This is a genomic window from Psychrobacter sp. AOP22-C1-C5 (genome assembly GCF_052378885.1).
In the GTDB taxonomy this organism is placed as follows: domain Bacteria; phylum Pseudomonadota; class Gammaproteobacteria; order Pseudomonadales; family Moraxellaceae; genus Psychrobacter.
This window is the reverse complement of record NZ_JBQSYC010000001.1, coordinates 519043-576713: the sequence shown is the minus strand read 5'-3', so window position 1 is coordinate 576713 and position 57671 is coordinate 519043. Positions and strand designations below refer to the sequence as shown.

Annotated in this window: 50 protein-coding genes (2 of these 50 only partly in view); 38 read left to right on the top strand and 12 right to left on the bottom strand. The window is 43.7% G+C overall.

Going from position 1 to position 57671, the window contains the following annotated elements:
• The 12 genes from nuoC to ACT3TH_RS02215 all read left to right on the top strand — a co-directional run.
• On the top strand, positions 1 to 1487 hold the 3' portion of the coding sequence (gene nuoC, locus ACT3TH_RS02270) for an NADH-quinone oxidoreductase subunit C/D (RefSeq protein WP_444754225.1). Its footprint begins 289 nt before the window's first position; 1487 of the gene's 1776 nt are visible here — the last part of the coding sequence; the start codon falls outside the window, past its left edge; its stop codon occupies positions 1485 to 1487.
• A 145-nt stretch (positions 1488 to 1632) separates the two neighbouring features.
• A complete protein-coding gene (nuoE, locus tag ACT3TH_RS02265; protein WP_444754224.1) occupies positions 1633 to 2142 on the top strand; it encodes an NADH-quinone oxidoreductase subunit NuoE in 510 nt (169 codons plus the stop codon).
• Positions 2139 to 3563 (top strand): NADH-quinone oxidoreductase subunit NuoF, encoded by a 1425-nt coding sequence (nuoF, locus tag ACT3TH_RS02260; protein WP_444754223.1) that lies wholly within the window; start codon positions 2139 to 2141, stop codon positions 3561 to 3563. The genes nuoE and nuoF overlap by 4 nt, the downstream gene beginning before the upstream one ends.
• A gap of 10 nt (positions 3564 to 3573) precedes the next feature.
• Positions 3574 to 6687: an NADH-quinone oxidoreductase subunit NuoG gene (gene nuoG, locus ACT3TH_RS02255; RefSeq protein ID WP_444754222.1), complete on the top strand. Its 3114-nt coding sequence runs from the start codon at positions 3574 to 3576 to the stop codon at positions 6685 to 6687.
• Between the two features lies 1 nt (position 6688).
• Positions 6689 to 7732: an NADH-quinone oxidoreductase subunit NuoH gene (nuoH, locus tag ACT3TH_RS02250; RefSeq protein ID WP_444754221.1), complete on the top strand. Its 1044-nt coding sequence runs from the start codon at positions 6689 to 6691 to the stop codon at positions 7730 to 7732.
• Positions 7733 to 7787: 55 nt separating this feature from the next.
• Positions 7788 to 8336 (top strand): NADH-quinone oxidoreductase subunit NuoI, encoded by a 549-nt coding sequence (gene nuoI / locus ACT3TH_RS02245; protein ID WP_444754220.1) that lies wholly within the window; start codon positions 7788 to 7790, stop codon positions 8334 to 8336.
• The gene (gene nuoJ, locus ACT3TH_RS02240) at positions 8333 to 9064 is read left to right on the top strand and encodes an NADH-quinone oxidoreductase subunit J (protein WP_444754219.1); all 732 of its coding nucleotides are present in this window, start codon (positions 8333 to 8335) and stop codon (positions 9062 to 9064) included. Before nuoI ends, nuoJ begins: the two co-directional genes overlap by 4 nt.
• Before the next feature lie 98 nt (positions 9065 to 9162).
• Positions 9163 to 9471 (top strand): NADH-quinone oxidoreductase subunit NuoK, encoded by a 309-nt coding sequence (nuoK, locus tag ACT3TH_RS02235; RefSeq protein WP_444754271.1) that lies wholly within the window; start codon positions 9163 to 9165, stop codon positions 9469 to 9471.
• 4 nt (positions 9472 to 9475) lie between these two features.
• On the top strand, positions 9476 to 11350 hold the full coding sequence (nuoL, locus tag ACT3TH_RS02230) for an NADH-quinone oxidoreductase subunit L (protein ID WP_444754218.1): 1875 nt from the start codon (positions 9476 to 9478) through the stop codon (positions 11348 to 11350).
• Between the two features lies 1 nt (position 11351).
• The gene (gene nuoM / locus ACT3TH_RS02225; protein ID WP_444754217.1) at positions 11352 to 12977 is read left to right on the top strand and encodes an NADH-quinone oxidoreductase subunit M; all 1626 of its coding nucleotides are present in this window, start codon (positions 11352 to 11354) and stop codon (positions 12975 to 12977) included.
• A 3-nt stretch (positions 12978 to 12980) separates the two neighbouring features.
• Complete coding sequence (locus tag ACT3TH_RS02220; RefSeq protein WP_444754216.1) at positions 12981 to 14459, top strand: NADH-quinone oxidoreductase subunit N; 1479 nt, start codon at positions 12981 to 12983, stop codon at positions 14457 to 14459.
• A gap of 171 nt (positions 14460 to 14630) precedes the next feature.
• A complete protein-coding gene (locus ACT3TH_RS02215) occupies positions 14631 to 15473 on the top strand; it encodes a ferredoxin--NADP reductase (protein WP_444754215.1) in 843 nt (280 codons plus the stop codon).
• Between the two features lie 213 nt (positions 15474 to 15686).
• On the opposite strand, the gene ACT3TH_RS02210 is transcribed toward ACT3TH_RS02215, so the two are convergent.
• Complete coding sequence (locus ACT3TH_RS02210) at positions 15687 to 16448, bottom strand: hypothetical protein (protein ID WP_444754214.1); 762 nt, start codon at positions 16446 to 16448, stop codon at positions 15687 to 15689.
• Between the two features lie 563 nt (positions 16449 to 17011).
• On the opposite strand from ACT3TH_RS02210, the gene ACT3TH_RS02205 reads away from it, so the two are divergent.
• Both ACT3TH_RS02205 and ACT3TH_RS02200 read left to right on the top strand, forming a co-directional pair.
• The gene (locus ACT3TH_RS02205; RefSeq protein WP_444754213.1) at positions 17012 to 17899 is read left to right on the top strand and encodes an energy transducer TonB; all 888 of its coding nucleotides are present in this window, start codon (positions 17012 to 17014) and stop codon (positions 17897 to 17899) included.
• Positions 17900 to 17976: 77 nt separating this feature from the next.
• The gene (locus tag ACT3TH_RS02200) at positions 17977 to 18852 is read left to right on the top strand and encodes a mechanosensitive ion channel family protein (RefSeq protein ID WP_444754212.1); all 876 of its coding nucleotides are present in this window, start codon (positions 17977 to 17979) and stop codon (positions 18850 to 18852) included.
• A gap of 48 nt (positions 18853 to 18900) precedes the next feature.
• Here the strand turns inward: ACT3TH_RS02200 and ybeY are convergent, their stop codons facing one another.
• Positions 18901 to 19506, bottom strand: coding sequence for an rRNA maturation RNase YbeY (gene ybeY / locus ACT3TH_RS02195; protein ID WP_444754211.1), 606 nt, complete (start codon positions 19504 to 19506; stop codon positions 18901 to 18903).
• Between the two features lie 260 nt (positions 19507 to 19766).
• Entirely contained in the window at positions 19767 to 20855 is a 1089-nt protein-coding gene (locus tag ACT3TH_RS02190) for a PhoH family protein (protein WP_444754270.1), read from the bottom strand.
• A 556-nt stretch (positions 20856 to 21411) separates the two neighbouring features.
• Here ACT3TH_RS02190 and ACT3TH_RS02185 point away from each other — a divergent pair.
• The 7 genes from ACT3TH_RS02185 (at position 21412) to ACT3TH_RS02155 (ending at position 28162) form a co-directional block, all read left to right on the top strand.
• Complete coding sequence (locus ACT3TH_RS02185; RefSeq protein ID WP_444754210.1) at positions 21412 to 22707, top strand: FAD-dependent monooxygenase; 1296 nt, start codon at positions 21412 to 21414, stop codon at positions 22705 to 22707.
• Between the two features lie 80 nt (positions 22708 to 22787).
• Positions 22788 to 24047 (top strand): FAD-dependent monooxygenase, encoded by a 1260-nt coding sequence (locus ACT3TH_RS02180; protein WP_444754209.1) that lies wholly within the window; start codon positions 22788 to 22790, stop codon positions 24045 to 24047.
• 27 nt (positions 24048 to 24074) lie between these two features.
• Positions 24075 to 24800 (top strand): OmpA family protein, encoded by a 726-nt coding sequence (locus ACT3TH_RS02175; RefSeq protein ID WP_444754208.1) that lies wholly within the window; start codon positions 24075 to 24077, stop codon positions 24798 to 24800.
• Positions 24801 to 24811: 11 nt separating this feature from the next.
• Positions 24812 to 25423 carry an OmpA family protein gene (locus tag ACT3TH_RS02170; RefSeq protein WP_444754207.1) on the top strand — a complete coding sequence of 204 codons (612 nt, stop codon included), beginning with the start codon at positions 24812 to 24814 and terminating at the stop codon, positions 25421 to 25423.
• 58 nt (positions 25424 to 25481) lie between these two features.
• On the top strand, positions 25482 to 26708 hold the full coding sequence (locus ACT3TH_RS02165) for a hypothetical protein (protein WP_444754206.1): 1227 nt from the start codon (positions 25482 to 25484) through the stop codon (positions 26706 to 26708).
• Positions 26709 to 26766: 58 nt separating this feature from the next.
• Positions 26767 to 27144: a hypothetical protein gene (locus tag ACT3TH_RS02160; RefSeq protein ID WP_444754205.1), complete on the top strand. Its 378-nt coding sequence runs from the start codon at positions 26767 to 26769 to the stop codon at positions 27142 to 27144.
• A 334-nt stretch (positions 27145 to 27478) separates the two neighbouring features.
• The gene (locus ACT3TH_RS02155) at positions 27479 to 28162 is read left to right on the top strand and encodes an OmpA family protein (protein ID WP_444754204.1); all 684 of its coding nucleotides are present in this window, start codon (positions 27479 to 27481) and stop codon (positions 28160 to 28162) included.
• A 38-nt stretch (positions 28163 to 28200) separates the two neighbouring features.
• On the opposite strand, the gene ACT3TH_RS02150 is transcribed toward ACT3TH_RS02155, so the two are convergent.
• The 3 genes from ACT3TH_RS02150 to nadA all read right to left on the bottom strand — a co-directional run bounded on the left by ACT3TH_RS02150 (position 28201) and on the right by nadA (position 32324).
• Positions 28201 to 29112: a lysine exporter LysO family protein gene (locus ACT3TH_RS02150; RefSeq protein ID WP_444754203.1), complete on the bottom strand. Its 912-nt coding sequence runs from the start codon at positions 29110 to 29112 to the stop codon at positions 28201 to 28203.
• Between the two features lie 124 nt (positions 29113 to 29236).
• A complete protein-coding gene (gene nadB / locus ACT3TH_RS02145) occupies positions 29237 to 31183 on the bottom strand; it encodes an L-aspartate oxidase (RefSeq protein ID WP_444754202.1) in 1947 nt (648 codons plus the stop codon).
• A gap of 1 nt (position 31184) precedes the next feature.
• Entirely contained in the window at positions 31185 to 32324 is a 1140-nt protein-coding gene (nadA, locus tag ACT3TH_RS02140) for a quinolinate synthase NadA (RefSeq protein WP_444754201.1), read from the bottom strand.
• Positions 32325 to 32766: 442 nt separating this feature from the next.
• Here nadA and ACT3TH_RS02135 point away from each other — a divergent pair, with 442 nt between their 5' ends.
• From ACT3TH_RS02135 to ACT3TH_RS02125, 3 genes are all read left to right on the top strand, one after another.
• Positions 32767 to 33831 (top strand): NUDIX hydrolase, encoded by a 1065-nt coding sequence (locus ACT3TH_RS02135; RefSeq protein WP_444754200.1) that lies wholly within the window; start codon positions 32767 to 32769, stop codon positions 33829 to 33831.
• A 160-nt stretch (positions 33832 to 33991) separates the two neighbouring features.
• Positions 33992 to 34852 (top strand): carboxylating nicotinate-nucleotide diphosphorylase, encoded by an 861-nt coding sequence (nadC, locus tag ACT3TH_RS02130; protein WP_444754199.1) that lies wholly within the window; start codon positions 33992 to 33994, stop codon positions 34850 to 34852.
• Between the two features lie 263 nt (positions 34853 to 35115).
• Positions 35116 to 35757: a MarC family protein gene (locus ACT3TH_RS02125; protein ID WP_444754198.1), complete on the top strand. Its 642-nt coding sequence runs from the start codon at positions 35116 to 35118 to the stop codon at positions 35755 to 35757.
• 317 nt (positions 35758 to 36074) lie between these two features.
• Here the strand turns inward: ACT3TH_RS02125 and ACT3TH_RS02120 are convergent, their stop codons facing one another.
• The gene (locus ACT3TH_RS02120; protein WP_444754197.1) at positions 36075 to 36677 is read right to left on the bottom strand and encodes a LysE/ArgO family amino acid transporter; all 603 of its coding nucleotides are present in this window, start codon (positions 36675 to 36677) and stop codon (positions 36075 to 36077) included.
• A 135-nt stretch (positions 36678 to 36812) separates the two neighbouring features.
• Here ACT3TH_RS02120 and ACT3TH_RS02115 point away from each other — a divergent pair, with 135 nt between their 5' ends.
• The 3 genes from ACT3TH_RS02115 to ACT3TH_RS02105 all read left to right on the top strand — a co-directional run bounded on the left by ACT3TH_RS02115 (position 36813) and on the right by ACT3TH_RS02105 (position 38930).
• Positions 36813 to 37547 (top strand): hypothetical protein, encoded by a 735-nt coding sequence (locus tag ACT3TH_RS02115; RefSeq protein WP_444754196.1) that lies wholly within the window; start codon positions 36813 to 36815, stop codon positions 37545 to 37547.
• Positions 37548 to 37666: 119 nt separating this feature from the next.
• Positions 37667 to 38311, top strand: a complete 645-nt coding sequence (locus ACT3TH_RS02110) for a hypothetical protein (RefSeq protein WP_444754195.1) — start codon at positions 37667 to 37669, stop codon at positions 38309 to 38311.
• 61 nt (positions 38312 to 38372) lie between these two features.
• Entirely contained in the window at positions 38373 to 38930 is a 558-nt protein-coding gene (locus ACT3TH_RS02105; protein WP_444754194.1) for a hypothetical protein, read from the top strand.
• 229 nt (positions 38931 to 39159) lie between these two features.
• Here ACT3TH_RS02105 and rluB read toward each other — a convergent pair whose 3' ends face one another.
• Positions 39160 to 40086: a 23S rRNA pseudouridine(2605) synthase RluB gene (rluB, locus tag ACT3TH_RS02100; RefSeq protein WP_444754193.1), complete on the bottom strand. Its 927-nt coding sequence runs from the start codon at positions 40084 to 40086 to the stop codon at positions 39160 to 39162.
• Positions 40087 to 40980: 894 nt separating this feature from the next.
• On the opposite strand from rluB, the gene tviB reads away from it, so the two are divergent.
• The 3 genes from tviB to folD all read left to right on the top strand — a co-directional run bounded on the left by tviB (position 40981) and on the right by folD (position 44772).
• The gene (gene tviB / locus ACT3TH_RS02095; RefSeq protein WP_444754192.1) at positions 40981 to 42255 is read left to right on the top strand and encodes a Vi polysaccharide biosynthesis UDP-N-acetylglucosamine C-6 dehydrogenase TviB; all 1275 of its coding nucleotides are present in this window, start codon (positions 40981 to 40983) and stop codon (positions 42253 to 42255) included.
• A 27-nt stretch (positions 42256 to 42282) separates the two neighbouring features.
• Positions 42283 to 43311: an NAD-dependent epimerase/dehydratase family protein gene (locus ACT3TH_RS02090; protein ID WP_444754191.1), complete on the top strand. Its 1029-nt coding sequence runs from the start codon at positions 42283 to 42285 to the stop codon at positions 43309 to 43311.
• A 573-nt stretch (positions 43312 to 43884) separates the two neighbouring features.
• On the top strand, positions 43885 to 44772 hold the full coding sequence (gene folD / locus ACT3TH_RS02085; protein ID WP_444754190.1) for a bifunctional methylenetetrahydrofolate dehydrogenase/methenyltetrahydrofolate cyclohydrolase FolD: 888 nt from the start codon (positions 43885 to 43887) through the stop codon (positions 44770 to 44772).
• A 116-nt stretch (positions 44773 to 44888) separates the two neighbouring features.
• Here folD and ACT3TH_RS02080 read toward each other — a convergent pair whose 3' ends face one another.
• The 4 genes from ACT3TH_RS02080 to ACT3TH_RS02065 all read right to left on the bottom strand — a co-directional run bounded on the left by ACT3TH_RS02080 (position 44889) and on the right by ACT3TH_RS02065 (position 48545).
• Positions 44889 to 45857, bottom strand: a complete 969-nt coding sequence (locus ACT3TH_RS02080) for an RCC1 domain-containing protein (protein ID WP_444754189.1) — start codon at positions 45855 to 45857, stop codon at positions 44889 to 44891.
• Between the two features lie 58 nt (positions 45858 to 45915).
• Positions 45916 to 46590 carry a hypothetical protein gene (locus ACT3TH_RS02075; protein WP_444754188.1) on the bottom strand — a complete coding sequence of 225 codons (675 nt, stop codon included), beginning with the start codon at positions 46588 to 46590 and terminating at the stop codon, positions 45916 to 45918.
• A gap of 292 nt (positions 46591 to 46882) precedes the next feature.
• Positions 46883 to 48097, bottom strand: a complete 1215-nt coding sequence (gene corA, locus ACT3TH_RS02070) for a magnesium/cobalt transporter CorA (RefSeq protein ID WP_444754187.1) — start codon at positions 48095 to 48097, stop codon at positions 46883 to 46885.
• A gap of 58 nt (positions 48098 to 48155) precedes the next feature.
• Complete coding sequence (locus tag ACT3TH_RS02065; protein WP_444754186.1) at positions 48156 to 48545, bottom strand: DUF2237 family protein; 390 nt, start codon at positions 48543 to 48545, stop codon at positions 48156 to 48158.
• A gap of 481 nt (positions 48546 to 49026) precedes the next feature.
• Between ACT3TH_RS02065 and ACT3TH_RS02060 the strand changes: the two genes are divergently transcribed.
• From ACT3TH_RS02060 to hisS, 8 genes are all read left to right on the top strand, one after another.
• Positions 49027 to 50322 carry an ATP phosphoribosyltransferase regulatory subunit gene (locus ACT3TH_RS02060; RefSeq protein WP_444754185.1) on the top strand — a complete coding sequence of 432 codons (1296 nt, stop codon included), beginning with the start codon at positions 49027 to 49029 and terminating at the stop codon, positions 50320 to 50322.
• Positions 50323 to 50487: 165 nt separating this feature from the next.
• Complete coding sequence (locus ACT3TH_RS02055) at positions 50488 to 51777, top strand: adenylosuccinate synthase (RefSeq protein WP_444754184.1); 1290 nt, start codon at positions 50488 to 50490, stop codon at positions 51775 to 51777.
• Positions 51778 to 52153: 376 nt separating this feature from the next.
• On the top strand, positions 52154 to 52585 hold the full coding sequence (gene ndk / locus ACT3TH_RS02050; RefSeq protein ID WP_346717933.1) for a nucleoside-diphosphate kinase: 432 nt from the start codon (positions 52154 to 52156) through the stop codon (positions 52583 to 52585).
• 331 nt (positions 52586 to 52916) lie between these two features.
• Positions 52917 to 54146 (top strand): 23S rRNA (adenine(2503)-C(2))-methyltransferase RlmN, encoded by a 1230-nt coding sequence (gene rlmN, locus ACT3TH_RS02045; RefSeq protein WP_444754183.1) that lies wholly within the window; start codon positions 52917 to 52919, stop codon positions 54144 to 54146.
• A 211-nt stretch (positions 54147 to 54357) separates the two neighbouring features.
• Complete coding sequence (pilW, locus tag ACT3TH_RS02040) at positions 54358 to 55293, top strand: type IV pilus biogenesis/stability protein PilW (RefSeq protein ID WP_444754182.1); 936 nt, start codon at positions 54358 to 54360, stop codon at positions 55291 to 55293.
• Positions 55290 to 56102, top strand: coding sequence for a helix-turn-helix domain-containing protein (locus ACT3TH_RS02035; protein ID WP_444754181.1), 813 nt, complete (start codon positions 55290 to 55292; stop codon positions 56100 to 56102). Before pilW ends, ACT3TH_RS02035 begins: the two co-directional genes overlap by 4 nt.
• Positions 56103 to 56188: 86 nt before the next feature.
• Entirely contained in the window at positions 56189 to 57304 is a 1116-nt protein-coding gene (gene ispG, locus ACT3TH_RS02030; RefSeq protein ID WP_444754180.1) for a flavodoxin-dependent (E)-4-hydroxy-3-methylbut-2-enyl-diphosphate synthase, read from the top strand.
• Positions 57305 to 57429: 125 nt separating this feature from the next.
• A protein-coding gene (gene hisS, locus ACT3TH_RS02025; protein ID WP_444754179.1) for a histidine--tRNA ligase crosses the window boundary here: on the top strand, positions 57430 to 57671 show its 5' end (the start). Its footprint extends 1060 nt past the window's final position; 242 of the gene's 1302 nt are visible here — the first part of the coding sequence; it begins with the start codon at positions 57430 to 57432; its stop codon lies beyond the right edge, outside the window.

The window sequence follows — 57671 nt, the reverse complement described above, 5'->3', positions numbered from 1 at the left end:
TTGAGCGCAACAGTGACGTACGTATCAAAGTGGCATTGAGTGAAGACGATCTTAATGTGCCAAGTGCGACGCAGATCTGGCCAAATGCCAACTGGTATGAGCGTGAAGTGTGGGACATGTTCGGTATCGTCTTTAGTGGTCATCCGCATTTGACCCGTATTTTATTGCCAAAATACTGGGAAGGTCATCCGCTACGTAAAGAGTACCACGCACGTGCCACTGAATTTACGCCGTACTTTTTGAATACCGCTAAACAGCAATATGAGCAAGAAAACTTGCGTTTCGTGCCTGAAGAGTGGGGCATGAAACGCTCAGGTCGTGATGAAGACTTTATGTTCTTGAACATCGGTCCTAACCATCCCTCGGCGCATGGTGCATTTCGTTTGGTGCTACAGCTCGATGGCGAAGAGGTCGTCGACTGTATTCCTGATATCGGTTATCACCACCGCGGTGCCGAAAAAATGGCGGAGCGTCAAACGTGGCACTCATACATTCCTTACACCGATCGTATCGACTATCTTGGCGGTGTGATGAATGAGCTGCCATATATTATGTCGGTCGAAAAACTGGCGGGCATTACCATTCCGCCTCGTGCTGAGACAATTCGTGTGATGATGAGCGAGTTTTTCCGCATTACTAACAACTTGCTATTCGTCGGTACTTTCATTCAGGATGCGGGTGGTATGACGCCTGTGTTCTATATGTTTACCGATCGTCAAAAAGCGTATGACGTCATTGAAGCAGTGACTGGCTATCGTATGCATCCAGCATGGTTCCGTATTGGCGGTACGGCTGCTGATTTGCCACGTGGTTGGCAGCGTCTGGTGCGTGAGTTCTTAGACTGGATGCCGAAACGCTTGGATGAGTATGTCAAAGCGGCATTACAAAACAGCGTGCTAAAAGGTCGTACCCAAGGCGTGGCGCAGTACAATGCCAAGCAAGCATTGGCATGGGGCGTGACAGGTGCTGGTTTGCGTGCCACAGGTTTGGACTTCGATCTACGTAAAGCACGTCCGTATATGGGTTATGAAAATTACGATTTTGAAGTACCAGTAGGTTATAACGGCGATGCTTATGATCGCTGTATGGTAAAAGTCGAAGAGATGCGCCAGTCTTTACGCATCATTCGCCAATGTATGGATAACATGCCACAAGGCCCTTATAAGGCGGATCATCCATTGGCTGTGCCACCACCAAAAGACCGTACCTTGAATGATATTGAAACGCTGATTAACCACTTTATCTCTGTATCGTGGGGTCCTGTGATGCCAGCGGGCGAATGCGCCACGATTGTAGAAGCAACAAAAGGTTTGAACAGCTATTACATCACATCAGACAAAGCCACGATGAGCTATCGCACACGTATTCGCACGCCAACATTTGCACATTTGCAGCAGATGCCGTCAGTGATTAATGGATCGCTGGTATCCGACGCCATTATGTATCTGGCATCGATTGATATTGTGATGGCAGACTGTGATCGTTAGAGTTTTTGACAAAAAGAGACGTTAATCAATATATTATTGCCAAATGGCACACCAAAATGCTGTCATCTCTTATAACAACGACAATTGTAATGAGACTGTCGTTGTCATGAGATAGAGCGTGATGAGTGAGGAAAGATAGAAGATTATGAAAATTGTTTCCGACAAAATGCCGAAAGTAGATGTCGCCAGTATCCTCACCACTGAGGAAATTGCCGCTATCCATGAATTTATGCATCATTATCCGCAAGCACGTGCGGCCTCACTGGATGCGCTGAAAATTGTCCAAAAGCGCAACGGCTGGGTTGATGATGCACAAGTGAATGCCATTGCCAATCTCCTAGATATCCCGATGTCAGATATGGATGGGGTTGCAACGTTTTTTAACCGTATTTATCGTCAGCCTGTCGGTCGCCATGTGATTCTTATTTGTGATTCAGTGGCTTGTTATCTGACTGGCTATGAGGCGCTATCAGCTGAAATCAGAGCACAGTTGGGTATCGAGTATGGGCAGACGACTGCTGATGGTCGCTTTACGTTACTGCCGATTTGCTGTTTGGGTAACTGCGATAAAGGTCCTGCCGTGCTGATTGACGAAGACACTTACGGTCCCGTCCAGCCCACTGAGGTCGCGCAATTATTGGAGCTATACGCATGAGTTTAACGATTTCAGAACAGATTGCTCGTCGTGGTCAAGGTAAAGCACCAAGTCAGCTCAATGAACAGCGCGTTCCGATTTATGGCGATAAAGCAACGGCTACTAGCGAAACCAGACCATTAACGTGGCGTTTGGCACATCATGATGCTGTACTTGATCTGGCGACTTATGAGTCTTTAAAAGGTTTTACAGGCTTGCGACAGGCATTGGATAAATCGCCTAAAGAAGTCGGTGACATGATTAAAGCCGCCAACGTCCGAGGTCGTGGCGGTGCAGGTTTTAATGCAGGTTTAAAGTGGACATTTATGTCACCGCCAGACGGTTTACCGCGTTATCTTATTTGCAATGCTGATGAGATGGAGCCGGGCACGTTTAAAGATCGTTTGCTCATGGAGCGCTTACCGTTTCAATTAATTGAAGGCATGCTGATTACGGCGCATGCTATTGGCGCGACCGACGGGTACATCTTTATCCGTGGTGAATATATTGTGGCCGCTGAGCGCTTGGTGACTGCGATTAATGAATGCTTAGCCAATAATTTGATGGGCGACAACATTTTAGGGTCTGATTTTAGCTTTAATTTGCATGTGCATACAGGTGCGGGGCGTTATATCTGCGGTGAAGAAACGGCATTGATTAATTGCCTAGAAGGTCGCCGCGCCAATCCACGTACCAAGCCGCCGTTTCCACAGATTTCTGGTGCATGGGGCAGACCAACGGTTATTAATAACGTTGAAACTTTATGCAATATGCCAGCGATCTTAAACCATGGTGTGGAGTGGTATCAGTCATTGTCTGATATCAAGGGCAAAAGTAAAACGCCTGGCACCAAGCTATTTGGTTGCTCAGGTTTGGTCAACGATCCTGGTCTATGGGAATTACCATTTGGCTATACAGCGCGCGAAATCATTGAAGATTTGGCGGGCGGTATGAAAGAGGGTAAGAAGCTCAAAGCATGGCTACCGGGCGGCGCATCAACCGACTTTTTGACCGCCGACCATCTAGACGTAGTCGTAGATTTTGATACCATCCAAGAGGCGGGTAGCCGTATGGGTACTGGCCTAATCATGGTCGTCGATGAGGCACAAGATATGGTGCCATTGTTACGCAATCTTGAGATTTTCTTCCAGCGCGAATCCTGTGGTTGGTGTACGCCGTGCCGTGATGGTCTGCCGTGGGGTGTTAAATTGCTTACCGCCATCAATGATGGTGAAGGGCAAATCGGCGACGTAGAAAAACTAGAGGGGCTCACGCGTGATTTATGGATTGGTAAAACCTTCTGTGCGCACGCGCCGGGTGCGATGGAACCACTAATGAGTGCGATTAAATATTTCCGTCCTGAGTTTGATCAAAAAATCGCGCAGGCGGTTGGTGTAGACGTCATTGACGCTGCAGCCAATCAACAGCCAGTAGTGAAATAAGGAGAGCGGCATGGCAGTCATACATATTGATGGAACCACTGTCGAAGTAGATAGCACAGATAACTTGTTACAAGCATGCTTGTCACTTGGCATTGATGTGCCCTATTTTTGCTATCATCCAGCCCTCGGCTCAGTCGGTTCATGCCGCCAGTGCGCGGTTAAGCAATACCAAAATGCCGATGACATGAAAGCGGGTCGCGGTCGCCTTGTGATGTCCTGTATGGTCGCACCCGGCGACGACATGTATATCTCGGTCACCGATGAGGAAGCCAAAGCATTTCGTAAGTCGATGGTTGAGCTACTGATGACCAACCATCCGCATGACTGTCCAACTTGTGAAGAAGGTGGACATTGTCATTTGCAAGACATGACTTATATGTCAGGTCATAGCCGTCGTCGTTATCGCTTTACCAAACGCACGCATCACAATCAAGAGCTTGGTCCATTCATCGCGCATGAGATGAATCGTTGTATCGCTTGCTATCGTTGTGTTCGTTTTTATAAAGACTATGCAGGTGGTGAAGATTTGGGCGTGTATGGCTCAAACAACCGTGTCTATTTCGGCCGTGATAAAGATGGCCAGTTTGAAAGTGAGTTTTCAGGCAACTTAACCGAAGTTTGTCCAACGGGTGTTTTCACAGATAAGACGCATTCTGAGCGCTACAACCGTAAATGGGATATGCAGTATGCACCCAGCATCTGTCATGGCTGCTCAGCGGGTTGTAACATCTCACCGGGTGAGCGTTATGGTGAATTGCGCCGTATCGAAAACCGTTATAACGGTGAAGTCAACCGCTACTTCTTATGTGACCGCGGTCGCTTTGGCTATGGCTATGTCAACCGTGACGACCGCCCAACCCAAGCACTTGAACGTATCAATGACAAGCATGTGAAAATAAATATTGATTACGCACTAGATGAAACCATCAAGCGTATCAAAGATAAAAAAGTCATCGGTATTGGCTCACCTCGTGCAAGCCTTGAGACCAACTTTGCGCTAAAAAATCTGGTCGGCTACGATAAATTTTCAACGGGTCTGAATCATCAGCAGCAAACACTGGTCAATAAATGTATCGAAGTGCTCAGCACTGAGGGCATTTATAACCCTAGCATGACTGATATCGAAAGTTATGATGCTGTGCTGGTTCTGGGTGAAGACATTACTCAAACCTCATCGCGCGTTGCGTTGTCTGTACGTCAGGCAGCAAAAAACGAAGGCTTGAAAATGGCGGCAGCGTTACAGACGCAACCTTGGCTTGCTGAGCCAGTCAAACGTATTGCTCAAGATGCGCTCAGTCCTGTCTATGTCATCGATGTGACCCAAACGAAGCTAGAAGACATCAGTAAGGTCAGCGTAGTCGCGACGCCTGAAGATATTACCAAACTTGGTTTTAAAGTGGCGGCTGAGATTGCTAATTTCTCTGATGACTTATCAGAAGTAACAGATACACAAGCCACTGAGCAAAAAGATAACGATGTCAATGTTGATACTGATGGTATGCAAGCGCTTGCTCAGCAAATTGCCTATGACTTGCTGCAAGCGGATAAGCCGTTAGTTATCTCAGGCACCAGCTTATCGTCTACCGCCTTGATAGAAGCAGCGGCTCAGATTACGCAAGCACTGACGCAAAAACGGGCAGCCATTAAGGCCACAGAGCAGCACCAAATTGACATTCATAATGAAAAGGTTCGTGCGGCAGAACAACAAGCACAAACCGATCAGCCTGATGAAGATCAAGAACTGTCGGCCAAGCCAGAGAAATCAGACACAGGTACGGATAAAGACGCGCAAGACGATGTTGAGCGCGAGCCTGCTGATAAGCTTGAGTTAAAAGAAGTAAACGACAGCTATCATTCACAAGCTGGTATTTATCTAACCGTTCCTGATGCCAATAGCATTGGGGTTTGCATGCTTGGTGGTCAATCCGTTGAAGAGCTGCTGGCTACGGACTTTGATATCGTCATTGTCGCTGAAAATCAGCTAACTGATGCGATTGATGCCGCTAAATTAACGCAGTTATTGACGGACAAAACGGTCATTGCCCTAGACCATCAGTTGCTTGACTGGCACAAAGATGTTGATATCGTATTGCCAGCAGCAAGTTTTGCGGAAGCGGATGGCACACTGATATCTGCGGAAGGCCGTGCTCAGCGTTTCTTCCAAGTTTATGACAATAATTACTATCATCCGATGAGCAGTATTAAAGAAGGCTGGCGCTGGCTGCATGCCGTTCATAGCAGCTTAGAAGGCAAAGAGGTCGATTGGACTCAACTGGATGATGTGATTAATGCATTAATAGCGACTCATCCTAAGCTTGCTGACATCAAAGGCGCTGCTCCAGATGCGGACTACCGTATTACAGGTCTAAAAATTGCCCGTCAGCCGCGCCGTTACTCTGGTCGTACCGCCATGCGTGCGCCAATTTCAGTTCATGAGCCAATGCAGCCGAAAGATTTAGACACAGGCCTGACATTCTCAATGGAAGGTTATACAGGTAAGCAAACGCCAAGCTCTATGATTCCTTTTGCCAATGCGGCAGGTTGGAACTCACCGCAGGCGTGGAATAAGTATCAAGACAAAGTCGGTGGTCATCTCAAAAACGGCGATCCAGGTGTGCGCTTGTTTGATCAATTGGAGCGTTTGGCCACTCGTCAATATGTAGCGCCAGAAGCCACCTTTTCGACCACGACAGATATACAGCAGGGACATGCCAAATTGGTGCCTATCTATAATATCTATGCCAGCTCAATGATGGCCTCACGTAGTCCAATCGTCGCTGAGCAGTTACCTGTTGCAGCATGGCGTATTGGTATAGATGATGCTAAAGACTGGAATGTCGTTGCGGGTGATTACCTAGCGATTGAAATTGACAAACAACAAATCATCTTGCCAGTACAGCTCGTTGGCTACTTAGCAGAAGGTTGTATCGGTTATCCAGTTGGACAGGTAAGCATTATCCATCCATCAATGCCAGCTTCGGTACGTAAAGTCGATGCACCCGTGACAATGATGGGCGGTATGGCTGCTGATCGTTTTTTAGCACATAAAGACGCTGGTGACAGCATTCATGATAACCGCGCAACGCAAGTAACGACAGCGCCGACCACCACTCAGGAGGTGTAATATGCCCGTCACCCGTATTATTCCTGATGTGCCAAATTTTTTGGCTGGTAGTCTAAGCTTTGATGCTTGGTCTATTTTGTTTATGGTTGGACAATCGTTGGTTATTTTCTTAGTTGTGGTACTGGTTGCCGCCATGATGATTGTCTATGAGCGCCGTATGCTCGCTTTGTGGCAAGATCGTTATGGTCCAAACCGTGTTGGGCCTTTTGGTTCATTGCAACTGATTGCGGATATGTTAAAAATCTTCTTTAAAGAAGATTGGACGCCAAAATTTACCGATAAGTTTATGTTCACTTTGGCACCTGCGGTCGCCATGTTTACCGCATTGGCCTCATTTGCCATCATTCCTATCTCGCCAACGCTTGGCGTGGCTGATTGGGATATCGGTATTCTGTTCTTCTTTGCAATGGCAGGTATCGCTGTCTACGCTGTGATGTTTGGTGGCTGGGCATCTGCCAATAAGTTCTCATTACTTGGTGGCTTGCGTTCAGCCGCCCAAACGATCAGTTATGAAGTGTTCTTAGGCTTGTCATTGATGGGTGTGGTCGCATTGACAGGCTCATTTAACTTGCGCGAGATTGTTGAGTCACAAATTGACGGCTGGTATATCATTCCGCAGTTTTTTGGGTTCTTAACCTTTGTGGTAGCTGGTGTAGCAGTGACGCACAGACATCCGTTTGACCAACCAGAAGCAGAGCAAGAGCTGGCTGAAGGGTATCATGTCGAATATTCAGGTATGAAATTCGGGATGTTCTTCATTGGTGAATACGTCAACGTCGTACTGATTTCTGCGCTCATGACGTGCTTGTTCTTCGGTGGCTGGCTTGCGCCTTTTAATTTAGATATCCCATTTATTCCACCAGCTTTTTGGTTCATGATTAAGACGTTGTTCTTTATGACCATGTTTGTATTGGCTCGAGGCTCACTCATGCGTCCGCGCTATGATCAAGTGATGAACTTTGGCTGGAAAGTTTGCTTGCCCGTCACTTTGATTAATCTGTTGATTACCGCTGCGGTCATTTTGATCTTTTCTCCAACGTTGTAGTCATTACTAGTCATTATTGATGAACTAGGGTAAAGCTGATAAGGATAATAATCCCATGTTTACTACCATAAAAAAGACCGTCATTGGTATATTTACCATTGTCCGCAGCATGTGGATGGTCAATAGTCATGCGCTCAGACCGCGCGACACCATTCTTTATCCTGAAGAACCGGTACCTGTACCGCCGCGTTTTCGTGGACGCATTATCCTAACGCGTGACCCTGATGGGGACGAGCGCTGTGTTGCTTGTAACTTGTGTGCCGTGGCATGTCCAGTTGGCTGTATCTCATTGCAGAAGGCTGAGCGTGATGATGGACGCTGGTATCCAGAGTTTTTTCGGATCAATTTTTCGCGCTGTATCTTTTGTGGGTTGTGCGAAGAAGCGTGTCCAACGACAGCCATTCAAATGACGCCAGACTTTGAGATTGGTGAATATAAGCGCCAAGATTTGGTTTATGAAAAAGAGCATTTGCTCATTTCAGGGCCAGGTAAATACCCTGATTATAACTATTATCGTGTGACGGGTATGGCGGTAGCGGACAAACCAAAAGGGGCGGCGCAAAATGAAGCTGCACCTATTGATCTAAGGAGCTTGCTGCCATGATGAATATCTTGAACCATCCTGAATTGGCTGGGTTTTATTCACTTGCCGCAGTGGCAATATTTGCCAGTTTGCGCGTGGTCACTCAAGCCAATCCCGTACACGCTATTTTATCAATGATTGTGTCATTACTGGCAATCGCTGGCATATTTTTCGTGCTGGGTGCGCCGTTTGCAGGGGCACTTGAGATTGTTGTCTACGCTGGCGCTATTATGGTGCTGTTTGTCTTTGTTATCATGATGCTCAATTTGGGCATGAGTAATGACGAGCGCGAAGAGCGTTGGCTTGATGCAGGTACTTGGGCCATACCAACAGGTCTGACGATTATTGTGGCTGTTGTGCTTTATGCCATGATTGGTCTTAACCACGATGATGCGGCGATGATTGGTGGTACGACTGTATCAGCCAAAGCAGTTGGTACGGTGCTATTTACCAAGTATGTAATGCTCATAGAAGTGGCTGCCTTATTACTATTGGCTGCTTTAGTTGCTGCTTATCATTTGGGTAAAGAGACGAAAGATGATGAGAGTGTCGATAACGACAGTCAAGGCTTTCAAACAAGTGCGGGTAGTATCGAGCAATACAATAACGCTAGTACTCATAAAAAAGATGATACGGTAAAAATGCCTGAACCCTACGAATATAAAGATGTTGACCCGCATGACTACGTAGGCATGAAGGTAGGTAGTCAAGTAGGTGTGAATAAAGTCACGCGCAAGGAGTCAGACTGATGGTACTAGCAGCGAGCGTGGCACAAGATGTGTCAAACGTGCCGTTTGCCCACGAGGTAGCGGGCTTTGTACAGCCGGTTGCTGAGGCGCAGAATGTATTGGGCATGATACCGATGAGCCATGGATTGATTTTGGCTGGTATCCTATTTGCCATTGGTCTGTGCGGCGTCATGGTACGACGTAATTTCTTATTTATGCTGATGAGTCTTGAGATCATGATGAATGCCGCAGCGTTGGCATTTGTGGTGGCAGGAAGTCGCTGGGTCGATCCGGATGGGCAGATTATGTTTATCTTTATTTTGACGTTGGCAGCAGCAGAGGCAGCCATTGGTTTGGCACTATTATTGCGGTTTTATCATAAGCGTGGGCATCTCGATGTCGATAGCGCCAATGAGATGAAAGGATGATGTCATGAGTTTATTACCATTAACCTTTATATTTCCGCTCATTGGCTTTTTGATTTTAGCCTTTATGCGCGACAAGTTAACCGAGCAGGTGGCAGCGATTGTCGGTGTCGGTAGCATGCTGTTATCAGCGTTATGCACGCTGATAGTCAGCTATACTTTTTTGACCACCAATCCAGCAGGTACTGTAATACAGATGCCACTATGGACATGGTTTCAGGTTGGCGATTTTGCGCCGAACTTCGGACTGAGCTTTGATGGCTTGGCGCTCACCATGACTGGTGTCATTACGGGCATTGGCTTTTTGATCCATTTGTTTGCTGCTTGGTATATGAAAGGCGATACTGGGTTTGCCCGTTTCTTTAGCTATATGAACTTGTTCGTCGCCAGTATGCTACTGCTGGTCTTGGCAGATAACCTGTTTTTACTTTATCTCGGTTGGGAAGGCGTGGGTATCTGTTCGTACTTACTCATCGGCTATTATTATCATGACAGAGCCAATGGTCTTGCCGCTATGAAAGCCTTTACTGTCACGCGTGTCGGTGATGTGTTCTTGGCCTTTGGTTTGTTTTTATTGTTCCGAGAATTTGGTACGCTGAATATTCAAGAGATTATTACCCGTGCGCCAGAAGTATTCGATATCAATAATCCAATTATGATGTTGACCACCATGATGCTTGTGGGCGGCGCAATGGGCAAATCAGCTCAGCTGCCACTACATACTTGGCTTGCCGATGCAATGGCAGGTCCAACGCCTGTGTCAGCGCTTATCCACGCAGCAACAATGGTGACGGCAGGGGTTTATTTGATTGCCCGTCTACATCCATTGTTTGAGTTGACACCTGGTATCTTGTTGTACTGGGTTGGCGGCGTTGGTGCCTTGACACTGGTGGTTGCTGGATTTTGTGCATTGGCGCAGACAGACATCAAACGTATTCTTGCTTACTCGACTATGAGCCAGATTGGCTACATGTTCTTAGCGCTTGGAGTTGGTGCATGGCAAGGCGCTATCTTCCATCTGATGACGCATGCCTTCTTTAAAGCGCTGCTATTCTTATCATCAGGTGCGGTTATCCTTGCAGTCCATCATGAGCAAGACATCTTTAAGATGGGCGGCTTACGTAAAAAGATACCATTGGTATTCTGGTGTTATATTGTCGGTGGTGGTGCACTTGCGGCCATACCTTGGGTGACGGTTGGCTTTTATTCTAAAGAAGCGATTCTTTGGGAGACGTATGCCACAGGTCACATGGTACTGTTCTATATGGGCGTATTCGGTGCTTTCTTAACGGCTATTTATACCTTCCGTATGATTTGGATTATCTTTTTTGGTGAAGAAAAAACCCATGCGCATAAGTTATCAGGGGTGTCGTATTGGTTGCCACTCACTGTATTACTTGTTCTATCAACAGCCGTTGGCGCATGGATCACACCGCCATTGCAAGGCGTGTTGCCAGAGAGCGTTGGGCATTTATTAGAAGTGGCGGGTCAAGATCATGCTAAGCACACGGCCGAATATATCGCGATGGGTGCAATGCTGGCTGGTTTGATAATTGCAGCACTGCTCTATGTGATAAATAAAGGTCGTATGCTTACAAGCTTTAAGCGCTCACGCATTGGCGGCGCCATGTATCACTGGTGCTATCATGGTTTAGGCTTTGATGCGCTATACGATATAATTTTTGTAAAACCCTTTTTATTCATCGGCCGCTTATTTAAAGCCGACCCTATTGATAAAACGTGGTATGTATTGCCTAAGCTGGCATCAGCAGGTAATAAGGTATTGTCTGCGACGCAAACAGGGTCACTTCGAGGCTACGCTACAAGCTTTGGCTTGGGTATGGCTGTATTGCTCGTGCTGGTAATGATGACGGTGGTATAAGATGATTGAGTTACAACAAACGTGGATGCTACCAGCATTGATTGCAATTCCTTTTATTGCAGGGTTGCTGTGCTGGTTGGTAGAGCGATTTAATAAACGTCTACCGCGCTGGATTGCCTTAGTGGGTATGACGTTGACCTTTGTATTGTCACTTGTACTGTGGCATTACGGTGACTTTAGCGGTATGAGTAAACAGGTCATTGCGCCAGACGCAGCAGTGCCTTGGGTCGCTGAATTCAGTGTGCCGTGGATACCAAGCTTTGGCATCAGCTTTCATTTGGCATTGGATGGGTTGTCACTAATGATGGTGGCGTTAACAGGACTGCTCGGTATTGCTGCGGTAGCCTGTTCGTGGAATGAGATTCAACGCCGCGTCGGTTTCTTCCATCTGAATCTGCTATGGAGTTTGGGCGGCGTCATTGGCGTTTTCTTAGCCATTGATATGTTCTTATTCTTCTTCTTCTGGGAGATGATGCTGGTTCCTATCTACTTCTTGATCGCTATTTGGGGTCATGATGTGGTTGGTAAAACCAAAGAATATGCCGCAACCAAGTTCTTTATTTATACCCAAGCGTCTGGGCTAATCATGCTCGTCGGTATATTGATATTGGTCATTATCAGCTACGCGCAAAAGGGCGTGGTGAGTTTTAATTACAATGACTTGCTCGGTACGTCACTTGGCGGCTGGGAATATCCAATCATGCTGTGCTTCTTTATTGGTTTTGCCGTTAAGTTGCCGATTATTCCTTTTCATGGCTGGTTACCAGACGCGCATGCGCAAGCACCAACCGCAGGTTCGGTGGATTTGGCAGGTGTTCTGATTAAGACGGCCGCTTATGGTTTGATTCGGTTTGTCTTGCCATTGTTTCCAGTGGCGTCACAGGAGTTTGCGCCGATTGCCATGACTTTGGGTACGATCGGTATCTTCTATGGTGCATGGCTTGCCTTTATGCAAACCGATATGAAGCGTTTGCTGGCTTATACCAGTATTTCGCACATGGGGTTTGTAGTATTGGCAATCTATGCTGGCACGTTACTCAGCTTACAAGGTCTGATGATTCAGATGCTTGCACATGGTTTAAGCTCGGCGGCACTCTTTATTATGGCAGGTCAGTTATATGAACGTCTGCACACGCGCGATCTGACCTTGATGGGCGGTATGTGGGGACAGTTCCGTTACTATGCGCCAATATTGATGTTCTTCTGTGCCGCGCTGCTGGGTATTCCAGGCACAGGTAACTTCATTGGCGAGTTCATGATTTTATTTGGCGCGTTTGCTCAATATCCTGTGTTTGTGGTATTGGCTACATTCAGCTTGGTATTGGCAGGACTATACTCGCTTATTTTGATTCACCGCGCGTTATTTGGTAAAAACAATATTGCAGCGTTGGCGGTAGAAGAAACCAAATCACATGGTTTGCCAACGCGCAAACTAAAAGACTTGGGCAAGCGTGAGCTGTCATTATTATTGATGCTAGCCGCTGGACTGGTATGGCTCGGACTCTATCCACAGCCGTTCCTTGATACGTCAAGTCATGCGATGCAGTGGATCAACAATGCGTATATATATAGTCAAGTAACGCAGGTTGATGCGTCGCAACTGCTTGATGCAATGGAGGCACGTTAAGTCATGAATAATATTACGATGAATGATTTGATGGGGTTGTTGCCTTATGCGCCAATTATAATCGTTGTGATAACGGTATTGGCAGTCATGATTGCTATTGCGATTAAACGCTCGCATATAGTTACTGGCACAGTTACGGTCGTCGGTTTAAACGTTGGTTTGTTTACTTTAATTGGTCAAATGCTTGGTATTATCGAGAGCGGTAGTCTTGTACCAAACGCGGATCAGTTATTTGTTATCGATAACTTTGCTCAGTTTAATATGGTGGTTATCTTCATTTGTGCGTTGGCCTGTTGCACGTTGTCTTATGCGTATTTGGTAAATCTAAAAGACAATAAAGATGAGCTGTATCTGCTCATGCTGCTATCGACAATCGGTGCGCTACTGATGGTGAGCGCTCAGCATATGGCATCGTTCTTTATGAGTTTAGAGATGCTCTCAGTGCCACTTTATGGCATGTTGGCCTATACTTATATGCGTAGCCGCTCGCTTGAATCAGGGCTAAAATACCTAGTATTATCTGCGACGGCATCGGCAACGTTGCTTATGGGTATGGCTTTTATTTATGCAGAAGTAGGGTCGTTGGCTTTCAAACCTATCAGTATGGTATTGAGCAATCTTTTCGAATCGCCACTGTTGATCCTTGGTGCGGCGATGATGATGTTTGGTATCGCCTTTAAACTATCTGCTGCTCCTTTTCATATGTGGACGCCCGACGTTTACGAAGGTGCGCCAGCACCTATCGCCACCTTTTTAGCATCGGTATCAAAAGTTGCAATGATGGGGCTGGCTGTTCGCTTCTTAATTGATACGTCTTTATTGGCGTTGCCATCGGTACAGATGTTGTTGATGGTCATGGCGACCCTATCGATCTTAGCGGGTAACTTATTGGCGATCCGTCAAACCAGCCTCAAGCGTCTACTTGGTTATTCTTCAATTGCCCACATGGGTTATGTATTGATCGTTATCGTCAGTATTGGTGCGGCAGCGGACAGTATCTCTAGTATGTATATGGCAATTTATGCGTTTACCTCTATCGGTGCTTTTGGTGTAGTGACCTTGATGTCTAGTCCTTATCGCTTGTCTGGTGAGGCCGATGAATTGTCGCACTATCAAGGGCTGTTTTGGCGTCGTCCAGTATTGACCGCTGTCATGACAATTATGATGTTGTCATTGGCAGGTATTCCGTTAACAGCTGGCTTCATCACTAAGCTGTTCGCGATATTGGCAGCGGTACAAGGCACCAACTGGTTCTTAGCTGCGATGATTATCTTGGGCAGTGCCATCGGCTTGTTCTATTATCTACGCGTTATGCTCACGTTATTCAAACGTCCTAAGCAATTTATTGAATTTGACGTTTCTGGACAATGGGCCATTCGTGCTGGCGGTATTATGGTAATTGCAGTCACAGCCATCATTGTTTTCTTTGGTGTCTTGCCAAACAGTATGATTGAGTGGGCCAGTCTGGCGCGTATTTGGTAATGTGATTGGATAAGATTGACGATAAATTGTGGCACGCTGTTGCTGCAAGTTATCGGTAGTTACGGTTAGAAAAACAAGATGCGCCAGCTTTGTGATAAGCTTGGCGCATCTTTTCGTTTGTAGCGTCTAACAATTCAATAAGTATAAATAATAGGTGAGTGATCAATTATTATGAGTGACAATATTCAAAAAGTAACGGTGCTCAGTAAAACCACATGGACGCCCAATCTCTTTAGCTTTACCGTGAGCCGTCCTGATAGCTTTAAATTTACGGCAGGGCAGTTTGTACGTTTGGGCGTCAATCCCAGTCAGTTGCAGTATTATAAGCAGCAAAGCGAGGTTTCTGAGAATGTTAATGATGAGACGATTAATGCAGCATTGAACGAAGATGTTTTTCGTGCTTATTCCATTGTTTCGTCACCTTTCGACGAGGTGCTAGAGTTCTTTTCTATCGTGATCCCTGATGGCGCATTTACTTCTCAGCTACAGCACTTGCAAGTCGGTGATGAGTTGCTACTCAATACAATGCCTTTTGGGTTTTTAACATTGGCGCGTTATCAAAAACCATTACCTAAGGATCTGTGGCTGCTAGCGACCGGAACTGGTCTGGCACCTTTTTTATCGATGCTACAAGATTTAAAAACGTGGGAAGACTACGAGCACATTGTACTGGCTTATAGCGCTCGCTCGACAGATGAGCTTGCCTATGTGGAGAAGATCGAACGCTTACAAGAAGATTTTGGCTCGTTGGTAGACAACCCAGCCACACTGATCTTTATTCCTATTGTCACTCGTGAGTCTATCGAAGGCGCATTAACGGAGCGTCTGCCAAAGCTGCTATTGGATGGTACTTTGCAGGAGCGGGCAGGTATCGAGCTGGATACTGATAGCACGCATGTCATGCTGTGCGGCAACCCAGATATGGTAGAAGACACCAAAGAGACGTTAAAATCGCTGGGCTTGGTGATGAATCGCCGCGGCGAGGGTAATATTGCCGTAGAGAATTATTGGTAAATAACGATATGCATATTACTGATTCAAACTTACTGCATAAGATAATCGGCGATAAATAAAAGCGGTACGCGGCCAACACACAGGATTATGTGGGACTGGTATAAATTTTCCTCGCTTGCTGGACGCTTCGCACTCCAGAGGCTACGAGAAATCCACTCCAGTCGGCCGATAGTGTTTTTAACGTTTTAGCTATAGCGTAACAGTTAAGAGCTTCTAAACTTGGCTGGGTTCGGTTGCATCTTCTATTGGACGGATAGGGCCTTGCATCAGTTGAGGCTCATCGTCATCACTAATAATGTCTTCATTGCTACTGGCTGCTAATAAGTCACGATAATTGATTTGTGCTTTTAAGATCATCTGTTCTTCCTCAAGCTCGCCGTAGTTCACTTGAACCTTGTGTAAGGTACTCATGATTTTCTTATTGTTTTTGAGCCAGCGATTGATATCAAGGTAGATGATCTCGTCTTTTGTACGAGCAATATTGATGTAAGACAGAATGAAGCCTAAAGGGTCTTTTTTGAGTATGGTGTGATAAAACCAGACAAACAGCTTAATACCTTGGCGCTTTAGAAAGGACTCACAGCGTAAGTTGAGCACATCTGTGTAAGTCTGCTGCCCGAAGACAAAGCGCTGGACGTTACGGTCAAGCTGCACATGAACCAAGCTAAAATTACTGGCCACCTCAGCGTAGATACCGCTGGCATCGACTGTACAATATAATCGAAACCAGTCGTCATGCATCTCAACGCGTAACTCTAAAATGGCTTTTACATTGTCAGTCACAAACTTTTGCAGCGCATCATTGACATACTTTTGTGCAACAGGCAGGACGAGTTCATCCTCGAGCTTGTCCGTCGTCTTATTATATATCTCTTTAATCGACTGAGCGAGACGCTCCCAGCCACCACTGAATGACTCATCAAAACGCTCACCAATGTTTTCGAAAAATTCATCAAAATTGTCTGAATTATCCATGTTATCACTCATATTATCAAAGCCACTCAAATTTATTATCCTTATAATGATAGGGGGCGTCACTGAATAAATGGCGTAAAAATCATATATCCAAAATTATAGTCAGGCTGTTATCCAATTTGCTCATAGCGGCAAAATATAGGAGTATGGCGGTATTTAGCTAAATGCCACTATCAGCACTGCCATTGTCTTTTAAGTTGAACAAGCCAAAAATTCATGTTTGATTATCCAATACCTACAAAACAGTATATATCAAATGTGATGGCTTCAAAATAAACACCTGCATTTTGTAGCAATTCTCTAGCAAGAGTTTTATAAAGTTAAAAAATATAGTCTTTACTACCATATCACAGAATTGCGTCATGGTCTTTATAGCGGTTCTACTTGTCAATGAGCTGCTCAAAATTGTGTGATTTTGCATTCATTGATTAAGAGACGTAGTAAACAGTTGTGCTGGCAGTACAATTCTATGTCATGTTATGATAGCACTGGCATGTGTCTCGTGCTTTATCATGATAGCGCCTATTGTTTGCTAGATTTATCCTTATCCTCTGAGACCTATTGTGGCTTATATTAAAGATTCGCAAAGTTACCACTTTTCTGCACAAACGCCTAAGCGTGATTTTGGCTTACATGTCGCAATTGTCATTGCTGTTGCGATACACGCATTGATTATTTTTGGTATCAGCTTTTCGATGGGCAAAGACCCTGCTGCAATGATGCAGGACGTCGCAAAAGCACTGACCGATAATATGCAACCAAATGAAGACGCGCATTTCATTGCCAATGCTTCACAAGAAGGCGGCGGCACAGTACAAGAAACGTTGAGACAAGAGACCGATCAGACCAGTCCTTTGTCTGCTGAGCAAATGAGCGAGACGCAAGACGTTATTAACTTGCAGCGCCAAGTTCGACAGCAGCGCTATCAAGAGAGTTACCTGCGAACCACGTTAAGCTGGCGTCAAGCAGCAGTAGAGTCTGATAATGACAGTAAACAGGCACGAGATGATGTCATAGTACAAGAAGAACGGCTACGTAAACAGATTGCCACTCTAGAAGCACAGCTCTCTCAGCGTCAGCAGGTTTATGCGACTAAGTCAAAAGTAGTAACGATGGACAGCAATTCGACGACACGCGGTATTGCAGCAGATTATATCAATACCTTTCGTGAGCACGTCGAGCGCGTCGGCAATCTGCATTATCCAGCACAAGCTCGCGCTCAAGGTATTACAGGTGATGTGCGCTTGATGGTCATCATCAGTAGCGATGGTAATATCAAGGCCATTCGCCTATTAGAAAGCTCAAAATCGACGATATTAAACGAAGCCGCCAAGCAATCAGTGCGAAAAGCGGCACCTTTTGGTCAATTTACCAAAGATATGAAGGACATTGTTGAGTTGCGTTTGATACGCACGTATCGATACAGTGACAAAGTCGATGTGACGTATTAATGTGGGCTTTTAAAAGGATAGATACCAGAAATTATCAATATGAATTTATTAATACATTTATAGAATAAAGAGTCAGTATGGAATTTTTAGGTTTTACCGTCGATGTCGCTACGCTAACCACCAGTGCGATAGTTTTAATCACCAGATTGGCGCTCGCCATACTAATATTCGTCGTTGGGCTTTGGCTAGCCAAAAAAGCGGTAAGCGTTGCTCATAAGGTGATGCTAAAAGGCCATTTAAACGACACCGTTGCCAGCTTCTTAGGTCGTCTCTTATATGGGGTACTGCTGGTCGTAGTGACTTTGGCAGCCTTGAGTAAGGTTGGGGTGCAGACCACGTCGGTCGTTGCGATACTGGGTGGTGCCGCGGTTGCCATCGGTTTGTCATTAAAAGATCAGTTGTCCAATTTTGCTGCTGGTATCATGATTGTGACTTTTCGCCCATTTGTAAGTGGTGATTATGTGCAAATTAATAGCTTTACTGGTACGGTGACTGAGATCACTTTGGTGAATACGCATCTGACAACGACCAACAATCACGATATTATCATTCCAAATAATAGTATCAGTACCTCAGCCGTTATCAACTATTCGTCGCTGCCCAATCGCCGTGTGGATATCACGGTAGGTATTGGCTACGATGCCGATATCAAAGTTGCTAAAGAAGTCATGTTAAAATTGGCACGGGACAACCCACTGGCTTTTACCGATCCTGAGCCTATCGTACGTGTGACCAATTTGGGCGACAATTCGGTAGATCTTACCTTGAATGTCTGGACGACCAATGCGGACTGGTGGTCTATGCAGTGCGAATTGCTAGAGCAATTTAAAGAAGCGCTCGATGATGAGCAAATTGAGATCCCATTCCCGCAGCGTAGCGTCCATGTTAAAGGTCTGGATCATATGATCAACCAAATGGGTGAATCACAAAAGCTGCCCATGACCAAAAGCTAGTTGATCCAAGGCTAATTTATTAAAGACTGGCCAGCAAAAAGCGACTGATTAAATATATGGATTTGGTAAGTCTAGGCTTGCCAAAACCTCAATCTCAAATCCTTCCATCTCATCTTGTTCGGCCTGTCCAAGCTCATGATCGAAGCCTAGCAGGTGCAGCACACCATGTATGAGCAAGTGGCTAATGTGCTGTGCCACGGTTTTATTTTGTTCTTCGGCTTCACGTACCATCACATCATGACAGATAATCAACTCGCCCAGTGGTAGCGTAGGCATCAGCTCAATGATGGCAACGGGTAGGTCGCTTGGGTAAGACAAAATATTGGTCGCATAATCTTTATGTCGTGCTTCCAGATTTAAGGCACGTCCTTCATTCTCATCTGTGATATATATGTCCAGCGTTTTCAATTTTGCCTGCCATATCTCAAGATCAATATCTTCAAAATAGGGTAGCGTCAAACCATGGGACATACGCTCATCTATATAATTTAATGTCGTCATCATGATGGTCAGTAAGTTATCACGATTGTAAAACGTATCGAGTGTCTCATCGTCGATACTCTCAGTTGCATTGATATCTAATACTGCTAAGCGTGCGTCATCATTAGTGACTTTACCTGCTGCATTACTAAAGTCGTCGTGAGGTTGGCTCATGTTATTATCCTTTTGTTCATTACCGAGATATTGTGTTTTTATCTCATTATCTCAAATACAGTATCTATTGGCTTATTGCTACTATAGTTAGTCGCTAATAAAAAAGATACTGTCTTTAAAGCGCGAGTGACCGACAGCAGTTAGTGTGATGTTAAATCAAAGTCAAGAAACATGTAATCGCAAAAAACCGGACTACTATGTGAGTAATCCGGTTTTTTTGTTTCGAAACAAGAGTTTTAAAATGAGAGTGTTAAGCCAGTTTATAATTTTGCGGCTGCATCCGTAATGGCTTGTTTGCGTTCTTGTTCTTTCATGCGTTCAAACTTACGTTTCTCTTGTAGAGCAAACTGCTCATCATCAAACACATCATACGCTTCGACGATTTTTTGTACCAGTTGATGACGGACCACGTCTTTTGAGTCAAACTTTGTGATATGAATCTCTTCAATATCCCTCAGAATCTCCATCGCTTGTGCCAAACCTGATTTATGACCACGTGGCAAATCGACCTGAGTAATATCGCCCGTAATCACAGCACGTGAGCCAAAACCTAAGCGTGTCAAAAACATTTTCATCTGCTCAGGCGTGGTATTTTGCGCCTCATCTAGAATGACAAAAGAGTTGTTTAACGTACGACCACGCATATAGGCCAGTGGTGCCACCTCAATGATCTGACGCTCAATCATTTTACCGACTTTTTCAAAGCCTATCATCTCATACAATGCATCATATAATGGGCGTAAATAAGGATCGATTTTTTGCGTCAAATCACCGGGTAAGAAACCCAGTTTTTCACCTGCTTCTACCGCTGGGCGTACCAATAAAATCCGTTCAATCTCATTACGCTCAAGCATATCGACCGCACAGGCAACGGCCAAGTAGGTTTTACCAGTACCTGCAGGGCCGATACCGAATGAGACATCAGAGTTTAGTACGTTTTGTACATAGCGCTGCTGGTTGCCACCGCGAGGGACGATACGACCTTTACGTGTGCGCAAGCTGATGGGTGTAAAATCGGCAGCCTCTAGGTCGTCTTCATCTTCTATATTGGCCGCGTTTCGCTCATCAGCTTCTATATCTTCATCGCGAGAGATGCTCGATTGAATAATAAGATGCAGCTCTTCGGCGCTGATGTCCTTTGAGTTTTGTGCTTCATCTACCATTTTGTAAATAATACGTTCACCGCGCTCAACTCCTGTCATATCACCGCTCAGGCAAAAATCACCTTGACGCTGGCTGATTTTGATGTCGAGGCGTTCTTGGATATATTTCATGTGTTTGTTATATTCACCAAGCACGGTCTTGAGCTGTGCTGGCGTCAATGATTCAAACTTTATACGGCGGCTCATGGAATCAGTCAAGCGATTATCCTTATGTTGTGTGCCCGATATTAAGGTTTATTTTTAATAAAGTTGCGGGCTTAAACGGTAAATATTCAGTAGGTCTATATCGGTTTTAGATCGTAGAGATAGCATTGTAGCGATAAAAATGACGGTAAGATTATTGTTGGTTTTATGGATAAAGATAAATAAACATCTTCCTTTTATTATGGTAGATAGTTTTTAAATTTCAAGCGATACATCAGCCAGATGGCGTTGTTTTTGTATGACGATTGCAACCGCTCACCTTTACGTGAGTCTTTTATAAGACCATTAATATAGCAACTTAATCAAGTGCTGGCGGTATAAAAATCAACGGGTTTTTAGGTACATTCTTAGCCTACCGTTAAGACCACGGAATGCTGGGTAATTTGTGGTAATCTACTCGCTATATCACAGTGCTTTATCATTGCGTTTAAAATGCGCGTAAAATAGTCTTATAAGACTATAAGATAAAAATAATTTTTTGCCATTATTCATCGCATTTAGAGCGCACGTTCAACAGATTATAATAAGGATAATATAGATGCAACAGACTGATTCAACTCTACCGAAACCCAAGAGCACAAAAGCAATCACCGACCAACAGGTACTCATCGCTGGTGGCGGTCATGTGGGCTTGTCCTTTGCCTTGTTATTGGCGCATCACGGCATTGCCAGTACTTTATTAGAAAAAAACCACTACCCAACCATCAGCCCGAACGATGACAGGACGCGCAGCCATTACTTGGACAGCCGCAATACGGCACTGTCACGTCGCACGGTACAGATTTATCAAGAAATAGGCTTGTGGGACGAGCTACAAAGTCATGCCTGCCGCATCGATGCGGTACAGATTAGCGAGCAGGGCAGCTTTGGACGTGCGCAGTTGAATAAGGCTGAAGAAAAGGTAGAGTCATTTGGACAAGTTATGGAAAACGCTTGGCTGGGACGTAAGCTTTTATTGGCAGCGCAGCAAGAGCCATTGATTACGTTGATTGATAAAGCCAACGTCAAGGCAGTTGACCAGCAAAGCAACGGTGTCACGCTTCGCTTTGGTCAAGACAGCGTAGAGCAGCCTGAACAGCAATTGCAAGGCAGCGTCTTGGTCGCTTGTGATGGGCGCGACTCTACTGTGCGTCAGTTATTAAACATTGGCACAACCACTTACGATTATGAGCAAACCGCTATCGTCGGTGTGGTCGAGACGGACAAGCCGCACGAGCATGTGGCAATTGAGCGTTTTAGCCCAGCAGGGCCGTTAGCAGTACTGCCATTGACTGATCCAGAAGGCGATGGCAATGATGACTACCAAGAAGGCTATAGACGCTCTGTCGTTTGGATATGCCCTAAAGGAGAAGAGACGCAGTATCTAGAAGATGATGCGCATTTCTTAGCGACTCTACAGCAGGCCTTTGAGCAACGCGCAGGCACGTTTGTCGCTGCTGGTCGACGCGGTGCTTATCCATTGACTCGAGTGCTGGCGGACAGGCAAGTGGTCGGACGCTGCGTCATCATGGGCAATGCGGCGCATACCTTACATCCTGTGGCAGGACAAGGCTTTAACCTCTGTATGCGGGACGCGCATGTGCTGGCACAAATGATGAATGCGCAGGTGCTAAGAGGCGCAGATATTGGCAATATGCAGTTATTGCAACGTTATGAGAAAGCCAGAAAGGCCGATCAAAAACGAGTCATTCGCTTTTGTGATGCTGTCGTGCATGGTTTTACGCATCCTAACCCAGCCGTAAAGTTAGCACGAAACGTAGCATTGGTCGCTTTTGATAAATTGCCAAACATCAAACCATTGGTAGCGACTTATGCGATGGGTTTAAAGTCTTAAAAGTACATCAACAAACCATTTTATAAGATAAGTAAGTCATAAATAAAATGAGCAAGCGATCGCTCACTAAAGGATGTGTCATGAAAAATAACCATACCCTCATTATCGGCAGCGGTATCGTCGGTGCCACGCTTGCTTTGAAGCTTGTGCAAGCAAAAATGCCTGTAACCTTGATTGATGCCCGTCCTGAGCGTGATGAGTCGGCTTGGCAAGAGATACTTGGCAAACGTGATGCCCGTGTTTATGCGCTGAGTGTGGCCAGCATCAATTTGCTTGAAGACGTGGGGGCATGGCAAAAGATTGTGGCCTCGGGGCGTAAAGCAGATTATTCGCAAATGCAGGTATGGCAACTGAATGGTATGGGCGAGTTACTGTTTGGTGAGAGCAGTGATAAAAACGTTGATCCTGAAATACTGGGTACCATGGTTGAGCCTGCGGTCATTGAGCATGCGTTATGGCAGCTAGTGAATGCAAGTACGGTCAGTGACTATTTAACCATCATTGCTGGGCAAACAGTCGTGGACATGGACTGGCTAGGTGCTGAGCGAGGCTATCGTGTGACTTTAGATGATGGCACAGCGATTGACGCGGCACTATTGGTCGGTGCTGATGGTCGCAGCTCCTTTGTCCGTCAGCAAGCGGGCATTAAGTTAGATACTCTAGATTACAATCAAACCGCCATCTGCTGTGCGATTCAGACTGAAAAACCACATCAAGCAACCGCGCGCCAAGCCATGTTACCCACAGGCACATTAGCATTATTGCCATTGGCAGATATTACGGATGCAGACAAGGCTACGCCACAACATTGGCAATCGATAGTGTGGACATTGCCGCGCAACCAAGCATTGGCATTGATAGAGGAGGAAGATCGCTTTGTCGCAGGCAAGCTAGCTGCTGCTACCAACTATGAACTGGGTGCTATCCAACAAATTGAGTCAATCGCTTGCTTCCCTTTGACCGCGCAACAAGCGAAAAGCTACGTCGCTGATAATTTGGTGTTAATCGGTGATGCCGCGCATGGTGTGCACCCGCTGGCAGGTCAGGGATTAAATTTAGGCATGCTCGATGTACAGGCGTTAAGCGAACAATTGATCCATGACTTTGCTCGTAGTGGTCGCACGCTTTGGGGTAACAATCAAACATTGCGTGCTTATGAGCGCTCGCGCCGTCCGCATAATAGCCTAATGATGCATAGTTTTTCGGCACTTAATTGGCTGTTTGCAGGGTCACTTGCTCAAACGCGTCCTGTACAGCAAATACGTAGCGAAGGGATGTATCGCGTCGGCAAAATAAAGCCACTGATGCGACTGTTTGCCAAGCAGGCGAGTGGGGTGTAGCAGTTTTGGCTTAGAAGAGATTAGAACATGGACGTTAAATTATCAAACATGCTGGGTGTTCTGTTTGGTGTTTTGACTTTATCAGGATGTCAAACGCTATCAAAAAGCACTACGCTAGACCAAAATAATGAAGAGCGGACTTTCATTTTATTGGCAGATATTCCAGATTCAGATGGCGATGGTATCTTAGATGACGTAGACCACTGTCCAGACACACCTAAAAATGTCCCAGTAGATGAGCTTGGCTGTCCAATGCCTATAGATTTAGTGGAACTTATTACGATGGATATGAGGGTGTTTTTTGAGCGTAATAGCAATGAGCTGCAATCGCAGTATTTTCCAGAAATAGAAAAAGTCGCTGATAAAATACTAACCCGTCCTGATCTGGATCTGGTGGTGGTATTAGCTGGTCATGTCTCTGAACCTGAAGCGTTGCAACGATCAGTTATCACTAGTGAAAAAACTAATCAGTCGAAAAATAAGCAAGCAGTAGACAAACGAACTCAACTGGGACGTGAGCGTGCGCAATTAGTAAGAAGTTATTTACTCAATAAAGGGGTAGCTGCTAATAAAGTTTATAGTTTTGATTGCGCTAACATTATGCCAGTTGCATCCAATGATAATGACGAAGGCGCTTCAATGAACCAACGTGTCTATGGAAAGACGCTACCAGCCAAGGACTTTTTTACTGGCAAAGGTTATGGTCAGATGGACTCATTTGACAGATACAAAGCCCTTTGTCAGCAGTTTTAGGATGAAAAGTCATGTCAAATAAGTTATGGACAACGATAACCACTATAGCAGTACTCATCTCAACGCTCGCCGCGTGCCAAACGCCATTAAAAAGCACTGCGCTAAATCAAAGTATCGAAGAATCACCTATTACCTTAGTACCAGATATCCCAGATTCAGACGGTGATGGTGTACCTGACGATACAGACGAATGTCCAGCTACTCCAGAAAACGTGACAGTAGATGAAAGAGGTTGTCCTTTTACGGGTATGGGAATAGGTCTAAAAATGGAGTATAGGGCCTTTTTTGCAAAGGGTAGTAGTGAGCTATCAAAAGAGTACCAGCTTGAGCTTGATAAAGTAGCGCAAAAGCTGCAAGAGTACTATACGGCAACTATGCGTATTGAGGGGCACGCTTCAACAGATGAAGTATCAGCTATTGATGCATTCTTGCAACCAAATGCTCTATCAAGAAATAGGGCGCTTATCGTCAAAAACTATCTGATAATGCAGCATCAAATTGACCCTAATCGTTTAAGTACCTTTAGTTATGGTGCCGAGCAGCCTATTGCCCCTTCTGATACCGAAGAAGGTAAGTCTAAGAACCGCCGAGTTTATGGGATGGCTCAAGAGCCTGAAGACTAATTATTTAATATTCAATCAGCAGATTTTGATTTAAAACAACTATCTCAAGGCAAATCCAATGCTCATCCCGAAATACTGGGCACAATACAAGCAGTGCTTTAAGGTATCAAGCACGGTTGATAATGCGCCTGACAATTTTCATTCTAAACAAGTGACTATCAAGCGTTATGGGTGGTCAGATATCAGTCAAGAAGCGGCTTTGGTTCATACTAAAGAGCGCGTTGCTAATGCACATAGTCGTTGGTTGGCTGGCAAGGATATTGTCAGACGTGAGCGTAGGGAAGAGTACAACGAAAGCAATGGTATTCCCATTCGTGAAGAAATTATCTCGGAGCATGGTTTTTCAGAAAATGGCTTAACAGAAAGCAATTTAGAAAATAGCTCGTGTGATACTCAGCTCATTGTTACGCGTAATACTTATGGAGCACAGGTTGCTAACGTTAATAATATTGCGATTATCGATGTTGATCATGATGATTTATTGCATAAAAAGTTTCCTGATAGCTATGACAAACAAGGTTTTATGGATGTGTCTATCATTGATAAAAGCCAACCATCATCGATGAAAGTAAAAGTCTGGTCTTTTGTCCTTATCTTTATACTTATTGCGAGTAGCATCGCTTGGTTTGGATTATCATGGTTATGGCTGTTGGTCATTATGGTGGGTGTGACCGCGTATCTATGGCAACAAGCCAGTAAAAGAGATAAAGCACGCGCACAAAAATATGCCGATGATATTGCCTCATTACTACCTTTTATAACAGATTTAATTAAGAAGCGCGTTGCCAGTCATTCAAAGGAATCTTTTCGTTTGTACGAGACGCCAGCAGGGTTTCGCATTATAGCTACCCACGATACTATCGCACCAAGTGATAATCTGGTCGCAGCGTGGTTTGAGTATTTTCATGCAGATGTTAATTATGTACGTCTTTGTCAGGCGCAGCAGTGCTTTCGAGCAAGGCTCACTGCCAAGCCATGGCGCATGAGTGAGGTTGAAAATAATAAGTTGGCTAAAAATATCCCAGCTAAAGATTGGTTCACTGAGGATAATGCTTTTGAAAAAACAGCGACACAACAACGCCAAGATTTAGAGTCAGGCAAAGCATCACGTAAACAGTGGATTACTTATTACGATAAGTATGCAAAACACTATCGAGCATGTCGATATGTCGAGGTTTTTTCTGGTTTCGATGCTGGTCATCAATTAGAGCATCAAGCCATACAGACATTTATTGATTGGCATGACAGCATTTGTCAGGTAAATAAAGAGCTACAGTTGGCTTAAAGTACATCTTACTTTATCAATAAAAACGACCTTATGATCAATTCAAGGAAGGATGACCATGAAACTCTATAGCATTTTATTATTAGCAGCATCTATAACATTAGTTGGCTGCCAAACTACCAAAATTGTATCGCCAGAAACTACGCTTCAAGATGAAAATACCATGACGATGAAGGCAGATGTTCCAGATTCAGACGGTGATGGCGTATCTGATGATATGGACGAGTGTCCAGCTACTCCAGAAAAAGTGACAGTAGATGAAAGAGGTTGTCCTTTCTGGGGGTCTATGAGTTTGCAAATGGAATATCGCGCTTTTTTCCCAAAAGGTAGTAGCGAGTTACTTCCAGAGTATCAGGTTGAACTGGATAAAATAGCTATAAAAATGAAGGAGCATAATACGGCGACTATGCGTATTGAAGGCAGTATTTCAAAATAAGAAATAGATGATGGTAGTTCAGTAGCTAAAAATAGGGCGCTGATGGTCAAAAACTATCTCGTTTTAAAACATAGTATCGAACCTACTCGTTTGAGCACTTTTAACTGTGGTGCTAGAGCACCTATTGCACCGTCTGATACCGAAGAAGGCAAGTCCTTTAATCGTCGGGTTTATGGGTTAGTTACGGAGCCTGAAAACGGGATAGTTTATCAGCAGCCAAACGATTTAAAACCAGTTACATGCGTCAAATTTTGAATAGAGTTTTTATCAACTAATCGTTAGTAGCTCAATTTAGATGTACAGGTGTTTATGATTGCACTAAGAGAGAATAACAGTGAAAAATTATAGAACTTTATTGCTATTAACAGCATCTATAGCTCTAACAGGCTGCCAAACTGTTACAACTGTACCATCTCAGGACAGGTCTAAATACGACAACACAGTGACATTGAAAGCAGACATTCCAGATTCAGATAGTGATGGCGTACTTGATGATATAGATGAGTGTCCCGAAACGCCAAACCATATAGTAGTGGATTCTAAAGGCTGTCCAACAATAGTATATGCAGGTGGACTTGAAATGGAACTCAATGGATTTTTTCTGCCAATGAGCAGTCAATTACCTGATATTTATGATGTAGAATTTGTGAAAGTAGCAGAAAATCTTAACGACTACCCAAAAGCCAAGGTTTTTGTTTTTGGTCATATGGCATCTAATGAGCTTGGTATATTGCACAATAAAAATAATTTATCGCGTAACCGTGCCATCAATGTCAAAAACAGATTGGTAAAAAAACATAATATCGCCTCTGATCGCATTTCTACTTACGATTGCTCAGATAGATATCTGTTTATAGATACAGACTTTAGGGCAAGTGATTTTGAAAATATAGAGTCTAAAGACAGAAGGATATCTGTTAAAGCAAGTACGCAAGTAAATGACCTAGCAAATCTGGAGTACGCAAGTGATCGAAAAAATTACGAAAGATACTCAAAGCACTGTGAGCTGTTTGAATAACAGTATAAATACTGATTATTAATTATTAAAACCTATACCTACCCGAACGCCGAAAAAAACACCATCAGTACGGGTGAGACGATATTAATAAGAAAGCCAAAGCTAATCGCCAGTGGCACAACTTTTAGACCACCTGATTGTTGAATCACGGGTAGGGTAAAATCCAAGCTGGTCGCACCGCCAAGCCCTACGGCTGCTGATGGGTATTTACGCATAAAGACTGGAATAAATAATAGAGCAAAAAACTCACGTACCAAATCGTTAAATAACGCCACACTGCCCCAAACAGCACCATAAGCGTCAGTCATGACAATCGCTGAGAGAGAGTACCAACCAAACCCTGAAGCCAAAGCTAAGCCCTTAGTCCATGACACATCAGTAAATATCAAAGCGAAAACAAGCCCGCCCACTAATACCGATAGTGTAAAGATGATACTCATCTCGACACCGCGTCTATTGAGCAGCACTTCTTTGAGCGTAATACCTGACCCTTTCAGTCCAATACCGACCAATAAAATTAATATCATTAGTAAGGCAGTCATGGTGTTTTCCGGCGGCATGTAAGAGGCTGGCAAAAAGTAACCGATGACCATTCCGATCAACACGCATACCACTTGGGCGAGGCTACCGCGAATACTAACGCGATGCTCCTTCGATTTTACGCTTGGTTTTTTGGCATGCCATGGACGCAAATGATCAAACAACATCAGCGCAAACAAACCTGCGCCAACCGTCAATGTCGAAAGAATGGTGACGTACAGAACTATTTCGCCGATCTGACTGCCCAGCCCTTCCACTTGTGACAACTCAATGCCAATCAACCCCAAAATCACAAATACCAAATAAGACAAGCCTTTGTCTGCAAACTTGGTCATGGTTGGGTTAGAGGGGATGGCAAAGCCAATAAACATTGGCATTAATACCAAAACAAGAGTAACTAGGCTTTGCATGGTGGTCGGCTCGCAGCATTTTTAACAAGGCGTTTTAAAGAAGCTGGAGATTGTATCATATTGGGTTAGAAATACTAAAAATACACAGGTAAAACGCATTATGCCCCTATCTGCTCACAACAGGTTAATCAATCTCTGCCAAGACCTGACCCTGTTGAGTAATACTTATAGATTCAGTACAGTCATTGTTTTGAAGAAAAGATTGATTTGGTAGTGGCTCAACTACACTCGTTAGAGGAGTGTCCGATAGATTTGGATAGTCCTTTCTATAATGACCGCCGCGACTCTCAACACGCTGATAAGCAGACTGAATAATTAAGGCTGCTAATTGCAACTGTTTTGCTAATTGAAAACGCGCAAGTTCATTGGTGGTAGTAGCGCGACTTTTATTACAGATATCGGATTGTCTTAACTCAGCATGTTTAAGCCGCTGCTGCCATACTTGTATTTGCGTCAGGGCTTGTTCTAATGACTGAGCATGACGCGTGATACCCATACTGGCAGTCATCAGACACTTTAATGCGTCAGTTATTTCAGTTATTTCAGTCATTTTAGTATCAGGGCAACCACTGCTAGCCAATCTATTATGTTCGTACAAAGGCAAGATAGAAGAGGGCAAGCAAATAGTGTGCGTATTATTAAGGCGTGGCGGTTTCCAAATAGGAAATGCTGGCTGTTTTGACTGATTATCATATAAGGTAGTATTTGAATCGGTCATTTTTTTCAAATAATCTGGCAAGTGGGCTGCAATATTACGACCAACCACCACGCATTCTAGCAATGAATTGCTTGCCAAACGGTTTGCCCCGTGCAAGCCTGTATAAGCAACTTCACCAGCTGCGTAAAGCCCAGCCACATCGGTTATGCCAGTTGCATCAGTGACTACGCCGCCGCAGCTATAATGGACAGTTGGCGCTACTGGAATCGGATCTGTCGTAATATCGATACCGAGTGTTAATAAGGTTTGATAAATTTGCGGGAAATGCGTTTGCAAGAATGTCGCTGGCAAGTGGCTGACGTCAAGATGAACGTAGCCAAAACCGTTGCTATCAATCTGCTCAGCAATGGCGCGAGCGACGATATCTCGCGGTGCAAGTTCTGCACGTGGGTCGATGTCTAACATAAAGCGCTTGCCTGTCTGCGGACAAGTCAGCCAACCACCTTCACCGCGCAGTGCTTCAGATATTAAAAAGCTACTATCATCAAGTGCTAGGCCTGTTGGATGAAATTGAATAAATTCTAGATTTGCCAAACGGCATCCTGCTTGCCACGCCATCATTACTCCATCACCGACACAGACATTGGGCCCACTGGCTCGCTTAAACAGTTGACCTAAACCGCCACTGGCCAATACAACGGCGCGACTATAAAAGGTAAGCTGATAATGATTAATATGATCAAAAACCAGCGCCCCTTGGCACTGTCTAACCGTATGATTATTGGTAAGCTTGTTATCAGCTGCTGAGGTGGTCAGTAAGTTTAAGGCTTCATGATAGGGCAGAATAGTGATGTTAGGCGCAGCGTGCGCTTTTAGAGTCAAAGTGTCCATAATATGTCGACCCGTCGCATCATCCGCATGCGCCACTCGGCGACAACCGTGTCCCCCTTCTTTAGTCAGATGCAAGTCGCTGGTTAGAAAGTCATTCGTGTACAGTGCAGTGGCCTTTTGCTGCGGATTGAGTTGAGTATCGGGCTGAGATATTTGAGTAAAAGGCACGCCTTGCTCGCACAGCCATTGGACAGCCTGCTGGCCAGAACTTAGAATTTCGGTAGTATAATCAACTTCGCACAATCCTGCGCCGGCGACCACCGTATCAGCAACATGGTCAGCGACCGAATCATTTTTGTCCAAACTTGCGGCAATACCGCCTTGGGCATAGTGACTTGAGCAAACATCAAGCGCTGATTTGCTCAATACTGTGATGTTTAGCGACTTTGGTAAAGACAAGGCAGTACTTAAACCTGCCAGCCCAGCCCCAATAATTAAGACATCTGTTTGTCTCGCACTTTTCTCGCCATGCGCATTATGCGCGTCATAGACATTATCATTTGCTTGGTCAGCTTCACGCATATTACGCCGCCCCAACATTGGCAAATAAAGCGCGGTCTTTAACGATGTTGCCACTAGCGGCCACTCGTTGTTTTCGTGACTCGGCAAAATCAAGCATACGCTGTAAAGGCTTTTTGGCTGCTGCTGCCATCTCAGGCGTCATCAATACTTCACCAGTATGATGTGTCAAACACTGCTCGATACCTTGCAAGCCATTCATTGCCATCCATGGGCAAAATGCACAGCTTTTGCAACTGGCGCTTTCACCAGCCGTAGGCGCGGCCAAAAAGCGTTTCTGCGGTGAGCGCTTTTGCATTTCGTGCAAGATACCTAAGTCGGTGGCGACGATAAAGGTATCCGCGTCCATCTCATAAGTTGATTGCAGTAGCTTACTGGTCGAGCCAACCACGTCCGCAAGCGCAACGACACTATCAGGGGATTCAGGATGCACCAACACTTTTGCGCTTGGATGTGCTTCTTTTAATTGCATCAGCTCAGTGGCTTTAAATTCGTTGTGCACCAAGCATGAGCCTTGCCAAAGCAGCATATCCGCACCCGTCTCGCGTGCGATATATTTACCCAAATGACGGTCAGGCCCCCAAATAATAGGCTCGCCTTGGGCATGCAAGTGACGGACGATATCGATACCAACGGAGGAAGTTACCACCCAATCCGCTCGTGCTTTCACAGCGGCACTGGTATTGGCATAAACCACGACAGTACGCTCAGGGTGAGCGTCGCAAAATGCGGAAAACTCATCAGCAGGACAACCCAGATCAAGTGAGCATTCTGCTTCCAAATCTGGCATGAGTACCGTTTTTTCCATACTTAGTATCTTTGCCGATTCGCCCATAAAACGCACGCCTGCAACGATCAATGTCTGCGCACTATGCGCTTGACCAAAGCGCGCCATTTCCAGCGAATCACCGACGCACCCACCCGTTGCCAATGCCAAATCTTGAATAAAAGGGTCGACATAGTAATGCGCGACCAGCACAGTATTATTATCCTTTAATAACTGCTTAATGTTTTCTTCGACCGCAATCCGCTCTGCTCGTGGCAAATCTGCTGGTATTTTGGCTCTGGCATATTCGACATTCATTTGAGTGGCAATGCGAGTGTCATTGTTCATGATGGGTGCGTCATACGGATAGAGTTTCATAAAGGTAACCTCTGGAGCACTAACGACAAATGATGTGTCGCTAAAAGGGAGTCAATTAAATACCGCTTAAACCAAGTGATTTTAATTATGCTCATTTTGAGCATAAAAACAAGTATTTTTTATGACTCGTATTTAGAGTAATACGACTTTGTATAGAACGAACCTTACTTCAAAGTTACTCTGCCGAAATGCTGAATGTCTAGTATGAGTTTTTGGCACTTATAATATAAAGAGCGCACAGAGAAATTGAAACCAGTGCAAGACCATTTCATTTTTATTGATTTTAAGCTGATGATAGCTTTTATTTTTATCCTTTTAGACGTCGTATAATTGCAACGGCTGCCTATGATAGTATTAGATTCGCGCTATACTGATCCATTCGGCTACTCGCTCGTTTTGTCTTTTTTATGGCATTCAAAAACAAAGGATATTACCCAAAGTTATGACGTTGTCTTATTCACATGCGCACCAACAAGGTAGTGGCACGACAGAGGTGGTCGCAGTATTGGTTGCTATTACAGAACAGACTGCTCGGGTCTTAACGGTTGATCAAGGCAAGTTGTTGCCCAATGGCCCACTTATGCCATTACATCGATCACTACAAGCAGGTGTGCGTCAATGGGTTGAGGAGCAAACGCAGCAGCCACTTGGTTATTTAGAACAGCTATATACCTTTGTCGATACCAATAGACGCAATATCGACGATCACGCGTTGGTCTATGTGAGCTATTTAGGACTGGTACAAGAGACGCAAGCGCAGCTGCAAAGCCAAGCGCTATGGCGAGATTGGTACGATTATTTTCCGTGGGAAAATCACTTGGAGGGCGTGCCAAGTATGATCAAGGATTTTATTGTGCCAGCCTTATTAGAATGGTCAATGACAGCAGAGGATATCGTTGTTCAGCAACGCAGGCGACAGCGTATCGGCCTATGCTGGGGTTTAGATCAGTCAGTTTTGGGGAGCGATGAGCCGAAAAGCGCAGATAGTGATAATAGATCAATGAAAGAATCAACAAATGGGTCAATAAGCGATACTACGTATGAGCATAGAGAGTGGATAGCCGAGCATGTATTGCTACGCTATGAGATGCTTTATGAAGCGGGACTTATACCTGAAGCCCCGACATATCCACCGAGTCATTTAACGAAGATATTACCTGAGAATTGGTCACAGATCATAGGTATCCCAATGTACTACGATCATCGCCGCGTGATTGCGACTGCGATCTCAAGGCTACGCGCTAAGATCGAATATCGACCGCTTATCTTTGGTTTGATGCCAGAAGTGTTTACTTTATCGCAGTTACAACAAAGCGTAGAAGCACTTTCAGGCATACGCTTGCATAAGCAAAATTTTCGCCGACTGCTTGACACGCAAAACCTTGTGGCAGAGACAGGACATAGTAGTAGTGCTCAGCGGGGTCGTCCTGCCAAGCTCTATCGCTTTCGCCATGATATTGAACTGCAAAGCCTATTGATGGATAGCAAACTGCCCAAACGTAAATAATGGCTAAAGCATCACCATTTTTAGTGTTTATACAGATTTGAGAAAAGTATGAAGAAATGACCTATTCTTGCGGCACTGCTGATTTTGCGCTATATTTATGCTCATTTTGAGTTTAATAGATAAAGCTCATATCATTTGTGTAATTATATAAGGGTTAACGATGACAGTCATAAAAGAACCAGCATTAGATGAAGTATTGCTTAAACCCTTAGTCGAAGCGGCTTTGATCGAAGATTTGGGCAGACGCGGCGATATCACTTCGCAAGCGACCATTCCAGTTGATAAGCAAGCCCAGCTCCAGATTAAAGCGCGACAAGCTGGTGTGATATGCGGTATGGATTTGGCGCGACTGTCTTTTGCTATGGTGGATACTCAGATTGAGTTTAATGCTCAAGTGAACGATGGCGAAATGGTTGCTGCTGGTACAGTTTTGGCGACCGTTCGTGGCAATGCTCGTCATTTGCTAACAGCAGAGCGTACGGCATTGAATTTTATGACGCATCTTAGTGGCATTGCGACAGCGACGAGGCAGATTGTCGACAGTGTCGCAGAGTACCGGGCGCAGATCACTTGTACGCGTAAGACCATTCCGGGTTTGCGTATTTTACAAAAATACGCGGTACGCTGCGGTGGTGGACGCAATCATCGCTTAGGATTGGATGACGCAATTTTAATCAAAGACAATCACATCGCTATAGCAGGTGATATCAAGACAGCCATTCAACAAGCTCAAGATTTTGCTGGCCATCTGATGCCGATTGAGGTCGAAGTTGATACATTAGATCAACTACAGCAGGCGCTAGATGCTGGCGCAAGCTTAGTGTTATTGGATAACATGACACCCGAAGTATTGTCACAGGCAGTAGCCATGTGTAACGGTCGTGCAAAAACAGAAGCGTCGGGTGGCATTACACCTGCAACGGTACAAGCAGTAGCAAAAACGGGCATTGATTTTATTGCGATGGGGTATTTGACGCACAGTACTACGGCACTAGATATCGGTTTGGATTTTAGCGCCTAGTTTGGATTCTTGATATTTACTCTAGATGTTTTGATCATTGAGATTATTACATATTGTGCAAATAGGTAGCTTGGCAGAAGCGCCTATTCGAAGTAAAAAAAATTAAGGCAGGCACACAGAAATATTTAGGCAAAGTTAATGATTTTGTTGGCTTATCTCCCTATGATACAATGCCATTTTTTAATGCCTATTGGGTCATTTTCGCACTTGCATGATGGCCTTAATTTTTGTACACGTTGTATCAATATACAAGCGAGCGCTCAGTGAATACTGAAATTATCAAGATAATCTTAGCCTTTATGGTATTGATTAACCCATTTAGCGCCCTGACGTTATTTTTGGATTTGACCCGTGGTTATTCGATGAATAACCGACGCAAAGTCGCGCGTGTGGCTTGTTTGACGATTTTTATTACCATTAGTTTTTTTACCATAGCAGGTGAAGGGCTACTAAAAGTACTTGGTATTTCTATTGGCTCGTTTCAGCTGGCAGGGGGAATATTAGTATTTTTGATTGCGTTGAATATGATGAATGGTGAGGGTAATCCCGTTAAGCCTGATCAAGAAAACTTCGATGTCGATCATGTACAAGACGCACCGCCTACGATGGCCTCTGCTGTCGTTCCGATTGCCATTCCGATGATGATTGGCCCTGGCGGTATTTCTACCGTTATTATTTACTCTTCGCAAGTTTCTGGTATTTTGCAGGTGTCTGCCATATTGATTGCTGGATTGTTTATCAGTCTGTTTTGTTATTTGGCGTTAATGGCAGCGGGTCGTATCAGTCGTTTATTGGGCGATACTGGACTAAACATCATGAGCCGAATCATGGGTATGCTATTGGCTGCGGTCTCTATTGAAATTATTGTGAATGGCTTGCGGACGTTGTTTCCCAACTTAATATAGGCATTGTCTGATTTAAGTTGTCTAATTTAAAAAAACCAAACACGTTGGTGAGATGTGTTTGGTTTTTTGTTTTTATGGACTGCAATTGCAGCCAAACGCTTTGCTCTCTAGGTGACTTTTACATTCTTATTGTTGGTATAGTTGATTTACTTTAAAACCGAGATAATGCTACTGGGAGAAATTTTTCGCCGCCTCTGTGCTAGCAGCACGCAAGGAAAATTTGTACCAGTAGCACGTAGCCCTTAACGTATCGATTTTAAGTCGAATTGACGATATCTTATAGGATATTGAAGAGCTTATGATTCTGATGGCAGTTATTAACTGCTGTATAAGTGCCACGCCAAATACAACATTAAGATACCTACAAAAGCGTCGAGAACATTCCAGGCCTTTGGTTTGGCAAATAGTGGTCTGAGCAAACGAGCGCCATAACTTAAGGCAAAAAAGAAAAAGAAAGACGCACTGACAGCACCTGCCGCAAATACCAGTTTGCTACTTGCCCCTGTTGAAACCATGCCAACAAGCACCAATGTATCTAGGTAGACATGTGGATTGAGCCACGTAAAGCCAAAGCATAGTAGCAGTGCCTTTTTTAAGCTGGTCACGACCTGTCCATCGACGTTCATTGCATGTGACAAGCGGACACTCGCATACAAGCTGTGCAATCCATAGAATAGCAAAAATAGCACGCCAGCAAATTTTGCAATATCGACGACTTGTGGGTAGCGAGCGGTCACTGCGCCAAAACCACCAACGCCTGCAGAGATCAAGATTGCGTCACTCACAGCACAAAACAGACAAACAAAAAATATGTGCTCGCGCTTGAGTCCCTGTTTGAGCACAAAGGCGTTTTGTGAGCCAATGGCGATAATGAGCGATAGCCCAAGCAAGAAACCAGAGAGATAATCGGGAGCAGTCATAATGGTAAGCTTAACGGATTGAAGAGTAGGAACTTTGACAGTTTGCTTACTGGCAGCGCCAAAAAAAGCTGTTAAGATACGCTATTGGATGCAGGTATGCAATATGAGCACACTGAATGAGGGGCAAGGTGGGTCATGGTAGTAAGTTTGGCAAGAATGCTACAGTCATTTGGGCAAGCTCAAAATGATCTGCCAACGCTGGCGGCTAAAAACGCGCAAAGAGCCAGTCAAGATGCAGATATCGATGACGATAGCAACCAAGCAGAGGGCAAACATTCTGCGCTTACCGCACCTGAACGTGTAGAGCGTATTTGTGATGCATTGGCGCAAGTAAAGGACAGTCGCTCGTCAACACCTTTAACGGATCGTTATTTGTCCAATCGTGCCCAGATGCGGCCTACGAATAGACCTCCTTTTGACCCAGATACATTATGGTATCTTAAATATGGACGCTGTCCGATGATGACTGAGCTTATTGATGTGGTCGATGAAGCCACTTTGAATGCCATGCCGATTGAAGCGGTTGCCATACTAGACCGAATTAATGGTAAGTTAAAACGCTACCGTGAGTGGAGTAGTGAGCTGAATGAGCAGCAACAACCGCATAACGAGCGCCAATTTGTCATTGATAAGCTGGTGTCTGAGAGCGTTCCTGAAGCGCTATATCATTATGAACAATTACAGCGTTTTAGTCCCCATCGTACAAAGAACAGTATGGTGCAAGGCAAAATGACGGCAGGTGATATGCTAACGGATTTGTTTTTAGAGATTGACTATGAGCTTGATGAGTTATTAGATGAGTTGCATCAAACAGTGATGAACCGGCTTGCCTCCACACACCGTTACGTCAAAAGCCGTACGCAAAACTAGGACAGCCACATTTAACCGATATCAGCCACTAAAAATTATAAACAATAATTTATGAGAAACGTTTACTCTCATACATATAAAGATATTTAAGCGCTGTTGAACCATAAAAGGACAATCTGATGACCCAATTGACTGCGATGTTCGTGATGTTTGTTTTATACGGGATGCTACCAGCAGCTGGGTTATATCTAGGTTACCGTGGTATCAAAAAAGTCACTGCACCTAAGATGCTTGAATATAAAGCCATGCCGCAATTGGGTTATATCCCTGAAAAAAGCTTACCCGAAGACGTCAAAACAGTACTCACTCAGATTAACCAAAAAGGTGAGAAGCTTCGTCTTATCTATGGGGATACCAATAACGATGGGAAAATTGACGACAAGGATACGGTCAACGAAACCTACATCATGATTCAAAATTTGATGGACACTCACATACCTAATGCCGTGGCTGATTATCGCCGTTTACATGACTTAGATGGTGCGCTTGCCGATACCACCAAAATTAAGCACTCGAATGTCACTGGCAAAGAAGCATTGCTCGAGGTACTTGGAACCATCAATACACAGTTTGATGACTTGCTAAATGCTTCTTACCATCAAGATGGACAAAAACTGCTGGTCACTAATAGATATCTACAAAAGCGGTTTGATAATCCAAAAACTGATGCGGATGTGCCTTCGCTTAATAATATTAGCGATAGTGTCAAAGTAACGCATGATTCTGATAGAAGTAGTCCAAAAGATAACAACATCAAGCTGTGAGTGATAGACGTTAAACATGAACTGATAGGGCGCATGATTGAAAGACAAATAGTGAGTGTATATGAGTATACTAATAGGCGTTGGCGTCGTGACAACGATTACCACCTTTTATTTGGGGAAAAAATGCTGGCACGCTTTTCATAAGGCGGTTGGTATTTCTCCAGGTGTACTCACGTATCAAGATTATCAGGTACCCTTGTCATCATCTACGCTACGCTGGCAACAGCTCACTTTAAACAAGCAGCACTTAAAACATTTACCAGAACATCAGTTGCAGCAGCTAAAACGTATTGATGAAAAAGTAAATCACTATCAGTCTTATCAAAAAGAACTACAAACGCAAAATAAAACCCCTGCTGTCACCGAAGCGCAGTTTGTATTACATAAAATGCTACAGACGCGACTGCCTGAAATGCTGACCAGCTATCATCAGTTAACGCATATTCAGGCAAACGCCAAACACGCAAGTTATGAAAAAAAAGCGGAAGCGGCCGAGTTGCTACAAAAGGTATTAGATAATATTGAGCAGCGTTTGGATAGATTATTGGAACAAATGGAGATGCAGCACCTGCAAGACCTGCGCATGATGAATCAATATCTTGAGAGTCATGATATCTAAAACTATTAAAGTTCGCATCGGCCCAATAATTAAGCATAAAAAAGCGGCCAATGATTATTTGTCATTGTCCGCTTTTTTTGGACTAGCGCTATAATTATCGTTGATTCACTATAAAATTAACCAAGTACTACTGAGATAAATTTCACATAGCCTCTGTCAGCAACGACACAGCAAGCAAGAACTCAGTAGCGTGTTATAACGTTGGTACTTACTCTATTTAGACAGTAAATTAACGCTTGTCGTTACGGTCACGAGTATTGCGCGAACCGCGACTTGCAGGACTGCCGCTACTCTTAGGTTTAGCACTGCCGTTATTGCTATCGCCACGACTATCTGGACGACGTGCTTTTAGTGGCTTGTTTCTGATACGTTCTTGCTTCTCTTTTGCTGCACCATGTAGACCAGTACCATAACGTGGGCGCAAGCTCACCAAATCTGTCAAGGTGTTGATGTCTTTTTTGTCCAGCTCTAAGAAACGACCAGTACGCAACTCTTTTGGTAGGGCAATCGTACCGTAGCGTGTACGGAGTAGACGGCTGACTTTTAGACCTTGCGACTCAAACAAACGACGTACTTCGCGGTTACGACCTTCTTTTAACTTGACGTGATACCATTTATTGACGCCTTCACCGCCGCCGTCTTTGATATCTTCAAACTGTGCCATGCCATCTTCTAGCATCACACCAGCCGTCAAGTTTCGAGCGATCTCAGGCGTGACTTCACCTAATACACGTACCGCGTATTCACGCGTCACTTCGCTCGATGGATGCATCAAACGGTGCGCCATTTCACCATCGTTAGTGAACAAGAGCAGGCCAGTTGAATTGATATCCAAACGTCCAACCATCACCCAACGATCGTGCGTCAGTTTTGGTAAGCGCTCAAAAACCGTTGGACGACCTTCAGGGTCTTTCGCAGAACACACTTCGCCTTCTGGTTTATAGTAAGCGAGTACGCGGCGACGCTTTTCGTTTTCGGCGGTATACTTGATCTGACGGCCATCAACGCGAATCTCATCACCTTGTGTTACGCGGTCACCAATCGTGGCTGGGCCATTATTGACAGAGACACGTCCCGCCTTAATGACTTCTTCCATCTGACGGCGTGAACCAAGTCCCATACGGGCAAGCGCTTTCTGTAACTTTTCATCTTTCATAATCATGTCCTTGAGTCGGTGGATTTACATTTCTCAATGTATAAAATTGGAGTGACTATTCTACGCTATTTTGACCACTTTAGCACGCAAACCTGTCGCTAATAATTGCAATTATCTAAGCTATGGTAAGTAACCATTTGGCTAAAATCTTTAATTATGGTGGACTATGTAAATAATATTTATCCTATTCTTATATAAGTTGAGTTAATAATGTGTCGACGTGGCTAGGTCATCATCAGTGTTATCAAATATACTGACACATAAGTAAAGAAAGATAGTGAAGATGGCTCGCCATATGAGTATGCTTTTAGTAAAAAAAGTATAAAAGTATGTGTTTTTACAAGCTAAAACTATACTTTCTACAGAGAAATATCATAGATAAATATATATTGCTGATAGATAGGTTCTAGTAGCTTAAGCTATAGTAAATTATGTTAATGAATGTTTGAAAATCCTATAAATTGTTAAGTCCTCTGCGTGTTGTCCGTATATACAATTTGTAGTATTATCACCAGCTAATGAACCTACAAACCAAATACAGTAGTCAGAGAATATTGATATTCCCTTAAGGACTAGTAATTATTCCTACTAGAAATAATTAGTTATATAGAATATTAGCATAATATTAAACAAAGATTGCACTGCAGGTTATCTGTAATCATCCCTAATGAAGGGTAACTTTTTCAAGTAGACTCAATAGCATCAAAAGCACCTATCTGTTAGGCTAGGTTGAAAAGATAATATTTGAGATTATATAAAACTAGAAAAATACAACATAATAGGTTAAAAGAGTAGTTTCGTCAGTTTACAGAGGGTTATTGAGAAGAAACCATAAGTAAAGTCTCAAAAACTAAAACGGTAATTTTTGAAAATAGTGATATATAGGGCTTAGTTATGGATATTAGTGAAATTAAGATTGCAATAATTGGCCTTGGTTATGTAGGCTTGCCGTTAGCTGTTGAATTTGGTAAACAACATACGGTGGTCGGCTTTGATATCAATACTGATCGTATCAAAGCATTGAAAGATGGTATTGATCATACTTTAGAAGTCAGTGATAAGGAGCTAGCACAAGCGACACATTTAAGTTACAGCTCGGAAACTGAAGCATTGAAAAACTGTAATTTCTTTATTGTGACTGTACCTACACCGATAGATGATTATAAGCAGCCTGATCTTAAACCCCTTATTAATGCTTCAAAAGTTATTGGAACTTTTTTAAAACAAAACGATATTGTAGTTTACGAGTCGACGGTATATCCAGGCGCAACAGAAGAAGTTTGTATCCCTGTATTAGAGGAGTTTTCTGGACTGACTTTCAATAAAGATTTTTATGCAGGTTATAGTCCGGAGCGTATTAATCCAGGCGATAAAGAGCACCGTGTTATAAATATCTTGAAAGTGACCTCAGGATCTACACCAGAGGTTGCAGATTTTATCGACGAGGTTTATAACTCGATTATTATTGCAGGCACGTACAAAGCGGAAAGCATCAAGGTTGCAGAAGCGGCCAAGGTTATCGAAAATACACAAAGGGATGTGAATATTGCCCTCGTCAATGAGCTAGCAGTTATTTTTAATAAAATGAACATAGATACTGAGGCGGTGCTAAAGGCAGCAGGAACAAAGTGGAATTTTCTACCCTTTCGGCCTGGACTAGTAGGGGGTCATTGCATTGGTGTTGACCCTTATTATTTGACACATAAGGCTCAAGCCATAGGCTATAATCCAGAGATTATACTTGCTGGTCGTCGTCTAAATGATAGTATGGGCACGTATGTAGTCACACAGTTAGTTAAGAAAATGATTAAGAAGCGCATACAAGTTGAAGGCGCTAGAGTATTAATACTGGGATTGAGCTTTAAAGAAAATTGTCCTGACGTACGTAATACTAAAGTAATAGATATATTACATGAGCTAGAAGAGTATAATATAGACGTCGATGTCTACGATCCTTGGGTAGATGCTAAGGAAGCTAAGCGAGAATATAATATAACACCGATTTCTCAACCTGTCTCACAGCAATATGATGCTGTTATTTTAGCAGTCGCTCATAATGAGTTTATCGATATGGGTGTAAAACGCATCAGAGATTTAGGTAAAAATAACCATGTACTATATGATTTAAAATATGTTTTTAATAAAGATGTAACTGATATTCGCCTATAACCCTTTTAAGTAATACGGAAAAAATTCATGACAGCTATAGCTTACGAAAAAGTCAAAGAAAAGTTAGTCCAAACTCCTAAAACATGGCTGATCACTGGGGTTGCAGGGTTTATAGGATCAAACTTACTTGAGACATTATTACTTCTTGATCAAAAGGTCGTAGGTTTGGATAATTTTGCGACTGGTTTTCAGCATAATTTAGATGAAGTCAGAGGTTTAGTAAGTGATGAGCAATGGCAGAGATTTAATTTTATAGAAGGTGATATTCGTCAGTTGACTGACTGCGAGGCTGCTTGTAAGGATGTAGATTATGTATTGCATCAAGCTGCTTTAGGCTCAGTACCACGTTCGATCGCTGATCCTATCAATACTAATAATACTAATATACTAGGCTTTTTAAATATGCTCGTAGCTGCACGAGATGCCAAAGTAGCTAGCTTTACTTATGCAGCAAGTAGCTCAACTTATGGTGACCATCCTGCTTTACCTAAAGTTGAAGATAATATTGGTAACCCTTTATCGCCTTATGCTGTCACCAAATATGTTAATGAGCTCTATGCAGACGTATTCGCGCGTACTTATAACTTTAAAACCATTGGTCTGCGTTACTTCAACATCTTTGGTAAACGTCAAACCCCTGATGGAGCCTATGCTGCAGTAATCCCTAAATGGACTGGTGCGATGATCAGTGGGAAGGAGGTATATATTAATGGTGATGGCGAGACCAGCCGTGATTTTAATTTTATCGAAAATGCAGTACAGGCCAATATTTTAGCAGCGGCTGCTTCTGAGGAAGCTAAAAACCACGTCTATAATGTTGCTGTTGGAGGTCGTACAACACTTAACACTTTGTTTACTGCGTTGAAAGAAAATTTAACTAGCAATGGTGTGGACTATGCTCAGAGTCCAGTGTATAGAGGTTTTCGAGAAGGTGATGTACGTCATAGCCAAGCAGATATTAGTAAAATTCACAAAATTTTAGGTTACGTTCCACAGTTCGATATCATTCAAGGTATCGAGAGAGCAATGCCATGGTATGTTAAGTCTCTAAAATGATATTGAGTATAGGTTTCTAAATAATAAAGTTCGGGTGCTTTACGGGAAGTTAAAAAGTTTAAGTAAGTTCTTAAAAGATATATGTGTTATAGGTACTAGTATAGTAATACAAAAAGTGCTGTGAATATAGAATTAAGAAATATTAGAAATTTTGATAATTTATAACTATCAATTAAGGCGTATCCTCAATTCGATTAGCAGTCATTTAAATGAACTAAAAATGGCTATATTTTGTAAAATAGCATCAAATAGCTTGTCAATACTCTGGTACTGTCTAAGCTATTTTTATTATTTGACGGTAAGCGGTCTCACTTCTACCTGTATTTTCAAAATGAGATCTGCCTTAATTGAATATCGTCAGATTTTACTAATCATAACGCTTATACCGATATCTACCTATTTACTTTTTTGGTCTCGGTTTTACTCCACTCTAGGATTTTTTTGCCCAGCCAGGTACAATACTAAAGGTAAATAAACGCTCAGTTTTGTATACTATTTAAGCATAAGACAGGCATGCAACGTATTTGCGAGCGCTGTCTTTACTTTTTTAACGCTTCCTCTATTGGAGTTATTATGTCTACTGTCCAAGGGTCTGCCATGGTTTTGGATGGCAAAGCACTTGCCAAACAAATAGAACAGCAACTACGCACACGTGTGGATGCCATCAAGGATAAAACGGGACGTACACCAAGCTTAGCGACGATATTGGTCGGTGATGATCCAGCGTCAGCCACGTATGTGCGTATGAAAGGCAACGCCTGCAAGCGGGTTGGTATGGATTCTATACGAGTCGAGATGCCAAGTGAGACGACGACCGAGCAGCTAATGGCAAAGATAGATGAGCTGAATAACAATCCTGACGTGCATGGTATTTTGCTGCAACATCCTGTGCCTGCCCATATCGATGAGCGGGCTTGTTTTGAGCAGATCGACTTGGCAAAAGACGTCGATGGCGTGACTTGTCTTGGTTTCGGTCGTATGGCCATGCAACAGTCCGCTTATGGTTCATGCACACCGCAAGGCATCATGCACTTGCTAGACCATTATGGTATTGAACTTTCAGGTAAAGAAGCGGTGGTAGTAGGGCGCAGTGCCATCTTGGGTAAGCCAATGGCAATGATGTTATTGAATGCTAACTGTACAGTGACTATTTGCCATTCCAGAACCGAAGACTTGGCTGCACATATCAAACGTGCCGATATCGTCGTTGGTGCAGTAGGGGTACCTGAGCTGATTAAAGCAGAATGGATTAAGAAAGGTGCCGTTGTCGTCGATGCAGGTTTTCATCCCACAGATAATGGCGGCGTTGGTGATATAGAGTTGCAAGGTGTAGAAAATATCGCCAGTGCCTATACACCAGTACCAGGCGGCGTCGGACCAATGACCATTAACACTCTCATTCGCCAAACAGTCGATGCCGCTGAAAAATCAGCAGGTTTGGACAACAGCACAGTTAGCTAATAAAATTACTGTTAAACCATTTATCTGAACGGCAAACACGTAAATCATAAAAAAGGGCTACCAATAGGTAGCCCTTTTTTATTTGCTTTATCAAAAGGTCAATGAACACCTATTCGTTAAAGCTGACTTGGTAAGTTGACTGGTGAGGGTGTATTATACATCCAGATCTGGGTAGTGTCTTTGTTGCCTAATGAGCCTTCAAAGCTCCAGCCCCACGTCAGTAGCGAGTCATTTTTTAAGTCACTCATGTTGTTTTGATGGCGCGGTTTTTCGTGAGCAATCAGATGCATAATACCTACTGCCATATTATCGATATTTTTTAGGCTGAGCACCTTATTGTTGGGTTCATCTAAGTTGCGATAAATGGTATTGCCAGCACTGTTCGTTTCGCCAAACGCACCCCAAGGGTAGAGGATACCATTGGCTTTTGATTCAGTGTCTGTCGATTCAGGACTCATAGATTCAGAATCAATCAACATATTGTCTAATAACGCATAGCTGGCATGACCGTTGGCATAAACACGGCGGATATCTTTATTAGTAAACCATGGGATTTTGGTTGGCATGACAATGATGTTTGCCCATGCATTTTCGGTATTGTGGAGTGTCTCACCGTTATAGCCGACTTGGCTAGTATCATTTAATCCCCAACCATACACGGTTTCTGCGCTAGTCAATGCTAAGACATGATCGCGCCCTGCAGCAAGCTGAGTCACTTTTTCGGCGTTTTGAGCGGTACTAGATTTGACCTGATCGTTGATAACGTGGATACGTACTGGTGTAGCATTGATATTGGTACAGTGAGTGGCAGTAGTACAAGCACTGCCTTTTCCAAGATTGGCATAAGCATCACTGCCCCAACCCCAGACCTGACCTTTATCATCCAAGGCGTAAGAACTGTTGGCACTAGCGACCACTTGCACAATGTGGCCAATGTCGTTTGCTGCCGAAAAGTCAACACTGACAGGAAGGCTGCTGGTACTGTTCGTGCCATTACCTAGCTGTCCTTGATCATTGGCACCAAATGCCCAAACGCTACCATCACTGGTAAGTATCAAGTTATGCTTGTAGCCTGCCGCTGCCATGACGGCATGGTCTATGCCTGCAATAGGACTGATATTGAGACGACAGTCTTCGGTGTCGTTACAGTTTGTTGCGACCTAGCTCGCCGCGCCCCAACTGCCCATACTTGTCCGCGCCCCAGCTATAGACTTTGCCATGCTTGTCGATAGCCAATGAATGGTTTTGATTATAATTGATAGAAAGCAAGTTTTTTGGTGCACGGCTTATTATCACTGGCGTGTCAGGATGACCCATGACGTCAGTCACTTTGGTTGTTAGGCCAAGACCTGTTTGTCCATAATTGTTGCGACCCCAGCCGTACAGTTGTCCATCTCGAAGCGCTCCTGTATGCGAGCCTCCTGCGGCGACCGTATCACCCAGATAGAGGGTTTTGGTTGAGCGCATGATATTGCCCGCATTGTCTGTGGCTTCTAAAGTGACTTTGTTACTACCCAAGGACAATAAAATACGATCATCAAAATACCCTTCTTTATCAATTGTCAGCGTTTGCGGTGGTTCTTCATTGAGCGTATAAGTTAAGGATCTGATACCGCTACTGTCTTGTACTTGGCCGGAGACAAAGACCGCTGCCACAGCAGTATAACCATCCGTAAAACTGCTGTCGGTCGTTAATAGAGGCGGTGTCCCATCGATGATTGTTATGGCCGTATCGGAATCAGAATTATGGCCACAAGCGGTCAACAGCAAGGCCGTGGCAACGAAAGCCAGTGCTTGCGCAATAGAGGATAAACGCATAAAAACCTTAAAAGAGGCAAGACATTATCGTTTCAAAAAATAAAGCAAAAGAATTCATTGTGACGTCTCATAAAATAGGCGGTTTTGATAGAACCAATCTTAATTGTCTTAGTCGTCATTTTTTGAAATGGTAGGGTATGGATGATAGCAAGCATTGCGCAATAATAGCTGCGAATCATATTATAAGTAAGAATCATTATCAACAATCAATTAGAAAAATAGTATTTGTAGCGATACTATTATTAATAAATGAGTATTAATAAATGAACAAATAGTGATATTCAAAAGGTCGCTATAACCACTTTAATCTTTTGAAATTATAATACAGATAGCCACACAACGAACCAATGATTAGCATGATGACAAAGTAGGAATACTTCCAATGTAATTCAGGCATAAAATCAAAGTTCATCCCGTAGACACCAGCGATGGCTGTTGGTACTGCTAAGATACCAGCCCAAGCAGCAAGCTTACGTACCACTTCGTTCTGTCCCATATTGACCATAGCCATATAAGTATTCATGACCACACTCAGCATCTCATTGAGACCATTTATCGCATCTAAAGAATGCAACAGATGGTCATTCACATCGCGAAAGTAGGGCTTGGCTGCTTGAGAAAAGCCAGAGACCAGCTCGCTTTTTTTGTGATTGATAAAAAAGCTACAGATGTCTTGCACAGGCAGAATAATGGCACGCATGTGTACCAGCTGTGATTTAAGCTCATACAGGTTTTTTAACGTGCCTTTGTCAAACTCGTAGGTAAATACATAACGTTCTTGCTCACGCAGATAGCGACCCAAGCGATCGGTGATCGGCATGTAGTTATCCACGATAAAATCGAGAATGGCATGTAGCACAAAGATAGGGCCCATGCGTAGCTTTTCAGGACGACGGTGACAATGCTCGCGAACGGGCGCATAAGAGTTCGATGGGCCATTACGGATAGTAATCAGGTAGTTTTTACCCATAAATATCGCTGTGGTGCCGTAGCGGATAATGTTACCTTCAAGTTTAGCCGTACGCAGCACGACAAACACCATGTCATTGTCGTAATTCTCAACTTTGGCACGCTGATGATCTGCAAAAGCATCCTCGACAGCCAATTCGTGCAACTCAAAAGCTTCTTTGACTTTGACCATGGTCTCTAGGCTTGGGTCATAAAGACCCAACCAGATAAACTGACCATTATTGCTCAAGGCGCGACTGACATCATTGAGAGCCACTTGATCCAGTTTTTGCCCAGTTTTGCGCGAATAAGCATAGCAGTTGACCACTTCCTCAGAACTGGATAAATCAATATCTTCGTAGCGCTCAGAGTCTGGATCATAGACCGTCATGGTCTCAATCGTGTCTTCAGTCGTCGCATCCGCATCGCCATAAATATAGCTGTCATCATTATCTAAATAAAGATGCTTGTCATTCATATTGGCATAAATACGATTGACGTTGGAGTCAGGTGCAATACGCGCTGTTTTTTTAATTAACTGGTCGTTATTGTTTTCCATACACCCTCCCTTAATAAAGTAAAAGACTTGTAATAATCAAAATAAAAAATACGTTTTATTAGAGCGCGTAACTTTTTAATGTTTCAATATCGACCAAGCTCAATAAACTTTCGTGGCACGCTTCTAGTTTTATTTGTGGCGCAATATCAAAGTCCAGTGCTTCAACCCAGCGCAGAGCACAGATACACCAGTAATCGCCAGGTTTCAAGCCCTCAAAGCCATATTCAGGCAGAGGTGTAATGAGATCATTACCGCGACTGGCTGAGAAGTTCAAAAACTCACTAGTCATCTTGGCGCAGACGGTATGCTGTCCGACATCATGATTGCCAGTATGACAAAAGCCATTGCGATAATAGCCAGTAATTGGGTCAAAACAGCAGCTGGCAAGCGCTGTGCCCAAAACATTGGTTTGATTGATAGCGGGGTTTGGGTGGTAATCAGATGACATAAGGCTTCCGAGATAAAAATATGCGTTAGTGTACCATGAGTCTGTGCCTGAGGCGTTGTTCTAACCACGCTTATAATTTTCTTTATCGTTGATAATGTAAGTTACTATTCTTGATTGATCATTGTATGTATAAGGCGATTAGACACTTTTCATCTTTGATGTTGATGAGAATTAATTAGATGGTGATTGTGGCGAATTGTGACTAGGCGAAGCCAAACTGCTATGCTAAACTAAAGCGTAAAGTGCCTTGATTATTTATCGCAATGTATTTGTGCATAAAGATACTCGTCTTATCATTCTAAATTATACTTATTACTCACCCTTTTGCGGCTACCTAGTTTGTTTATAAATAATTGGGTCAATGATGTTGCGCGTTAAAAATAAAAAATGCACGATATTAACCCAATTGTAAATATAACCTTTAGGTATCGCATCAGTACCGCGTTTTTTTGGTAAGCGCTACGCCAAACAAGGATTTATTGTGTCTGTCAGTTCTGATTCTGCAAAACTCGCCCAGTCAAATACCATCAATAACGCTGCGGCTCATTCTGCCGAAAACGGCGCTATGCCTAAGCGTATACCTTCTTTTAACGACGTTGCCAATAGTTGGTTGTTGCCTGATGGGGTAGTGGACGTATTGTTTGAAGATGCCCATAAGCAAGAAGTGCTTAGGTATCGTTTGACGCAGCAGCTCATCACGCATGGTTATCAGCTGGTGAGTCCGCCAATGATCGAGTTTACCGAATCGTTGTTACGTGATGCCTCAGAGGATTTAAAGCGTCAAACATTTAAGATTATTGACCAGCTGACAGGTCGATTGATGGGCGTACGTGCTGATATTACTCCGCAGATTTTGCGTATCGATGCGCATCATGGTGGTACTGGTATAGCCCGATACTGTTACGCGGGTGATGTGATTCATACCTTGCCTTCAGGGCTTTTTGGTTCACGAACACCGCTACAACTGGGTGCCGAGATATTTGGTTGCGCCTCGCTTGCCGCAGATATCGAGCTGATTGATGTTCTGTTCACTATGATCAATACGCTAAACATGAGTGCTGCCTTACATATCGATTTGGGGCATGTGGCAATCTTTAAGCGGCTGGCTGAATTGGCGCAATTGTCAGATGGTGATACCGAGCAATTGATGCATTTATATGCCAATAAAAACTTGCCAGAGCTAAAACGGATATGTCAGGCCTTGCCGATGGGTGATGATTTTTATGTATTGGCTCGCTTTGGTCATGATATTGCCAATCTGTTGACTAAACTGTCTACAAGCGCTCAGCAAGACAGCCAAGTCGCTGCTGCGATCGATGAGTTACAACGACTAAAAACCCATCTGCAAGAACAGTGGCACTGTGATGTGAGTATCGATGTGACAGAGTTGTCGGGCTATCATTATCATACTGGTATCGTGTTCAATGGTTATATCAATAGCGAAACACAACCACTGGTACGCGGTGGCCGTTTCGATGGTATGCAAAGCGGCAGTCAATTAACAGGTCATGAGTTGCGTGAAGCCACTGGTTTTAGTATGGATGTCAGCCGTTTGCTGGCTCACACTCAGCTTGATGCGCCAACCGTCGTACTGGTAGATTATACGGCGTCCAGCAGTGCAGACGAAGAACAAAAACAAACGCTGCTACAGCAAGTCGAGAGTTTGCGCCAACAAGGCCATCGCGTCACGCTGCCATTAAATGCAGAAGACCGTCCAAACAACATAACGCACCAGTTAAGCTTTGTAGACAATCAATGGCAGTTGCAGGCTGTATAAGCCTATCAGCTCAGTTATTAATTGATTAAAACCTACTGTAAACGAAGCATTGATTTTTGAAGTTGTTATTACTTTTTAATACTATTAACGTTATCGTTATTAAAACTATCGTGGTTTTTAAACCGTTATTACACACACCTCAATACATAAAGGTAAGGATTGATCATGGGTAAGAATGTCGTAGTTTTGGGTAGCCAATGGGGCGATGAAGGTAAAGGTAAAATCGTTGATTTACTGACCGAAAAAGCCTCAGCCGTCGCTCGCTTTCAAGGCGGTCATAACGCTGGTCACACGTTGGTTGTCGATGGCAAAACCACCGTCCTGCATTTAATCCCATCAGGTATCTTACGTGAAGGCGTGACATGCTTCATCGGTAATGGCGTGGTGCTGGCACCTGACGCACTTTTAAAAGAAATGAAAGAGCTTGAAGACAATAATGTACCCGTACGTGAGCGTCTACGCATTTCACCAAATTGTCCACTTATCATGCCATACCATGTTGCCCTTGACCAAGCTCGTGAAGCCAAGCGCGGTACTGGTAAGATCGGTACGACGGGTCGTGGTATTGGTCCTGCGTACGAAGATAAGGTGGCTCGCCGTGCAATTAAGCTAGCTGACTTGTTCCGCAATGATCTAGAAGAAAAACTGCGCAACTTGATCGAATATCATAACTTCCAATTGACTGAGTACTATAAAGTTGATGCGATTGATTTTGATGAGACGCTTAGACTTTGTAAAGAGTGGAAAGAAGAGATCAAAGGGATGGTTACCGATGTAACTGAAGACTTGAATCAGTTGCGTTTGGATGGCAAAAATCTGATGTTTGAAGGTGCTCAAGGTACGTTACTAGATATCGACCATGGTACGTATCCATTTGTGACCAGCTCGAGCGTGACAGCTGGCGGCGTATCGACAGGTACTGGTATTGGCCCGCTGTATTTAGACTATGTATTGGGTATCACTAAAGCCTATACCACACGCGTTGGTAGTGGTCCGTTCCCAACTGAGTTGTTTGATGATGTTGGCGCGCATTTGGCCAAAGTTGGTCATGAGTTTGGCGCAACTACAGGCCGTGCTCGTCGCTGTGGTTGGTTTGACGCAGAAGCGCTACGCCGTGCTGTAGTATTGAACTCACTGTCTGGTATCTGCTTGACCAAGCTTGACGTATTGGATGGCTTAGAAGAGTTGCTAATCGGTGTCGGTTACAACCTACCTGAGACAGAGTGTGCAGGCGCACATGATGCTGAATTCTATGAGTCAGTTACACCAAAGTATGAGACGCTACAAGGCTGGAGCGAGTCAACCGTTGGTATCACCAATTATGACGACCTACCAGAAAACGCCAAAAAATACATCAAGCGTATCGAAGCATTGATTGACTGTCCAATTGATATCATCTCAACCGGTCCTGACCGCGAAGAGACCATCGTACTTCGTGACCCATATGATGCTTAATTATAGTAAACCAAATATAAAGCTGTTGCTGTATTAGCTGTATATTTGTCCCACTATTGATAGGTAGATCAAATAATAAGACCCCAGTGCTCAGCATTGGGGTTTTTGTTTGTATAAAAAATCAGGGCTTTATTAATGGCTTGAGGCGGCCAAATTTACTTTTATGCAAGACACAATCATAAATTAACCCTATCATTTATAGTCTTAATCATTATAATAGGCAGCAATCCTATGTTGGCTAAGTTGGCGCTCATGTTGTCCTATAGGCAACCCATGAATCGGTTAAATCAGCTTAAATCAACATTGTGGCTAAAGAAAAAACAAAGTAATTACTATTCTATTTTTTATTGAATTTATCATTTATTAGGAGCTTTTTATGGCTAACGAACGTACCTTATCTATCATCAAACCTGACGCGGTTGCTGGCAACCATATCGGCGCGATCTATGACCGTTTCGAACAAGCGGGTCTAAAAATCGTTGCAGCGAAAATGCTACAACTTGATGATGAAAAAGCAGGCGGTTTTTACGCTGAGCACGCAGAGCGTCCATTTTATAATGATCTAAAATCGTTCATGATGTCAGGTCCAGTATTGGTATCTGTATTAGAAGGCGAAAACGCCATCGCTAAGCACCGTGAAATCATGGGTGCAACCAACCCAAAAGACGCAGAAAAAGGTACTATCCGTGCAGATTTTGCGAGCAGCATCGATGAAAACGCGGTTCATGGTTCAGATTCAGCAGAGTCAGCCAAACGCGAAATCAGCTATTTCTTCAACGATGACGAAGTTTGTGCTCGTACGCGTTAATAGCGGCAATTATTAATATCGACTAGTATCTATTCTAGTAATAATTAATGATTGGTTTCGCAAAACGGCTTATATCTTAGGGGTATAAGCCGTTTTAACGATTATAATAATGTCAGTTTTTATTGAAATTATCGATTTTCTCCCTCATTATCGTATTTAATCAGCGTTATCAATCCCTTATCAGCATGCTTTTATCAAATTTTTATCTGTGACTGGATAAATCAATTGATGAAACGGGCGCTTATAACGGATTGCTCATGCACCGCATATAGCAACATCCATATAAATAATTGCATCGATTGTTTAATTTCATGCAAAAAGGTTACTTATTATGTCAACTGTACAAACACCGACCCAGCACGTACCGACTAAGATTACAGATAGCATCAAGCTAGTCGATGAAGCGCAGGCAAAAACCAATTTGTTAGGCATGACGCAAGCGCAACTTGGCGAATACTTCAAAAGTATCGGCGAAAAACCCTTTCGCGCCACACAGGTCATTAAGTGGATATATCAGCACGGTGTGACTGATTTTGAGCGTATGACCAATTTGAGCAAATCCTTGCGTGATAAATTGTCACTCAATGCGTGCGTCGTTCCACCAAAAGTGATTCATCGTCAGTATAGCGATGATGGTACACGTAAATGGGTGTTTGAAGTCACAGGTGGCTCACTAGTTGAGACTGTGTTAATCCCAGCAGATGACAGTAAACTTAATGGTCGCAAAACTCTATGCGTGTCTTCACAAGTGGGCTGTGCATTGGACTGTAGCTTTTGTAGTACAGGTAAGCAGGGGTTTGAGCGCGATTTGAGTGCCGCTGAAATCATCGGACAGCTTTGGGTGGCCAATGCGTCTTATATGACGGATGAAAATGAAAGCTTAGAGAACGTTGACCACAGCTTGTGGGAAAACAACGTTACTAATGTCGTCATGATGGGTATGGGTGAGCCATTACTTAACTATAAGCCTGTGGTCGGCTCGATGGAAATTATGCTAAGCGATCACGCCTATGGCTTATCAAAGCGTCGTGTGACTCTATCGACCTCAGGCGTCGTACCAAAAATGTATCAGCTGGCGCAAGACATTGACGTGGCATTGGCCATCTCATTACATGCGCCAAACGATGAGCTACGAAACGAATTGGTGCCTATTAATAAAAAGTACCCATTAGATGAGCTTATTGCGGCAGCAAAAAATTACGTCTATGATGTCAATCCACGTCATAAAAAGCACGTGACGATTGAGTATGTCATGCTGGATGGCGTCAATGATAGCAATGAACATGCAGCGCAACTGGTTAAGTTATTGGAAGGTCTACCAAGCAAAATCAACCTCATTCCATTTAATCCGTTCCCACATGCCCCGTATGACAAATCAAGCAACAATCGTATTCATGCATTTAGCAATATTTTGAGTCAAGCAGGTTTTGTTTGTACCATTCGCCAAACTCGCGGCGATGATATTGATGCCGCTTGCGGTCAATTGGTTGGACAAGTTGCTGATCGTACCCGACGCTCAGCCGCTTGGCAGCAGAGTATCAAAGATCGTGAAAGTGTATAGTTCAATGAGCGTATTAACTATAAAAATTCGCTTTGTATAGCAGCTTAGTTGTCTTTTATCTATCACAAAGGTAATAAAAATGTAGCAATAACCATTAGGATTGTCGACCATAGCAATTAATGACAACTAAATTGTACTTATGGGGGTTAAATCTATTAAACTGATGCCTCGAGGATCGAACGCATTGAATCACAGTTTTATGATGGCGGCTATGATGACTTCTAAAAATTCTTGTCAGTTCAAATATCAATACCTATCGTCTCAAGATTATCAAGCATTGAGGGCAATGACGGTCCAAGCAGTAGTGTCAAAACGGATGATACTCGCGATGACCTTGTCAGGATTGCTGCTGACGGGCTGTCAAAGTACACCAACCAATGATTTGACAGGCAGTACGTCTTATCAAGCGTCCACCCGCCCGAATGACAATCGCAACTTAGATAAGCAAGAAATTGCTCGTGTGCGCACCTCACTTGCCGCACAATATATTCGAAAGAACGAGCTTGATACCGCACAGCAGCAGCTCGAAAAAGCCTTTGCTGCTGATAGCCGTTACGCGCCAGCCTATGATATGATGGGCGTTTTGTTGCAGCAAGAGGGCAGCAGTATCAATCTTGCAAAAGCCGATCAATATTTTAAAAAAGCCATCATGCTTGATAAGAATTTTGAGCAAGCAAACAATAACTACGGCGTTTACTTATCGCAGATGAAGCGCTATCGCGAGGCCGCCGCACAATTTGAGATTGCAGGCGCGGCATTGGGCTATGATGGACGTATTGGTGCGTTAGAAAATTTAGGACGTACTTACCTTCAATTGGGTGACCGCGATGCTGCTGCAAAAGCTTTTTTGCGAGCGCTTGATGGCAATCGTAATAGCATCATTGCTCATATCGAATTGGTGGACTTATTGCTTGAGCAGCAGCGTGTAACGCAAGCTCAAAGGCTGTATGATGAGACATTAATATTGGTGAAGGGGCAAGGTATTAGCCCGCGCTTGCTATTACAAGGTATCAAAATCGCTGCTGCCCAAAATAATATAACAACTCGCCAGCAATTAGCACAGCAGCTTTTATCTGCTTATCCATTAAGTGATGAAGCAAAACAACTTAAGACTTGGCTTAACAATCCAGAGGCACCATGGAAATGACCACCCCATCATCAAACACTCAATCTAACGCTCAGGGATCATTTGGTGCTACGTTGCAGCAAGCCCGTAAAAACAAAAAAGTTAGCTTAGACGAGGCAGCCGCTGAGCTATTTATTTTAAAGCGCCATTTGCAAGCGCTGGAGCACGAGAATTTCTCTGACTTGCCGCAGCCCGCATTTGCTCGTGGTTTTGCGATTAATTATGCCAAGTATTTGGGACTGGATCCAATAAAAATCGCAAGTAGCTTCGACGCCGCTTATCCCAACGAACTCAAGGCTCAATCTCTAAATAATACTGACACCCCCTTGCGTCCGATGGGTACACTACAGCGTGATACGCACAATCGTATTCGTTTTAATCCCTTACTGATCGTAGCGGTCATTGGTGTCATCATATTAGCGGTATTCTTGTTCCGTATGGTCAGTCACGCAAGTAAAGAGCACACTGAAGAACCAGTATCGACAGTTGAGGACATCTCGGCGACAGAGCAAGCTCAAGGTGCCGCTATTAGTGATACGACGGGTATTGGTTCGTCTGGTTCTGCGCTAAATTTGGGCGGCGCTAATGCAAGCGAAGCAAATTTGTCAGTCACACTGACTGACACCGCTAACGTCAGTATTATCGATGCTTCTGGTAACAGCCTTATAAGTGGTACTCAGACGTCTGGTGATTATCAATTGTCGGGCGTGCCTCCGTTTAATGTACAAATTGACAATATCGATAACGTGAGCTTAACGCTCAATCAAGAAGCGGTTGCTTTGGATACTTATGCAACTGATAAAAAAGCCAGCTTTGAATTAGCACCTTAATTTTAAAACTGTGATTGACAGCTGTTAAAAGCTACTATGAGTGTGGTTTTTCTCCGTTTTTCTCGCTCCAATTGAAGGGTTTTTATATGTCAACGTCAGCGCCTATTAACCGTCGTCTTACCAAAAAAATATATGTCGGTGATGTCGCGATTGGTGGTGATGCGCCAATCAGCGTACAAAGTATGACCAATACAGATACCTGTGATGTGGCAGCGACTGTCGCTCAAATTGAGCGCTGTGTCGAGGCAGGGGCGGATTTGATGCGTGTCTCAACACCAACAATGGACACGGTCAAGGCGTTTGGTGAAATCCGAAAGTTGGTCAGCGTGCCTTTGATTGCTGACGTACACTTCGATCATAAAATTGCGTTAGCAGTTGCTGAAGCGGGTGCTGATTGTCTGCGTATCAATCCTGGTAATATCGGTAGTGATGCCAAAGTACGTGAAGTGGTCGCTTGTGCCAAATATCACAATATTCCGATTCGTATCGGTGTCAATGCAGGTTCTTTAGAAAAAGACATTCAGCGTAAATATACTGAGCCAACTGGTGAGGCAATGCTTGAATCGGCAATGCGTCATATTGATATACTAGAACGTCTTAATTTTGATCAGTACAAAGTATCAGTCAAAGCCAGTAACGTGTTTTTGACAATGGATGCTTATCGCCTAATATCAGCAGAAATCGATAACCCACTACATTTGGGTGTTACGGAAGCGGGTGTTTACCGTACAGGTGCCGTAAAATCTGCCATCGCTCTTGGTGGTTTGTTATTGGACGGTATTGGCGACACTATTCGGATTTCATTGGCTGCAGAGCCTGAAGAAGAAATCAAAATTGGTTTTGATATTTTAAAATCGCTAAATATTCGCTCTAATGGCGTTAACTTCATCGCGTGTCCGAGTTGTTCTCGTCAAGAGTTTGACGTGATCAGAGTTATGACTGCATTAGAATCACGTTTAGAAGACATTCGTGAGCCGATGAATTTGTCAGTGATTGGCTGTAAAGTCAATGGCCCAGGCGAAGCAAAAGAAGCGGATATCGGTATCGTTGGGGCGGCGCCAAAGTCGCTGGTATACCGGATGGGTGAAAAGAGCCATTTGATTGACACGGATAATTTAGTCGATGAAATAGAAGGTATGGTACGCGCTCATGCAGAAGATTTGGCCAAAAAACGTGAAAATGAGATTATTCGAGTCAAATAAATCATAACGTTGCATGACCAAGCATAAAAGCCAATTAATTACCTTATTGAAAACTGTGCTCAATTACGAGCAAAAACAACAATAATAGAAACACTTGTTAGAACTTTTAAGGATATGACGGGACCATGATTAAAGCGATTAAAGGGTTTAATGATATTTTGCCAGAACAGTCTGCAAAATGGTTGCACTTAGAGGAGACTTTGGCAAAAGTGCTGGGCAGATATGGCTTTGAACATATTCGTTTACCAATCGTTGAACAAACAGATTTATTTGCGCGTGCCATTGGCGGTGCAACCGACATCGTCGAAAAAGAGATGTACAGCTTTACCGATAAATCTGAGCCACCCACGCCATTAGCTTTGCGTCC

Bases quoted from the DNA above. Each gene is read 5' to 3' on its own strand.
- nuoE (WP_444754224.1), top strand. From the start codon at position 1,633: ATGAAAATTGTTTCCGACAAAATGCCGAAAGTAGATGTCGCCAGTATC.
- nuoF (WP_444754223.1), top strand. From the start codon at position 2,139: ATGAGTTTAACGATTTCAGAACAGATTGCTCGTCGTGGTCAAGGTAAA.
- nuoG (WP_444754222.1), top strand. From the start codon at position 3,574: ATGGCAGTCATACATATTGATGGAACCACTGTCGAAGTAGATAGCACA.
- nuoH (WP_444754221.1), top strand. From the start codon at position 6,689: ATGCCCGTCACCCGTATTATTCCTGATGTGCCAAATTTTTTGGCTGGT.
- nuoI (WP_444754220.1), top strand. From the start codon at position 7,788: ATGTTTACTACCATAAAAAAGACCGTCATTGGTATATTTACCATTGTC.
- nuoJ (WP_444754219.1), top strand. From the start codon at position 8,333: ATGATGAATATCTTGAACCATCCTGAATTGGCTGGGTTTTATTCACTT.
- nuoL (WP_444754218.1), top strand. From the start codon at position 9,476: ATGAGTTTATTACCATTAACCTTTATATTTCCGCTCATTGGCTTTTTG.
- nuoM (WP_444754217.1), top strand. From the start codon at position 11,352: ATGATTGAGTTACAACAAACGTGGATGCTACCAGCATTGATTGCAATT.
- ACT3TH_RS02220 (WP_444754216.1), top strand. From the start codon at position 12,981: ATGAATAATATTACGATGAATGATTTGATGGGGTTGTTGCCTTATGCG.
- ACT3TH_RS02215 (WP_444754215.1), top strand. From the start codon at position 14,631: ATGAGTGACAATATTCAAAAAGTAACGGTGCTCAGTAAAACCACATGG.
- ACT3TH_RS02210 (WP_444754214.1), bottom strand. From the start codon at position 16,448: ATGGATAATTCAGACAATTTTGATGAATTTTTCGAAAACATTGGTGAG.
- ACT3TH_RS02200 (WP_444754212.1), top strand. From the start codon at position 17,977: ATGGAATTTTTAGGTTTTACCGTCGATGTCGCTACGCTAACCACCAGT.
- ybeY (WP_444754211.1), bottom strand. From the start codon at position 19,506: ATGAGCCAACCTCACGACGACTTTAGTAATGCAGCAGGTAAAGTCACT.
- ACT3TH_RS02190 (WP_444754270.1), bottom strand. From the start codon at position 20,855: ATGAGCCGCCGTATAAAGTTTGAATCATTGACGCCAGCACAGCTCAAG.
- ACT3TH_RS02185 (WP_444754210.1), top strand. From the start codon at position 21,412: ATGCAACAGACTGATTCAACTCTACCGAAACCCAAGAGCACAAAAGCA.
- ACT3TH_RS02180 (WP_444754209.1), top strand. From the start codon at position 22,788: ATGAAAAATAACCATACCCTCATTATCGGCAGCGGTATCGTCGGTGCC.
- ACT3TH_RS02175 (WP_444754208.1), top strand. From the start codon at position 24,075: ATGGACGTTAAATTATCAAACATGCTGGGTGTTCTGTTTGGTGTTTTG.
- ACT3TH_RS02170 (WP_444754207.1), top strand. From the start codon at position 24,812: ATGTCAAATAAGTTATGGACAACGATAACCACTATAGCAGTACTCATC.
- ACT3TH_RS02165 (WP_444754206.1), top strand. From the start codon at position 25,482: ATGCTCATCCCGAAATACTGGGCACAATACAAGCAGTGCTTTAAGGTA.
- ACT3TH_RS02160 (WP_444754205.1), top strand. From the start codon at position 26,767: ATGAAACTCTATAGCATTTTATTATTAGCAGCATCTATAACATTAGTT.
- ACT3TH_RS02150 (WP_444754203.1), bottom strand. From the start codon at position 29,112: ATGCAAAGCCTAGTTACTCTTGTTTTGGTATTAATGCCAATGTTTATT.
- nadB (WP_444754202.1), bottom strand. From the start codon at position 31,183: ATGCGTGAAGCTGACCAAGCAAATGATAATGTCTATGACGCGCATAAT.
- nadA (WP_444754201.1), bottom strand. From the start codon at position 32,324: ATGAAACTCTATCCGTATGACGCACCCATCATGAACAATGACACTCGC.
- ACT3TH_RS02135 (WP_444754200.1), top strand. From the start codon at position 32,767: ATGACGTTGTCTTATTCACATGCGCACCAACAAGGTAGTGGCACGACA.
- nadC (WP_444754199.1), top strand. From the start codon at position 33,992: ATGACAGTCATAAAAGAACCAGCATTAGATGAAGTATTGCTTAAACCC.
- ACT3TH_RS02120 (WP_444754197.1), bottom strand. From the start codon at position 36,677: ATGACTGCTCCCGATTATCTCTCTGGTTTCTTGCTTGGGCTATCGCTC.
- ACT3TH_RS02115 (WP_444754196.1), top strand. From the start codon at position 36,813: ATGGTAGTAAGTTTGGCAAGAATGCTACAGTCATTTGGGCAAGCTCAA.
- ACT3TH_RS02110 (WP_444754195.1), top strand. From the start codon at position 37,667: ATGACCCAATTGACTGCGATGTTCGTGATGTTTGTTTTATACGGGATG.
- ACT3TH_RS02105 (WP_444754194.1), top strand. From the start codon at position 38,373: ATGAGTATACTAATAGGCGTTGGCGTCGTGACAACGATTACCACCTTT.
- rluB (WP_444754193.1), bottom strand. From the start codon at position 40,086: ATGAAAGATGAAAAGTTACAGAAAGCGCTTGCCCGTATGGGACTTGGT.
- tviB (WP_444754192.1), top strand. From the start codon at position 40,981: ATGGATATTAGTGAAATTAAGATTGCAATAATTGGCCTTGGTTATGTA.
- ACT3TH_RS02090 (WP_444754191.1), top strand. From the start codon at position 42,283: ATGACAGCTATAGCTTACGAAAAAGTCAAAGAAAAGTTAGTCCAAACT.
- folD (WP_444754190.1), top strand. From the start codon at position 43,885: ATGTCTACTGTCCAAGGGTCTGCCATGGTTTTGGATGGCAAAGCACTT.
- ACT3TH_RS02080 (WP_444754189.1), bottom strand. From the start codon at position 45,857: ATGGCAGCGGCAGGCTACAAGCATAACTTGATACTTACCAGTGATGGT.
- ACT3TH_RS02075 (WP_444754188.1), bottom strand. From the start codon at position 46,590: ATGCGTTTATCCTCTATTGCGCAAGCACTGGCTTTCGTTGCCACGGCC.
- corA (WP_444754187.1), bottom strand. From the start codon at position 48,097: ATGGAAAACAATAACGACCAGTTAATTAAAAAAACAGCGCGTATTGCA.
- ACT3TH_RS02065 (WP_444754186.1), bottom strand. From the start codon at position 48,545: ATGTCATCTGATTACCACCCAAACCCCGCTATCAATCAAACCAATGTT.
- ACT3TH_RS02055 (WP_444754184.1), top strand. From the start codon at position 50,488: ATGGGTAAGAATGTCGTAGTTTTGGGTAGCCAATGGGGCGATGAAGGT.
- ndk (WP_346717933.1), top strand. From the start codon at position 52,154: ATGGCTAACGAACGTACCTTATCTATCATCAAACCTGACGCGGTTGCT.
- rlmN (WP_444754183.1), top strand. From the start codon at position 52,917: ATGTCAACTGTACAAACACCGACCCAGCACGTACCGACTAAGATTACA.
- pilW (WP_444754182.1), top strand. From the start codon at position 54,358: ATGATGACTTCTAAAAATTCTTGTCAGTTCAAATATCAATACCTATCG.
- ACT3TH_RS02035 (WP_444754181.1), top strand. From the start codon at position 55,290: ATGACCACCCCATCATCAAACACTCAATCTAACGCTCAGGGATCATTT.
- ispG (WP_444754180.1), top strand. From the start codon at position 56,189: ATGTCAACGTCAGCGCCTATTAACCGTCGTCTTACCAAAAAAATATAT.